The following is a 50,190-nucleotide window of genomic DNA, read 5'->3' as shown; positions in this document are numbered from 1 at the left end:
CGAAAGTAGGACACTGCCAAACACCTATTTACGACACCTGCCTGATGGCGGGTGTTGTGCTTTGTGGGAGTATGATGAAAGGAATGGAAATCCGGGATAGCGGTACAGTGTGAGTTGGAAAAGGAAGAACGAACCAACTTCGCATAAGGTAAAATGCAATTATTTGTTACTTATGGGTAAAGATGCTTGTGTGATAAGTAATGTCAGGCTATCATGGCGTGAATACTGTATCTTTAAGGAGCAGTATTTCGCCTGATTAATTGTATAAGGAGTTCTGTATGAAGAAGTTTCTTTTCGTCGTTTTTACCCTGTTAAGTTTTTCTTGGGTATTAGCACAAGTTAATATTAACACAGCCACCGCGCAAGAGCTTCAAACCTTGAATGGCATCGGTCCGGCTAAGGCTGCTGCAATTGTGGAATATCGCACAGTCAATGGCCCGTTCAAATCTCCCGAAGACATTAAAAATGTACGTGGTATCGGTAACGGCATTTATCAGAAGATTTCTTCAGAAATTACCATAGGCAATGGTCAGGCTGCCCGTGCTCCTGCCGCCCGTCCAGCTACTCAGCAGCAACAGCAGCAACCAGCTGCCGCCAAACCGGCTACTCCCGCAGCTAAACCGTCTACCAGTAAACCTGCCGCCACCCGTCCGGCTGCCAACAAACCAGCTGCGGCCAACCCCTAATAAGTACGAAATGCTTATACACCGCCTGCCATTACCGGCGGTGTTTTTATGCCCGAAAGCGGGTACAATAAATACCATTTTATTTGGAGAAGAATATGCCCAAACACCATAAACTCATCATCCTTGGTTCTGGTCCCGCTGGTTACACCGCCGCCGTTTACGCCGCCCGCGCCAATCTCAATCCCATCATCATTACCGGTTTGGAACAAGGCGGCCAACTTATGACCACCACGGAAGTGGACAACTGGCCTGCCGATGCCGACGGTGTGCAGGGCCCCGAACTGATGGCGCGCTTCCTCGCCCACGCCGAACGCTTCGGCACGGAAATCGTTTTCGACCACATCCACACCGCGCAACTGCAGCAACGCCCGTTCAAACTCATCGGTGATGCGGGCGAATACACCTGCGACGCACTCATCGTCGCCACCGGCGCATCGGCCAAATACCTCGGCCTGCCGAGCGAAGAAACCTTCGCCGGACGCGGCGTGTCCGCCTGTGCCACCTGCGACGGCTTCTTCTACAAAAAACAAGACGTAGCCGTTGTCGGCGGCGGCAACACCGCCGTGGAAGAAGCACTCTACCTGGCCAACATCGCCAACACCGTAACCCTGATACACCGCCGCGACAGCTTCCGTGCCGAAAAAATCATGGTGGACAAACTGATGCGCCGAGTGGAAGAGGGCAAAATCATCCTGAAAACCGAAGCCGTATTGGAAGAAGTATTGGGCGACGACAGCGGCGTAACCGGCGCGCGGTTGAAATTCAACGACGGCCGCAGCGAAGACATCACCGTCAAAGGCGTATTCATCGCCATCGGCCACAAACCCAACACCGACATCTTCAAAGGCCAGCTCGATATGGACGACGCAGGCTACCTGAAAACCAAAGAGGGCAGCGGCGACAACGTCGGCGCAACCAATATCGAAGGCATTTGGGCGGCGGGTGACGTGAAAGACCACACCTACCGCCAAGCCATCACCAGCGCGGCCTCCGGCTGCCAGGCCGCTCTCGATGCCGAACGCTGGCTCGACCGGCAACATTAAATGCACTCAGGCTACCTGAAAAAACGAAACCTCCGAAAGCCGATTTAGCTTCGCAGAACCCCAGCCTTGGCTGGACCAAGACATCGTTTTAACTACGTTGCAGCTTGCGTTTTCAGGTAGCCTTTAGCCTTAACCAGATTTCAGGTAGCCTGCCCACAATATTCCCCACTGGGAACCAGCATGGCGGGTAACAATACAGGCTACCTGAAAATCCCAAATACCCTGCCCAAACCATTTGTAGCCAATCCAGCCGCAGGGCACAGGCAAACTGGTTTGCCGGCTTCAGCCTCCCTGCCATTTTTCAGGTAGCCTCCATGCCCACCGTTACCTTCTACACCCACGTTGCCGATTTAGAAATCTTCGCCTGCCGTTTGGCTAAACGCGCAGTTGAAGCCGGCTGCCGTGTGCTAGTTTGGGGCAGTAGTGCGGAACAGCTGGCAACCCTCGACCGCCAATTGTGGGCATTCGAGGCCGAAAGCTTCCTGCCGCATGAAATCTGGCTACCTGAAACATCGTGTCCAGCCGAGCCGCTGATATTGTTGGCTGAAGGCGAAATCCTGCCAGCGGTGGGAAGTCACATGGTTGTGCTGAACTTGTCGGCAGGCTTGTGGAGTGATGCGCCGAATACGCCGGAACGTGTGCTGGAAATCGTTGGCCACAGTGAAACCCAGCTTGCCACCGCTCGCCGTCGTTTTGCTGCCTACCGTAGCGGTGGTTTCAAAATCGAACACCACAATATGCAGGGCAAAGCCTAGCCCATTTCATCTATCGTCTGCTTTGCCGGCCTGCTATAAAAACAGCCCATTTTCGGCTAAAATGCCGCCTTTCCCGCCTTTAGTTTTGCTGCCGGATTTTTCAGGTAGCCTATAGGTGTGCCGCCTCATTCCTATCATCATTTCACAATAAAATATGCAAAACGCAGAACAAATTGCCGCCGCCGGCATTGCCGCCATCCAAAACACCGCCGACCAGCAAGCCCTCGAACTCGTCAAAGCCCAGTACCTCGGCAAGACCGGCGAACTCAACGCCCTGCTCAAACAGCTCGGCAGCCTGCCGCCCGAAGAGAAAAAAACCGTCGGCGCGTTCATCAACGAATGCAAGCAGCGTTTCCAAGCCGCCTACGATGCCAAACGCGCCGAATTGGCCGAAGCCAAACTGCAAGCCCAGCTTGCCGCCGAAGCACTCGATATTACCCTACCCGGACGCACGCAGGAAAATGGCGGCCTGCATCCCGTAACCCTGACTTTGCAGCGCGTGGTCGAACTCTTTCACGGTATGGGCTTTGAAGTAGCAGACGGCCCGGAAATTGAAGATGATTTCCACAACTTCCAAGCACTGAATATCCCTGCAAACCACCCGGCCCGCGCCATGCAGGATACGTTCTACGTTGAAAACGGGGATGTTTTACGCACGCACACTTCCCCGATTCAAATCCGCTACATGCTCGATAAAAAAGAGCCGCCTATCCGCATTATCGCCCCCGGTCGCGTATATCGCGTGGACAGCGATGCAACGCACTCGCCTATGTTCCATCAAGCTGAAGGCCTGTGGGTGGAAGAGGGTGTAACTTTCGCCGATTTGAAAGCCGTGTTCACCGATTTTATCCGCTGCTTTTTCGAGCGCGATGATTTGCAAGTGCGTTTCCGTCCGTCTTTCTTCCCGTTCACCGAGCCGTCCGCCGAAATCGACATCATGGGCGAAAACGGCAAATGGCTGGAAGTCGGCGGTTGCGGCATGGTGCATCCCAACGTGTTGAAAAACGTGAATATCGACCCCGAAAAATACACCGGTTTCGCTTTCGGCATCGGCCTCGACCGTTTTGCCATGTTGCGTTACAACGTGAATGATTTGCGGCTGTTTTTTGATAACGATTTGAACTTTTTGAAGCAGTTTGCGAAATGATTGTGCAGGCTGCTTGAACATGGGAAAGCAGCCTACACATTTTCAGGTAGCCCGAAATGGACAGATTAACCCCCGAGCAACGCAAAAAATGTATGTAGTCCAACAAAAGTAATGGGACGAAACCCGAGCTTGTGTTGGCAAAAGCGATGTGGGCTTTGGGGCTTAGGTATCGGAAAAACAGCGGAAGCATTTTTGGAAGACCTGATTTTTCATTTAAAAAATACAAAGTGGCCGTGTTTGTCGATGGCGAGTTTTGGCACGGTAAAGATTGGGAACGAAAAAAAAGCGGAAATAAAGGGAAATCATGAGGGTTGGATTACCAAGATAGAGCGGAATATCCGACGGGATATGGAAGTAACAGGTCGTCTGAAAGCCGAGGGCTGGACGGTTTTACGTTTTTGGAGTAACGATGTCGTTAAAAATACAATCTGCTGTGCCGAAAAAGTCAAAGAAATCGTCCAAGCGAGAGGAATTGATTTACAAAAACGAAATTAAGGATGATGAGCAAGGCGAGCACTTGGAAGAAAAAGCAGCGCAATACTGCCTTTTTGAAAACAGTGATACTTTTCAGACGGTCTTGAAACCCAAATTTACCTTTATCGACTTGTTTGCAGGTATTGGCGGCTTCCGCATCGCTATGCAGAACTTGGGCGGGAAATGCGTGTTCTCGAACGAGTGGGACGAGAAAGCCAAACTGACGTACGAAGCCAATTTCGGAGAAGTGCCGTTTGGTGATATTACTTTGGAAGAAACCAAACAATACATTCCTAAGCAATTTGATGTGCTGTGTGGGTTTCCCTTATCAAAATAAAGAGTTTAAAAATATGAGGCTTTCTGATTATATCTTGAACAATAAAATAAACATAAATAATTTATCTGATAAACAGGTACAGGAAATCATTGACCATTTTCTTCAGAAATAGACGATTGGTTATTGGCAAGCGGGAAGGAGTTAAAGGATTATGATGTTTACCTATATAAATTAGTACTAGATGGGCAGCAATATGTTCAGAGAATAAGAAAATCTGTATTGTATGATTTCCTTATGGCAAATCAGAAAGATAGTTGATAAAAATGAAAAAATGGACTAGAGATGAAACCCTGGTTGCCCTTTATCTTTATTACATCATTCCTTTTCAAAAGGTTAGTAAGGGCAATCCTATTATTCAAGAATATGCAGCAATACTGGGCAGGACACCATCCGCACTCGGTATGAAGATAGGAAATTTGGGTCGTTTAGATCCTACGCTGAAAGTCAAAAATATTTCGGGATTAAGTAATGGCAGCAAAATGGATGTTGTCGTATGGAACGAGTTTTCAGGACATTAGGAGCAACTTAATAAGGAATTTGAGGGAGTCATTTCCCAATACCAATCAAATGATGAGAATAGTAATATTGAAATAGAATCACCTGAGATTCCAAAGGGAAGGAAAAGGTTTGCAAGAATATCAGTACGCGTCAATCAGGGCTTTTTCCGTTCCAGTGTTTTGGCAGCATACAATAATCAATGTTGTATTACTGGATTAAAATAACCTGAATTGTTAGTTGCGAGCCATATCAAACCCTGGAGGGAAGATAAGGATAACCGTTTAAACCCAAGGAATGGGCTATGTTTGAATGCGTTACATGATAAAGCTTTTGACAGGGGGTTGTTAGGAATAGATGAAAATTTCAAGATTATATTTTCTCCACTACTGTCAAAAGCAGAAGGCTTCGATGATTTATTTAAACCATATGAAAATCGGATGATAAGACTGCCTGAAAGACTAAACCCAAGTCTGGAATTTTTAAAATTTCACAGAGAAAATATTTTTCAGAGTTGAGTAAATATCAACATTAACCAGAATTCTAAAACAGACTGTCTGAACGAAAATTGATAAAACAAAAGTTAATTGATTGAGAACATAACATGCAATTCTCCTACTCATGGCTGAAAACCCAAGCCGGTACCGAACTTTCCGCCGATAAGCTGGAACACCTGTTAACCATGTCCGGCTTGGAAGTGGAAGAAGCCGAGACTGCCGCGCCTGCGTTTACGGGTGTGGTGATTGCCGAAGTGAAATCCGTTGAAAAACATCCTGATGCCGACCGTTTGAACGTTACCCAAGTCGATGCGGGTACGGGCGAGTTGGTGCAGATTGTGTGCGGTGCGCCGAATGTGAAAGCGGGCATTAAGGTGCCGTGTTCGCTGCCGGGTGCGGTGTTGCCGGGCAATTTCAAAATCAAGCCGACCAAGATGCGCGGCGTGGTGTCGAATGGGATGTTGTGTTCCACTGACGAACTCGGTTTGCCTGACGACGGTGTCAACGGCCTGCACATTCTGCCGCAAGACGCTCCCGTCGGCGTAAATATCCGCGAATATTTGGATTTGGACGATACGGTGTTCACGCTGAAAATTACACCGAACCGTGCCGACTGCCTGAGCATCAAAGGCATTGCGCGTGAAGTGTCCGCGCTGACCGGCTGCGCGTTCAAGCAGCCTGCAATCCATGCCGCGCCAATCACGGGTAGCCGCAAACAGCCCGTGCAGATTGATGCGCCTGCCGATTGCGGCCGCTTTATCAGTCGCGTGATTGAAAACGTGAACGCGCGCGCCGCCACGCCGGATTGGATGAAGCAGCGTTTGGAGCGCAGCGGTGTCCGCAGTATTTCCGCGTTGGTGGACATTGGCAATTATGTGATGCTGGAAATCGGTCAGCCGATGCATGTTTTCGATGCCGACAAACTTTTAGGCAGCCTGCACATCCGCCGCGCGCGCGAAGGTGAAACGCTGGAATGCCTGAACGAGAAAACCGTCTCTCTGTCTGAAAACACGCTGGTAGTGGCCGACGAAAAAGGCGCGTTGAGTTTGGCAGGTCTGATGGGCGGCGCAGCGAGCGCGGTTTCAGACGACACACAAAATATCGTGTTGGAAGCGGCTTGGTTTGCGCCTGAAATCATCGCAGGGAAATCGCGCCAGTACGGTTTTGGTTCGGATTCGTCGTTCCGCTTTGAGCGCGGCGTGGATTACCGTTTGCAGGCTGATGCTATCGAACGCGCCACCGAATTGGTTTTGCAAATCTGCGGCGGTGCGGCAGGCGAAATGGTGGAAGCGCAGGGCGAATTACCTGAAGCGAAGCAGGTCGAATTGCGTTTAGGTCGTCTGAAAACCGTGTTGGGCGTGGACATTCCTGCCGAACAGGTGGAAACCATTTTGCAGCACTTGGGCTTGCAGCCTGAAAAAACGGCGGAAGGCTTCCGCGTTACCGCGCCGAGCTTCCGTTTCGACATCGAAATCGAAGCCGATTTGATTGAAGAAATCGGTCGCGTTTACGGCTATGAAAATATCCCAGACGATTACACGTCAGGCCGTCTGAAAATGCTGGCGCTGCCCGAAACCTGCCGTCCGCGTTTTGCCGTTTATAACGAAATGGCGGCGCGCGGCTACCGCGAAGTGGTCAGCTATGCCTTCGTTGACGAGCAGTGGGAACTCGATTTTGCCGCCAACGCCAACCCCATCCGCCTGCAAAACCCGTTGGCGGCACAGTATGCCGTGATGCGATCCACGCTCATCGGCGGCTTGGTGGAAATTCTGCAAAACAATCTGAACCGCAAGCAAAACCGCGTGCGCGTATTTGAAATCGCCCGCGTGTTCAGCAAAGGTTCAGACGGCCAGTTTGTACAAAACGAACGCATCGGTGGTCTGTGGTACGGCGCGGCGATGCCTGAACAATGGGGCGAGAAAACGCGTAACGCAGATTTTTACGACATCAAGGCAGATGTGGAAAATCTATTGAAAAACAAAGCAGTTGAGTTTTTCAAAACCGAACATCCCGCGTTGCATCCAGGACGCGCTGCCAATATCGTTTCAGACGGCCAGGTCATCGGCTTTGTCGGCGAACTGCATCCGAAATGGCTGCAAAAATACGACTTGCCACAAGCACCGCTGGTATTTGAAATCGATATGGCCGCTGTGTTGGAATGCGAAAAAACGCGCTATCAGGCAGTATCGAAATTCCACCCGGTTCGCAGGGATTTGGCGTTTGTGGTGTCGGAGACAGTATCGTATGACGATCTCTTGACAGCATTTTTGGCTGTGAAGAGTCCATTCATTCAGGCAGTGGCCATATTTGACGTGTATCGCGGAGTAGGGCTACCTGAAAACATGAAAAGCATGGCAGTAAAAGTGATTTTGCAGGATACTGAACGTACCTTGACAGATGATATGGTTGAAGAGATCGTACAGAGGTTGATTGCTGCTGCTGAAACTGTTGGTGCACAGTTAAGATAGATAAGAATAAGAAGCCGGCTGCTTAGGTATCAAGTAACCGGCTTAGTTATATAAAATAAAATCTATTTGTTAATCATTGTACAAGAAGATGATTTGCTTTGTGCCTCACTTACAGTTTTGCATTCGTAGATAGTACCAGATGCTGTAATGTAAAGGGACTTTCTGTAGTTGCTAGGTCTAGGTTGGAGGTATACATAGTAACTGTTAATAGATGAACCACTCCCAAACCCTGAAGTAAACGTATATTTGCCTGTGGGGTTGCTATTTTTAGAGTTAATCAAGCTAGCTAGCCCAGCAGTAGAGTAGTTACCATTATTGAGTATTTTATTTTGTCGCATTTGCGCTGCAATATCTAATAACTCATTTTTTGCAACTGCTAAATCAGTTCGTTCAACATAAGCTTGATAGGAAGGCAGGGCAATGATTGTCAATATAGCAATAATTGCAACCACTGTTAATAGCTCTAGGAGGGTAAATCCAGTTTGGGCTTTCATATTCTTGACCTGTTATGAGCTGATGTACTCTACATAAGATTGCAAAGTCACAACTGTGTTAGAGTTTGCGCCCCATGCTCTAGCTGTAACCCGGAAAATACTTTTCGATGCATTTTGATCCTGATGAGTGCCACCCAAACGCTCAACCATATAACAAGCATTATTTTTATTGCTATTCCCAGAAATACAGTACCTACCTTTCCCGTTGGTATTCAGATCTACACTATCATCCGAACGTTTCCATACTGGCGTGGACTCAGATGCTTTACCACCACAAATTCCATTTGAGCAACTATTAGAAGTTTCCTGTTTATCAAATTCGGCATTCCCCACTTCTAAAATACGAGATTCACCACTACGTAAAGCTTGTTCGGCTAGTGAGAGAGCAAACTTCCGATCCGCTTCGTTTGAGCTGATACGCATTTCAGTATTAGTAGATTGTATACTAGCAATTACAACTATTGCAATTACCAGCATCATGATTAGAACAACAAATAAAGTATAACCTTTTTGTTTTAGAATAGGTTGGCACATATATTACCTCCACGGACGTTTGCACGAATTAAATATTGATTCACGACACCGTAAGTTGATGGGCTATTATTAAGCCGTAATTGTACCTCAATAATGGTGGGTAAGGTGGATACACGCGTAATATTTGCTGTTGATTTTAGCTGGTCTCTATTTTCGGAAAAAGTAACCTTAGTACTAGTATCGTCACAGCCAGAATATATGGCAGAATATTGCATGCTCTGTATATTTGCAGCCATTAACTGAGGGTTACTCCACTGCCCATTTTTATCTAAGGTAAAACGGTAAAGAGCATCGGTGTCATTAACCCCATTTATACGACCAACAACGTAGGCAGCACTATATACCTGAGATAGTGTAGTTTGTGGGATATAAAAAACAGCACTATTATTTGAGTTTGATGTACGCGGGCCTGTACCAAAATCAGATACATCTACTTCATTGCTGTTAATTTTAATGTTGTTGCTTCTGTGTTTATCAATATACATTCGTGAACAAGAAGATAAAGCAACATGTCCGCCTGCTCGCACCACAGATCTTAACTCTTCAGAAGCACCAGTTGTTTTTGTTCCTGTGCTATCAAGAGGAGTGGGATGTAACCCGTACGTAAAAACGAGAACTTTTGATCCCGGTTTGGGAATAAAGTTATGGCGAGAAAATGCGGCGCTTGCATCAGTATTGCTCATGGTGCTAATGCCGTTATAATTTGGGTCACCCAATTTAAGTTGAAATTTAGCAGGAGATTGAAAACCATCACTTGAGCCAGGAGAAGTGGGGAGTTCTTTTGGGACTAAGTTACCCATGTTAAAACAACCGAAGGCACCTGCCATTTGAGCATCACGTAAGACTAACTCTGATACGTTGCGTAAATCTTGTTGTGCGGCTAGGCGGTTTTCTGATGTTCTTTTCATTCTGCTGGTGGTGCCGTAAGTAATACCAATAGCCAGCAATACAACCAAGGCAAGCGAGCTGGCCACCATGAATTCAATTAGAGTAAAACCATACTCTGTGTTCTGTGGAAGAAGGGGGGAAATTGGAGAAAGTTGTTTTTTCCTCATGTTAATCTCCTACGACGGCACTATATTGGAAGTTATAATTATCACTATTTGCCCCCGCTGCATCATCATTAGTTTCTGACCATTTGACGGATATGGTGGTCGTGGGGGTTGCTCCGCTTGTACTGTCTATTTTGTAGGCAATATTGCCGGCATTTGGTAATGCAATCTTTAACTCATTCACAAACGCATTCGTAATACAAGTAGTAAACTCGCTATTCGTCACGATTGAGTTGGCAGAACCTAATCCACATATAACATTAGCGGTCGGAGGATTGCTGTCAACATTGATCCAAGAAGCGGTTTTATAGTTTGAATATTGTAATTTGGCATTGACGTTACTAGCACTACCTAAATTGGTAATGACATCTGGATTGCTCAGCATACCTGCAGATAGGTTTTGTACTGCCTGGGCAACACGAGTTTGCATTTCTGCCTCGCGGACATTACCAACAGATTTTAGTTGTGCAAGCATTAAAGCCATGATGCCGAAAGCCATAATAAAAACAGATATCAATACTTCAAGCAAGGTACTTCCGCGCATTGATTGTAGTTTTAGCATGGGAAATTTCTTTGTATGAGCCATGGTTTATAAGGTTCCTAAAATTATGAGAGAGCACAGAAGTTTTTGTAATCAGCTGCCTGAATCCTATCAAATACAGCAGGCGTCATAGATGTATTGCACGAGACAACTCTTCCACTAGGTGCAATGAGAGCCATCCGTACTCGTTTGCCATCACTGGCTGAAATTCTAATGTAGTGCGAGGCATAGGTGTAAGGTACACTGGATCCGCTTTTTATTCCAGTACCAAAAGAACCATTGGGTAAGAATATAAACCGGTATTTAGTGTTTGAAGTAGATAGCTTATTAAAACCAATATCCAAATAAGTGATATTGACATTGCCTTGATCGATCAAGACAGAGCGTAAATCAATATCGCTGTTAGGATTGGTGATACTACTTTGATAGTCGTCATCTTTGTTGCTATCAACAAATGCCAATAGGGAGCTACCTCCCTTATCACAGCCATTATCAGGTTTTGCGTCAGACTTTAACTTAATTCCTCCGCATATAAGCACGGGTGCGTTACGCCGAACAGCTTCTGTTCTGGCAAATCTAAAAGTGGTAACAACACGGTCAATATGCCCAGCAATTCTTTGATTTGAAATAAAATCACTCATGCTTGGCATGGCGAGCGTGGCCATAATCCCAATAAGGGTTAGGGTAATCATTAGTTCTATCAAGGTAAAACCCTGGATATGTTGTTGTGTTTTCATAGCCATCACTCTAAGACGGGGAATGGGGCACCCAAAAATAGGTGGATTGATTAGGATTATTCTTATTCTTCAGTGAAGTAAGTATGCCCAGTATGTACAGCATTGTCAAATTTGCTGAATTCGCCGGTAAATATCAGCGGAATTTTGCCAGTGGGGCCGTTACGGTGTTTGCCAATGATACATTCGGCCCCCCCTTTTTTATCGGTATCGGGGTGATAGTATTCGTCGCGATACATGAACATAATCAGGTCGGCATCCTGCTCGATGGCACCGGACTCACGCAAGTCGGACATCATGGGGCGTTTGTCGGTTCTGGATTCAACAGTACGTGACAGTTGGGAGAGGGCGATAATTGGAATATCCAATTCTCTGGCCAGTGACTTAAGTGAACGAGAAATTTCTCCCAATTCTGCTGCACGGTTGTTGTTATTGTGGCCGGTGCCGTTCATCAGCTGTAAGTAGTCGATAACCACCAGCCCTAATTTGCCTTTTCTTCTAGCCAGTCGGCGTACGCGGGCACGGACTTCCAACGAATTTAAGGCGGGAGTTTCGTCGATAAAGATGGGAGCGTCTGACAGTTTGTGCAGAGCGTCATTGAGCTTGCTCCAATGTTCGTCTTGCAATTGACCGGTTTTGAGTAAGCTCTGATCCAGCCTCCCAACCGAACCAAGCATACGCATTACCAGCTGCACACCGCCCATTTCCATCGAGAAGATGGCAACGGGCAGGTGCGTACTGATAGCGACGTTTTCCGCGATATTCAATGAAAAAGCGGTTTTCCCCATTGCTGGTCTCCCAGCGACGATGATGAGATCGCCGCCGTGCAAACCAGCTATTTTTTTATCTAGATCAATGAATCCGGTTGGAATGCCGGTTACATCGTCTTTATTTTCCCTCGAGTAAGCCTTGTCGATTTTGGCGACTGCTTCTTTCAGCATGGCAGGCATCTCTAAGAACTCGTGTTGCACTCTGCTGGTGCTTTCCGCGATTTTAAAAATTTTGGCTTCTGCCTCGTCTAACATTTGTTTGACGTCCTTGCCTTGCGGATTGTAAGCATTCCTAGCAATCTCTGTGCCAGCTTGTGCCAGTTGGCGCATGATGGAGCGGCTACGTACGATTTCGGCATAGCGGGAGATGTTGATGGCAGAGGCAGTATTTTGTGCTAAATCTACCAGATAGCCAAAGCCGCCAGCTTCCTCCAACACTTCTTCACGCTGCAATACTTCTTCCACGGTGATGGTGTCGGCGGGGCGGTTGCGTTCAGCCAGGTGGGAAATGGCGTGGAAAATTAGGCGGTGTTCGTAGCGGTAGAAGTCTTCTTCCGAGATGGTGCCGGCAATGCGGTCCCAGGCGGAGGAATCCACCATCAGTCCGCCCAATACCGACTGTTCGGCTTCTATGGAGTGTGGTGGTAGGGCGAGGCTTTCGTTGCTTTGGTCTTGAATATTCATAATTAGTTGTGGCGGGGGAATAGGGGCCCCTGAAAAATACGTTACTTAATGTGTGGTTCATGGCTACCTGAGAACCGGTATTCATTTGTTTTCCAGATAGTTTTCGAAGTGTGCTCCGACTGATCGGAGTAAACTGACAAATTCCGTCACTTTTGTTGCTTGCACACGGGGTATGGAGCAGTCCTTTAGTTCCGTCGGATAAGGCAGGTTCATTCGGCGCAGGCAGGACGCTCAACTATCAACACCGTAGTTTGGTTGTACCAATGCGCACACAAGGCGGCTGCGGCGGCTGCGGCCGGGGATGCGGCCGCATTCCTGTGCGGGGCTGTCGAAGTAGCTGCTGCGTGAGAAGGATTTGCTGCGGCTGTCTGAGTTGCGGCCTCGTCGGCTGTGGCGTGTTTCACGCGGCTCACGTGTTTCGCGCGAGGAGTGCTCGGCGGCGGGGCGGCTGCTTTCCTGCTGATGTTGCCACCAGCTCGGCTCGAAGCCCTCAATCCGTTCCACCGGCAGTTCTTTGCCAATGAGTTCTTTAATGGCTTCAAACATTTTCTGTTCGTCTTCATCCATCAGCGAGATGGCCACGCCCTCGGCGCCGGCGCGGCCGGTGCGGCCGATGCGGTGCACATAATCTTCGGCCTGGGTAGGCATTTCGTAGTTGATGACAAATGGCAGCTCGACAATGTCCAGCCCGCGTGCAGCCACGTCGGTGGCTACCAACACGCGCAGTTCGCCGGCTTTGAAGGCGGTGAGCGTTTCCAAGCGGGTTTGCTGTGATTTGTCGCCGTGAATCGGCGCCACGCTGAGACCGCGCCGTTTCAGATCGCGGGCTACCTGATCAACGCTCTGCTTGGTTTTGCAGAACACGATTACCTGGTTGATGTGCAAATCCACAATTAGCCGCTCCAGCAGATTGCGCTTTTGTACGGTGTCGATGGCGATGATGTGCTGTTCAACGCTGGCGCTGGTGGTATTTTGCGGGGCAGTTTGCACCTGTTCCGGCTGGTACATGAGATCTTGCGCCAGCTTGCGGATGGGAGGGGAGAATGTGGCGGAAAACAGCAGGGTTTGGCGCTGTTTGGGCAGCAGCTGCATGATGCGGCGGATGTCGTCGATGAAGCCCATGTCGAGCATGCGGTCGGCTTCGTCGAGCACCACGATTTCCACTTTATCCAGCCGGATATTTTTTTGCTGTACGTGATCCAGTAGGCGCCCCACGGTGGCCACCACGATTTCGCAGCCGGCGCGCAGGTCGGCAGTTTGTTTATCCATATTCATGCCGCCGAACAGCACGGTGTGGCGCAACGGCAGGTTTTTGATGTAGGCGGCGGTGTTTTGGTCGATTTGGTCGGCCAGTTCGCGGGTAGGGGTGAGCACCAGCATGCGCACCGGATGCATGGCGGGCGAGGTGCTGGTGGTGGCGTAGCGGCGCAGGCGTTCCAGGCTGGGCAGCATGAAGGCTGCAGTTTTGCCGGTGCCGGTTTGAGCAGCGGCCAACAGATCGTGGCCGGCCAATACTTTGGGGATAGCGGCGGTTTGGATGGCGGTGGGCTGCTCGTAGCCCTGGTCGGTCAGTGCGGCGGTGATTTCAGCGCTGAGGCCGAGATTGGTAAAGGGGTTGTTCATATTTGCTCCGTGTGGCAGCTGTGCGGTGGGCGGCTGCGGGGAATGGGGATGGGCTTTGGCGGCGGTTTGGATGAATTTGGCCGGCAAAGGCTGAAGGCTACCTGAAAGTAGGGGCGGTAACGAAGTTAAAGCAGGCCGGTGATACGCTTGAAAATTGTGCGCAAACCGGCACGGCAAAATGCCACAAAAAGTGTTTCAGGAGTAGGCAGTGGTCGGGAAACCCGACCAGAGGTTACCTGAAAACGTGGACTTCAATGAAATTCAAATAAAAGGCCGGCAATGCAAGATGCCGAACAGGCCGTATTGTGCCTGAAAAACCGGTTTTCAGGTAGCCTTTGCCGCGGCCTATTTCCAGATTTGCCGCGCATTCCGGCGCAGGTAGTCGGCATCGGAGAAGGTGGTGATCAGATGCGGTTTGAGGGCTATGAAGATGGCAGACAGCAGGCCGGTGAGGAAGGCTTCGCCCCAGGCAATCAGAAAGAACACCGGCAGCACGGAATCCAGCAGGATGGCAGTGGGAAATACTCCAGCCAGATACAGCAACACTCCATTGGCTGCCGTGCTGAGCAGGATGCCGGCAGCGGCGGCGAAAAAGCCGTTGAGGAAGATGTAGATAAACAGGTTGCGTGGCAGCCGCTGCACGATTTGCCGTGCCAGCGCCACGCCGACCAGCGGCGGCACAATGCCGGCCAAAACCGTTAGCCCCGCCACGCTTAAATCGCCCACGCCCTGCCACAGCCAGATATAGGGCAACAACAACAATACGACCAGGCAGAACGCTGCCGGAATGTCCACCATCAAGGCCAGTAGGCCGATACCCAGCAAATGGTAGCTCAACCCGCCCAGCATTCCGCCGGCTGGTGCGGCTCGCAGGCTCCAGCACAGCGCCACGATCAGCAGCCCAACCCATGCCGCCAAAGCCGGGCGTAGGGCGGCAGCAAACAATAGCAGGCACAGCACATCGGCGGCCAGTAGCCAGGGCAGGGGGAACCAGTGAGCGGGGAAATTCATGGAGTGTTAGCAGCTCAGATTTGCCAATCAATCGGCGGCAGACCGTGCTGTTGCAAATAGGCATTGGCCTGTGAGAAATGGCGGCAGCCGAAGAAGCCGCGGTGGGCGGAAAGCGGCGAGGGGTGCGGCGCGGTGAGCACCAGATGGCGGGCGCGGTTGATAATGGCACCTTTTTTCTGCGCATGGCTGCCCCACAGCATGAATACCAAGTGCTCGCGCCCTTCGTTGAGCACGGCAATCACGTGGTCGGTGAAGGTTTCCCAGCCCAGCGCGGCGTGAGAATGCGCCTGGCCGGCACGCACGGTGAGCACGGTGTTGAGCAGCAGCACACCCTGCTCTGCCCAGTTTTGCAGATAGCCGTGTTTAGGAATTTGAAAGCTAGGGATATCTTGTGCCAACTCTTTGTAAATATTTACCAGGGATGGCGGCACGGCCACGCCTTCGCGCACAGAAAAGGCCAGTCCGTGCGCTTGGTTGGCGCCATGATACGGGTCTTGCCCGAGGATGACCACGCGCACCCTGCCGAACTCGGTGGCGCGGAAGGCGTTGAACACGTCGGCGGCGGGCGGGTACACAATCTGCCCGGCTGCGCGCTCGTTGTGCACGCTATGGATGATGTGCTGGAAATAGGGTTGCTGCTTTTCCGCACCGATGGCTTCGTGCCAAGTTTGCATGGGAATTCCTTTTAGATGGGAAGAGGCTACCTGAAAAACGGGAACCGCCGTTTCAGGTAGCCTTTGGGGTTACATCAGCCAGCCGTCCGGCGTAACGGGTTGATTGTCAATTAAACGCACGACGCCGACCACTACGCGGAAGAGATACCAAAAGCAAATCACCACCACCAGCGGCACGCCGAGAATCACGCCGATAAAGGTAATGGTAAGCAGGAAGCCCACCACAAAGCCGATTAAGCTGCCCCAAAAAGTTCGCAGCAGAAATTGGATGTGGTCGAAATAAATCGTACCGCGCATATCGTCGCGCTTCACATAAGCCACAATGGCGCCGACGAAAGTAGGCAAGGTAAAGCCGACTATACCCAGCGCATACAGACCGTAAATCGCATACATATAGTTGCGCTGCTCAGGCGTGGGTGTGTTGGCAGTGGGCACGGGGTAGGCAGAATCGGGTTGTGTAGTCATGATGACACTCCTTGCAGGGGGTTAATGCGTATCCAGCTCGGCAAAACCTTTCACCAGATTGTCAATCTGCTTGAGCTGGCTCAAGAAGGGCTCAAGCTGGCTTAAGCGCAGGGCGCAGGGGCCGTCGCACTTGGCCTGCTCGGGATCGGGGTGGGCTTCCAAAAACAGCCCGGCCAGCCCCACCGCCATACCGGCGCGCGCCAAGGTAACAATCTGCTCGCGCCGCCCGCCGGCCGAATCGCTGCGTGCACCAGGCTGCTGCAGGCTGTGGGTAACGTCGAAAAACACCGGCACGTTCATCTGCTTCATGGTGTCAAAACCGAGCATATCCACCACTAAGTTGTTGTAGCCGAAGGCAGAGCCGCGCTCGCACAAGATGATTTTATCATTGCCCGCCTCCAGGCACTTGTTGATGATGTGTCGCATTTCATGCGGGGCGAGGAATTGCGCCTTTTTCACGTTGATAATCGCACCGGTGCGCGCCATGGCGTGCACCAGATCGGTTTGGCGGCTCAAAAAGGCCGGCAGCTGCAAAATATCGGCCACCTCCGCCGCTGGCGCGGCTTGGTAAGGTTCGTGGATGTCGGTAATCACTGGCACGCCGTAGGCCGATTTAATATCGGCCAACCATTGCAAACCCTCTTCCAAACCCGGTCCGCGGAAAGAATGCAGGCTGGATCGGTTGGCCTTGTCGAAACTGGCTTTGAATACATAGGGAATATCTAGCTTGCGGCAGATTTCCACATAAGTGGCGGCAATTTCCATGGCCAAATCGCGGCTTTCCAGCACGTTCATGCCGCCGAACAAAACAAAGGGGTGATTATTGGCAATGGCGAAGCCGTGAAGCGGGATTTGCGAAAGGGCGGTTTGCATGGCGTGCGTCCGTTGTTTGGGTGGATTTTAAAGATGGCACGATTATAGCGGAAAAAAAGGGGGAGAACGGAAGGCTTAAGATAGTTTATATATTTTCAGGTATCCTATTTGGGCAATGTAGGAAAATCAATGAATTGCCTGCTGCGCAACCTGAGCGCACTAGGCTTTGTGCCGAGATTTGAGTACAATACACTACATCAAAGTAACGTGTTTGCTGCAAGCAAACAGACCGCCAGCCGCCGCCGGAACCACAACCAAACAGAGGCTGGCGTTTGTTTCAGCCCGGCTGACAGCACGCGCCTTCGGGTGTAGAAAGTGGAACATGACCAAAGCGAAAACAACGCCGATTTTACCGCCCGCCATGCTGGGCATTTTGGGCGGAGGCCAGTTGGGCCGGATGTTTACCGTGGCCGCCAAACAAATGGGCTACAGCGTTACCGTGCTCGATCCCGATCCCAACTCCCCTGCTGCTGTGCTGGCCGACAAACACATCTGCGCCCCGTATGACGACCTCGGTGCACTGGCCGACCTTTCCACCTGCGCCGCCATTACCACCGAATTTGAAAACGTAAACGCCCAAGCCATGCGCGCCTTGGCCTTAGAAACCCGCGTTTGTCCCAGCGGCGATAGCGTGGAAATCGCCCAAAACCGCATTCAAGAAAAAGCCTGGATAGCCAAAGCCGGCCTCCAAACCGCGCCTTACCTGCCTGTTACCCAAGAAGCCGACCTCACCGACGAAGCCCTCGAGCCGCTCCTGCCCGGCATCTTCAAAACTGCCATGTTCGGCTATGACGGCAAAGGCCAGGTGCGCGTGTCCAGCCCGAAAGAAGCCCGCGCCGCTTTCAAACGGCTCGGCAGCGTGCCTTGCGTGTTGGAAAAAATGCTCAACCTGCATTCCGAGATTTCTGTGATCGTGTGCCGACTCAACAGCCAGCAGGTGGAATGTTTCCCGCCTGCCGAAAATCGCCACGAAGATGGCATCCTCGCTTACTCTATTGTGCCTGCCCGCTTGCCCGACGAAGTGCAGAAACAGGCACAGGAAATGGCCTGCCAGCTGGCCGAAGCCATGAATTACGTCGGCGTGCTGGCTGTGGAAATCTTCGTGATCGGCAACGACCACAAACTGATTGTGAACGAAATCGCCCCGCGCCCGCACAACTCCGGCCACTACACTTTGGATGCCTGCGCCAGCAACCAATTCGAACAGCAAGTGCGCCTCATGTGCGGTCTGCCGCCTGCCGATACCCGCCTGCTTTCTTGCTGCAGCATGGCCAACCTCTTGGGTGACATCTGGCTGCCCGAAGGCAAGGTAAACTGGTTGCCGCTCTTGCAACGCCCCGACGTGTGCTTGTATCTCTACGGTAAAAAAGATGCCCGCCCCAGCCGCAAGATGGGACACTTCACCGTGCTTTCCTCCCAATCTGCCGACATCGCTTTTATGCTCGCGCACAAATTGCAGCGGCAACTGCAGCGCAAAGGGAAATAACAAACGCCAACCCAACAGGGTTGCCAGGAACGGTGGCTCTGTTTTTTATGGGGAGCGGATACGGAGTAGCTTGGAGGGTAGAGGCTACCTGAAAATTTCAGGTAGCCTTTAATCTTGCCTGGCCGGTCTACAACGCGTTTTGCGGCCTGCCTTCGGCGAAGGCGGTGATATTGGCTTCGAGGATTTCGGTCATATTGAGCAGGGCTTCCTGGCTGGTCCAGGCGATATGCGGGGTAACGATGAGGTTGGGCAGCGGGGCGAGCAGGGGGTTGCCTTGGCGCGGTGGCTCTTGGCTGAGCACGTCGAAACCGGCGCCGCCGAGCCGGCCTTGTTGCAGAGCGGCGAATACGGCTTGTTCGTCGGCAAGACCACCGCGGCCGGTGTTGATGAGGATGGCGGTGGGTTTCATCAGGCGCAGCTCGGCTTCGCCTATCATGTGGCGGGTGTGCTCGTTGAGCGGGCAGTGCAAGGAAACGGCATCGGCCTGCTGCAGGGCTACCTGAAACGGGGTGTAGCCTTCGCGCACGGCGGCTGCGTGTTTGTGTTCGCCCCAGATGACTTTCATGCCGAAGGCCTGGGCGTAGCCGGCGAGTGTACGGCCGATGTTGCCGCGGCCGAAGATGGCGAGGGTTTTGCCGCCGAGGTCGTGCATGGGGGTGTTGAAGTGGACGAATTGGGGGGATTGTTGCCAGTCACCGGCGGCGATGTCGCGCATACAGGTGGGCAAGTGGCGGATAAGGGCGAGCAGCATCATGAAGGCGTGCTGGGCCACGCTTTCGCTGCTGTAGTTGCGCACGTTGCATACGGTAACGCCGGCGGCTTTGGCAGTGGCCAGATCGATGTGGTCGTAGCCGGTGGCGGCCACGGCGATGAGTTTGAGCTGGGGGTTGGCAGCGAGGTGTTCGGCGCGGATGGCAACTTTGTTGGTGATGGCGATTTGCGCACCGGCGAGGTGGGCGTTGGTTTGCTCGGGCGTGGTGGCAGGAAATTCGTGCAGGGAGTGGGGGAAGTTGAAAGAGAGCGGGCGGGCGGGAAGGGTGTCGCGGTCGAGGAAAACGATGTGCATGAATGGCTCCTTGGAACAGGGATATGAAGACGATATGGCCTGCAGCGAGTATAGCGCGAAACCAGGGGCGAGCGGCAGGCTACCTGAAAATTGGCGCCGCCTGCTTTCAGGTAGCCTTAATTAGATTTTCGGCGGCCTGCCGGTTTTAGCTTCATGGAACCACCGCTGCTTACTACTTTCACCGTTTGAGTTTGCTTTTTTTCATAGTTGCGAGCACTTGGAACGATTTGATGGCGAAGTAGAAGCAGATGAAGGTTATTTGGAAGGCGGCCGCAAAGGCAAACGCAGTCGCGGAGCAGACGGCAAAGTTATGGTATTCTGGCTGTTAAAGCGTAATGGCAAGGTTTACACCGTTACCGTAGCCAATATTAGCGACTACCCTACTGCCGATTATCCGGGAGCAGATAAGGCCGGACAGCGTAGCTTATACCGATTGTCACAGTATCCCAATGTATTGGATGTTAGCGAGTTTAGCCGCTTGCACATTAATTACCACACTCATTTTGCAGGCAGGCAAAACCACATTAACGGGATTGAGAATTTCTAGAACCGGGCCAAACGTCATTTATGCAAGCTCAACACAAAGACATTGCTGGAGATATTGAAGACGCTAAATCAGGCGAATAAGCCCGATTGCAGTTGTATTGGAAATGCTGCTGGAAAGCCTAGCGGCATTTTTGCTGGCTGGATAGATTGATGGAGAAAAGGCTACCTGAAACTTTAGATTGCAGCTGTGCTAGTGTGCTCATACTGGCTGGTGTGTGGATTTTCAGGCAGCCTTTAAGCCTCTCTCAAAAGGCTACCTGAAAGACAGTGTGGGCTAATGCTGTTTGAGGGGCAGTTTGATATGGGGTTTGGACGTAGTTTTAGGGGCGGGAGTAGGTGCGGCTTTGAAGCCGAGTTCGATTTGCTGCTCATCGCTGAACAGGTTGCTCCAGTCGCCGCTTTTATACCATTTGGGGCCGTCGGTTTCAATGGGATGTTGGATACGTTCGCAGCCATTGCCGCATTGCAGATCTTCGGTGCGGCAGTATTTGTCACAACCCCAGCAGATGCGTTCGGGGTGTTTGGGGGAAATGGGGAATTTTTTGGCCATGATGTGTGTCTTTTATTGATATGGTTTAAAACACGGCGGTGCGGGCTAAGGAGAGGATTCTTATAGCTGCTACTGCATTAGCTTGCTTTGCCTCAGCTACAATAATAAAAATCCCACTCTCATTGGCGCTGCACTTTGCGTACCTGCGAAATGGTATGCAGGGAATGGATGATTTGCTTGAGCTGTCCGAGGTTGGATACTTGGAGGCGGAAGCTGAATTCGATGAAGCCTTCGTTGTTTTCCTGCGCGGAGCTGAGGGTATCGACCGATTCGATGTCGGCACCATGCCGGGATACGGCCTGTGCCATGGCGGCGAGCAGGCCGTGGGCGCGTTTGGCGGATACGGTGATGCTGGTGTGGTAGGTTTTCTTTTGCTCGATGCCTTCCCAGTTGGCATCCAGCTGCTGCTCGGGTGGGGCTTTGAGGGTATTGGGGCAGGTATCGCAGTGGATGATGAGGCCGTGGTCTCTCACGAGCAGGGCTTTGATACTGTCGCCGGGGATGGGGTGGCAGCAGGAAGCAAGTTGGACACGGCCGCTGTCGCTGCTGCCCACGCTGATAGGGGCGATTTTCACGCCGTTGTTTTCGGGCTGGCGGCCGGCGATTTCGGCAATGTGCATGGCTACGGATACGGGGGCGAGCCTGCCCATGCCCACGTCGTAGAGGATGTCTTCGAAGCTGGTGTTTTTGCGGCTGAGATCGTCGAGATAGCTTTGCTTGAGATCTTCGGAGAGTAGGAGCTCTTGGGGCAGCAAGGCGGTGAGGGCGCGTTGCAGCAGTTGCTCACCCAGGCACACGGCATCGCCGCGGTCGATGTTTTTGAGTTTGTTGCGGATGGCACTGCGGGCGCGGCCGGAAATCACGAAGTTGAGCCAGGCCGGATTGGGACGGGCGGTGTTGGAAGTGATGATTTCCACGCTGTCGCCGGTGCGCAGGCGGGTGCGCAGGGAAACCATGTTGTTGTTGACGCGGGCGGCAATGCAGCGGTGGCCGATGTCGGTGTGCACGGCATAGGCGAAATCCACGGTCGTGGCGCCTTCGGGCAGCACGAGGATTTTGCCCTTTGGGGTAAATACATACACTTCACGCGGGAACAAATCCACTTTAACGTGTTCAAGGAATTCGATGGCGCTGTCGCCTTGGGCTTGGAAGTCGAGGATATTTTGCAACCATTGGTGGGTACGTTGGGCGGCAGGGTCGGTTTCGGGATTCTTGTAGAGTAGGTGGCTGGCCACGCCTTCTTCGGCCACTTTGTCCATATCGCGGGTTCGAATTTGCACTTCGATGGGCAGGCCGAATGGGCCGACTAGGGTGGTATGCAGGCTTTGGTAACCATTGGCCTTGGGGATGGCGATGTAGTCTTTGATATGGCCAGGCTTGGGTTTATAGAGGTTGTGTAGCGCGCCGAGGGCAGCGTAGCAGGCGGGGATGTTGTTTACGATGACGCGGAAACCGTAAATATCCATCACTTCGGAAAAATGCAGTTTTTTGTCCTGCATTTTCTTGTAGATGCTGTAGAGGTTTTTTTCACGGCCACGGATTTTGGCTTCGATATTGGCACTTACCAGCCGCTGGCTGAAGGCGCTCAATACTTTGCCCACCACGTCGCGGCGGTTGCGACGGCTGGCTTGGCGGGCGCGTTCGAGCACGGCGTAGCGGTTGGGCAGCAGATATTTGAAGGAGAGATCTTGCAGTTCGCGGTAGGCTTGGTTGAGGCCTATGCGGTTGGCGAGCTGGGCGTAGATTTCCAGCGTTTCATGGGCGATGCGGCGGCGGCTGTCGGGCTTTTTGGCATCGAGCGTGCGCATATTGTGCAGACGGTCGGAGAGTTTGATGATGATGACACGGATGTCTTTGGTCATCGCCATGATCAGCTTGCGGAAGCTCTCGGCCTGGTGCTCGGCCTGGCTGTCGTATTCGAGCTTTTCCAGCTTGGAAAGGCCGTCCACCATGTCGGCGATGGCTTGGCCGAATTCGGCGGTAAGCTCTTCTTTGCTCGTGCCAGTGTCTTCGAGCACGTCGTGCAGCACACCAGCGCACAGGCCTTGGGCATCGATGTGCCATTCGGCCAGCTGTTGAGTCACGGCCATGGGGTGGGTAATGTAGGGCACGCCACTGTTGCGGAATTGGTTTTGGTGGGCGCGGATGCCGAAATCGCAGGCGCGGTTGAGCAGGCTTTGTTCTTCGGTTTTCAGGTAGCCTGCGGCGTGCAGCAGGGATTGGCGGCTGCGTTCGATGATGAGGTGGTAAACCTCGTTGATTTGCCGGCGGCACTGGGTGAGCTGGGCTTCTTGGTTGGCTTCGGTATCTGTGTGGATATGGGCGATGATTTCGATGCATACTTCGCCGAATGTGGGCTGCAAAAAGGCAGGGTCGGCCTGTGTGCCGAGGTCTTCCATGGCAATTTGTACCAGCACCGCGCACAGGGCGTGTACGCGCTGTTTTTCTTCGGCCAGTGCGGCGGTGAGGCGGAAGGCGCGTTCGAGCCGCTCGGGCTGCCCCTGCTTGGTGGCGGTGTCGTAAATGTAAACGCAGGCAGCTTCGAGCAAGGCCCAGCGCTCCATTTTTTTCAGGTAGCCTGTTTGGGCAAACAGGTGTTCACGCCAGGCAGCAACGGGGGCGGCATAATCGGCGCTGGGGGCAATCATAGTTACTTGCTGCGGGAAAGAATTTCTTCGCCGATTTGGCCGGCAGCGATTTCGCGCAGGGCGGTTACAGTTGGTTTGTTGTTGCGGATATCGTCCACCAGCGGCATGGAGCCGTTGGCCAGCTGGCGGGCGCGGTAGGCGGCGGCCAGGGTGAGGTTGAAGTGGTTGGGGATACGGCTGATGCAGTCTTCTACAGTAATACGTGCCATGATGTGTTCCTTAAATATGTTGTGAATTAAATGGGGTAAATGTTTTTAGGTGGCCTATTGGCAGGTTGAAGCTGCCTGAAAAGATTAATTCGGAATTGGCTCAGGCGTTTTCGCTACCGCCAAGCAGTTTGGTGAGGAAGGGCGTTTGGTTTTCCAAATGAAAACGCTGGGATTTGATAATGTGCAGCAGGGCAGCTTCGGCGGCAGTGAGGTCGTCGTTGATCACTAGGTAGTCGAACAGGCGTGCCTGTTCGATTTCGTTGCGCGCTTCGGCCAGCCGCATAGCAATCACCTGCGGGGCATCGGCGGCGCGCTGGCGCAGGCGCTGTTCCAAAGTGCCTAAGGAGGGCGGGGCGATGAAGATGCTGTAGGCCTGTGGCAGCTGGCGGCGGATTTGCTCCGCGCCTTGGGTGTCGATTTCGAGGATAACGTCGGTGCCTTGGCGGGTGAGGCTTTCCAGGCTTTGGGTGCTGGTGCCGTAGTAGTTGCCGTACACTTTGGCGTACTCCACGAATCGGCCTTCTTCTATCATGCGCTCGAATTCGGGTACGCTGACGAAGTGGTAGTGCTTGCCGTTTTCTTCGCCCCGGCGCGGGGCACGGGTGGTGTGGGAAATGGACACGCGGATGTCGGAATGGTGCTGCAGCAGCCGGGCGATCAGTGTAGTTTTGCCGGTGCCGGAGGCAGCGGAAATAACGAAAATATTGCCTTGCATGGTACAGAAAATTTTTAGTTGAAACTCGGGCGTATTATCGCATAGCATTCAGGGCTTTGGAAGGGTGGCAGATAGGGCTTTGCACTTTGTTGGTGTGTAGTTTTCAGGTAGCCTTTACTCAGGCAGGCTACCTGAAAACTGAAAACCCCCGTGCTTTTGCTTTTGCGGGAAACGGGGTAAAATTATGCTTTCCAAAGTGGGCATTTCATCATGACCAAATTTATTTTCGTAACCGGCGGAGTGGTATCTTCCTTAGGGAAAGGTATCGCCGCCGCTTCTATTGCCGCCATTCTTGAATCGCGCGGGCTGAACGTAACCATGCTTAAGCTGGATCCGTATATCAACGTGGATCCTGGTACGATGAGCCCCTTCCAGCACGGCGAGGTGTTCGTGACCGAAGACGGTGCGGAAACCGACCTCGACCTCGGCCACTACGAACGTTTTATCGACGCCAAGCTTACCCGCGCCAACAGCTTCAGCGCCGGGCAGGTGTATGAAAACGTGATTGCCAAAGAGCGGCGCGGCGACTATTTGGGCGGCACGGTGCAGGTGATTCCGCACATCACTGATGAAATCAAACGCCGCATCCACGAAGGTGCGGCCAATAAAGACGTGGCTATTGTGGAAATCGGCGGCACGGTGGGCGACATCGAATCGCTACCATTTTTGGAAGCTATCCGCCAGATGCGCAGCCAGCTCAGCCGCGCTAACACGCTGTTTGTACACTTAAGCTACGTTCCCTACATCGCCGCTGCTGGCGAAATCAAAACCAAGCCCACCCAGCATTCGGTGAAAGAATTGCGCGAAATCGGTATCCAGCCCGACGTGCTCATCTGCCGTATGGACAGACTGCTGCCCGAAGAAGAGCGGCGAAAAATCGCCTTGTTCTGCAACGTGGAAGAGCGCGCCGTGATCGGCTGCTACGATGCCGACAGCATCTACAAAATTCCTGAAATGCTACACGGCCAGGGCATCGATGATGCCATCTGCGAGCAGCTCCAGCTCAACATCCGGCAGGCCGATCTCACTGAATGGCGCAAAATCGTGTATGCCATCGAGCATCCGAAGCACACCGTGCACATCGCCATGGTGGGCAAATATGTGGATCTAACCGAATCCTACAAATCGCTCAGCGAAGCTCTGAAGCACGCTGGCATCCACACCGAAACCAAAGTGTGCATCACCTATATCGACAGCGAAAACATCGAAACCGAAGGCACGGACTGCCTGAAAAACTTCGATGCCATTCTCGTGCCCGGCGGTTTCGGCGTGCGCGGCGTGGAAGGCAAAATCGCTGCTGCCCGCTATGCCCGCGAAAACAAAGTGCCCTATTTGGGTATTTGTCTCGGTATGCAGATTGCGCTCATCGAGTTTGCCCGCCACATGGCTGGCATGGAAGGCGCCAATTCCACCGAGTTTGATTTGAAAACGCCCTATCCCGTGGTGGCGCTGATTGATGAATGGCAAACCGCCGACGGCGTGGTAGAAAAGCGCGACGAACACGCCGATTTGGGCGGCACCATGCGCCTGGGTGCGCAGGAAGTGGCGCTCGCCGACGGCAGCCTGGCCGCCGCCATCTACGGCAGCACTAATATCAAAGAACGCCACCGCCACCGCTATGAAGTAAACAACCATTTCGTACCGGCGCTGGAAAAGGCCGGGCTGGTCATCAGCGGCGTATCCGGCGGGCGCGAACGTTTGGTGGAAACCATCGAGTTGCCGCAGGGTACGCATCCTTGGTTCTTCGCCAGTCAGTTCCACCCCGAATTCACTTCCACTCCGCGCAAAGGGCACCCGCTGTTTACTTCGTTTATCAAGGCGGCCTTGCAGCATAAGGAATAGGCACGTGTGCGATTGAATAAAGGCTACCTGAAAATTTTCAGATAGCCTTTTGCCCGGCGGCCGATGCTTATTTGAGGGAATCCAACAGGCCGCTCAAGTTCAGCAGGAACAGCAGGGTAAATCCGGTGAGGTAGATGAGGCCGATGATGGCGAGGAAGTTCATGCCGGCGGTGAGCTTATGGCGTTTATCGCCTTTCACCAGGCGGTAGTTGAGTTAGGCAAACACGGGGGCGGATAGGAAGGCAGTGATCATGGCGAATTTGAGCAGTTCGGCCATGGCGCTGTTGAACCAGAAAATCACTACCAATCCGGAGCCGGTCACCCAAGTATTCCAGGCGAAAAGCTCGATGTTGCCGGTTTTATCGCGGCCGCGCAGCAGGCGGATGGGCTCGGCAATGGCGCGGGCGTAGCCGTCCACTACGGTGATAGTGGTGCAGTACATACAGGCGAAGGCGATGAAGGCCACCAGCGGGCGCGACCAGTCGCCGATGGTGGCGGCATACATATTGATCAGCTGGTTCACGTATTTGCCGCCCGCCATCTGCACTTCTTCGCCGTTGCCGTATTGCACATAGGCACCCAGGGCGAGGAACACCACGGCCAGCACCGCGCTGGTGATGAAGCCGACGTTGAAGTCGAAAATACCGTCGCGGTAGCTGGAAGGATTAAGCCGTTGTTTTTCGGTAACCCACAGCGAATTGATGGCCGAAATTTCAATCGGCGCCGGCATCTAGCCCATCAGTGCGATGAGGAAGCCTAAGGCGGTGAATGTCCACGGGGTAGGCTCGATAAAGTCGGGCTTCATCTGCATGCCGCGCGACATAGCGATAGCGGCTGCGGCCGCGGTGGCGATGGTGAGGCTGACGATGATGATTTTGGAGACGTTGTCCAAAGCTTTGTAGCGCCCACTGGCGAGGATAATCAGGCAGGAAGCCATAATCAGCGCGGAGATTGCGCCTACATTCAACGTCAGTGAAGGAATCGCCATTTTGACAATAGCGGCGGTAACTACGGCCACTGCGCCGGCGTTAATCGTGGCCGATGCCACGCACAAAATCAGGAACACCCACAGATAAAAGCGGCTTTTCTCGGCATAGCCCTCAATCAGGCTTTTGCCCATGTCCAGCGTGTAGTGTGCGCTGAAGCGGAAAAACGGGTATTTAAACAGGTTGGTGAGGATAATAATCAGCGCCAGCTGCCAGCCGTAGAGCGCGCCGGCCTGGGTGGATGCAATCAGGTGTGAGCCGCCCACCGCTGCCGAGGCCATCATGATGCCGGGGCCCAAGGCGTTGATTTTGCTTTTCCAAGTTGAAGTGTGTACGTGGTGTTCAGACATGTTTCTTTTCCGCCGTTGCGGGAGGTCTTCACGAAAAAAGGGCGCATTTTAACGTAAATCAAAACGCGCCCTGATAATATTCGGCTATTTTGTGTTTTATTTTTTCAAAATACAGGAAATCAAGATAAAAAATCCATTTTTTTTTCGGCATATTATGCTTGAAATCTTTTTTCAGGTAGCCTGCTATCGCTTTTTGCCCATCGTCAGCCGTGCCAAAAATAACGCACGATGTGGAAGAAAATCGGTGCGGCGAAGCAGATGGAATCGACGCGGTCGAGCATGCCGCCGTGGCCGCGTATCAAGTTGCCCCAGTCTTTCACGCCGTAATCGCGCTTGATGGCCGACATCACCAGCCCGCCGAAGAAACCCATTAGGCAGATAGTGAAACCGATGGCGGCAGCCTGGCCGTGGCTAAACGGTGTAATCGGCGACATCAATGCGGCAAGCGCAGTGGCAGACAAAATGCCGCCGACCGTGCCGGATATGGTTTTAGACGGAGAAAGCGACGGCATGATTTTGGCACCGCCCACCAGTTTGCCCCAAACGTATTGCAACACGTCTGAAGCCTGTACCACGCCGATCAGGAAAATCAGCAACAGGATATTGCCGCTGCTGTCGAAATCGTCCAAATTCAGGAACATCAGGGCGGGAACGTGTGAAAGGCAGAAGATGCAGATCATCGCCATCCACTGCGTTTTGGCGGCACGTTCGAGGAAATGGGCGGTTTGACCGCTCAGGCTGGCGATAATCGGCAACACCAAAAAGCCGTACACGGGGATGAAAATGCTGAACATGCCGTACCAGCCGTCATAAACAAAATAATATTGCACTGGCAGCAGCAGGTAGAAGCAGGTTACCATGCTGTAGTAATCACTGCGGCGGCGATAAACGAGAGTCATGAATTCACGCAGGGCAGCAAATGAAATCAGAAAAAACAACACCACCGTACCGGTTTTGCCAAACCAGAAGGCAGCCAGCAGCACCAGCGTCATCAGCCACCAAGCGTAGATGCGGGCATTGAGGTTGGCAATGGTGGCATTGCCTGCACCGTTTTTGCGTTTCAGCCATTGCCCGATGATGCTGGTAAAAATCAATACGGCGAATACGCCGGTAAAGATATAGCTTGCCTGTGGGGTGAGATGGGCGGCGGTTTGTTCGGTAATGATTTGGCTGGATGTGTTGGCAAAGCTCATGATGCTTCTCCTGTGTTTTGGTGCGGCTCACTGTGTTCGTTTGGGCGAACATCGTTGCCCTCGTTTTGGCGAAGCTCACTCCGTTCGCTTTCAGACGGATTCAAAGCCAGCAGGGCTTCACGGCTGCGGGCGAGGAAGGCTTCTTTGTCTTCATCTTCGCGTAGGGTCAGCGGTTCGCCGATGTGGACTTCGCACAACAGCGGCACGGGCAGCACTTTGCCTTTGGGCAGGACGCGGTTGATGTTGTCTATCCATACCGGCACAAATTCGGTATCCGGTTTGCTTTTGGCTAGATGGTAAATACCTGATTTGAATGGGAGCAAGATTTTGTTTTCGTCCGTATTGCGTGTGCCTTCTGGGAAGATAATCAGCGAATTGCCCGCTTGGAGCGCGTGGTTCATCTGCTCGGTAATCAACTGCGGGTTGTTGCTGTGGCGCGGAATCAAGAGCGCGTTGAAAACGTTTTGGATGATGAAGCGTTTGAGTTTGTTGGTTAGCCAGTAATCCGAGCCAGCAACGGGACGCGTGGAAAAGCGCCAACGTCGCGGCAGGGAAATCCACACCAGCAAGAAATCACCATGGCTGCCGTGATTGGCGTAATACACTTTCTGCTGCGGGTTGAACGCCAACTCGCGCGAGCTTTTGGGTTGGACGCCGGTGAGGAAGGATACCGACAGGCACAGTGCTTGGTCGGTGAGCCAGGCAAGTTGTTTTTTAATGAAATTTTTCATGGCATCAATGGCATTAGAGAAGTTGGATCAGGAAAATTGCTGATTGTGCAGCGGTTAGATACAAGCTTTTGCGCCACAAGGCGAGTGCGCCCGCCGCACGCTGCGACATGGAGGGGTCGTCTGAAATGCGGCGCAAGCTGGTTTGCCGCAAGGCTTGGTCGAGGGCTTCGGGCGTGTAGCAGCCGTTGGCAAAATCTTGGAATACGCGGCGGTCGAATTCGATGCGGGTGTGGTAGTACAACAGCGCCGCAGCCAAGACAAGCTGCACCGCTGACCACGCACTGTCCTGTTGTGCCGATAAAGCCAGTAGCAAGGCATTGAACACAGCGGTATAGCGGGCGGTGGCGAGTAGGTGGGTGGTAATCAGGCTGTCAGTTGCTGGTGTCGTGTTCATGGGGTTTCCTTTTGATCTGCGCAGAAGTTTTTCAGGTAGCCTGCCGCCGCTTCTACTGCCTTTGCCGTTTCCGGCGGCAACACCATCTGCGGGCGAGCCTGTTTCAGCTCCGCCGTTGCCTGCGCCAAATCCCGACAGCCGCCGTAAACCAGCAGCCAAGTAAGCACCACTGCCGCGCTGCGTCCGTAGCCTAGCGCGCAACAGGTCAGAACCTTACCGTGTTGCCGACGCAATTCTTCCAGTAGCGAAACCGCCTGCATCAAATTGTTTTCAGATGGCGCAACCATATCCAATAATGGCAGAGCGCGGCATGCGCCGCAATAACGAGGGCGGGGATATTCGGCGCACACATCCAATACAGCGGGGAGGTCATCTGAAACCCCTAATACGCTGCCAATCAACACATCATCACGCACGCGTGCTGCCTTCGCTTTGCCGCGTAGCCAGTACGCCATGTTCAACCGCACGCCAGCCAGATAAGGCAGCAGCAAAACCGTTGTTGCCGCCGACAGCTTGCCGTCTGCCTGTTTTTGGAGCACCGCCGCGTTGCCGGTCAAATAGGCGAAAGCGACCACCGATAACGACACACTAACCCACAAAGTACACAACCACGCGCCGCCGAACAAAGCAGGCAGAGCCGACAATACCGCGCCCGCCAGATACAGCATGGCGATTTTGATTTCACGGGAACGTGTTTCAGGGGAAGTTTTAGCTTTATCGGAACTCAGCCTTACTTTGCAAGATGCCGTTTTCAGGTAGCCTGTTTGCTCAGCTGGCTGTACTACAAACAAATCTCGTCTCTTGAAAGGCGATACGCCGCGTTGCGGTATGGCCCACAACACCAGCCAGCCCAGCAGCGCGCCGGTTGGCACGTCGATAAAATGGTGTTGGTAAGTCGTCAGCACCGACAAGGCAATCAGGCTTTGCCACAGCAAAATCGGCAAACGGATTTTGGGGAAGCGCGAATAAAATGCACCAACGATCACCGCCAATGCAATATGCAGCGATGGCGCTTGGTTGTACGGCAAATCAAATGCTACCAACGAGTCAAGCAGCCAACCCGACAACCCGTCGGTAGGCAATTTCGGCCAGCTGAAATGCAGCGGAAACAGCATGAAGCAAGTGGTGGCAATGATTTGCGCCGCCACAAGCCGTGCGACGTAGCGGTTTTGTTCATACGCATCTCGGCAAAGGAAAAATGCTGCTGCGTACATCAGATTCAACGACCAATACGGCACAATCGTCCACGCCCAAAACGGAATGCCATGTTCCCATGCAAAAGCGATTTCCGGCACATAGGCTAGCGATGCCGCGTAATGGTTGGACAAGCCATAGCTGGTGTAGAACAGCACGCCGACCAAAACAAGCTTGAACAGTGAGGTTTTCAGGGTGGGTTTCATGGAGAGGATTGTAAATATTCAATGTAAATCAGATGAAATCCGCTTTCAATACAAGGCATGCCAACAATGCAGCAGAAATTAAGTTAATTTGTCATACTTAGAGGTATGATATTATTTTACTATTGCATTGGTTGAATATTTTTGCTGGAAGACTACAATACCGCCTGCTGTTTGGGCAGATTATTCATTTGCTTTAGAACAACACAGGCGGCTTGAGGCTACCTGAAAAATTTCTTGACGCTCAATTAGGAGTCATAACCATTATGAAACTATTATCTGTTGTTACTGCGGCTGCGCTGGCTGCCATTTCCCTGAGTGCTGCGGCTGCGCCCGGCGGCATGGTTTCCTACACCTGCGACAACGGCAAACAGTTGAACGTGTTGTATGAGTTCAACCGCCAAGGCAAGCCGGTAAGCGCTGCGGTTAATGCCGCCGGTACGCAGGTAAACCTGGCTTATAACAGAAGACAGTCCGACAGCACCGGTACCACCTTTACCAACCGTCGCGGCTACTCTCTGTCTGCCGGCTACATCGACAGAAACACCCACACCACCTCCGACGTGGTGGGCTTGACCGCTCCTGGCGGCCGTTTCGTGGTGAAAAACTGCTCACCTGTGAACGCCAGCAACTAAGATTTTTCGATAAAAGGCCGTCTGATTTTCAGGCGGCCTTTTCTTATTTTATTTTTTCACCGCCAGGCTCACGGTGAAAATACCGTATTCATCTATCCATTGGCGGATTTTTTCAAAACCGGCTTTCTCAACCAATTGATCCATTTCCTGCTGGCTGCGGCGGCGCATTACCCAGTTCGGGCTGCCCGCTTTATGGCTAGTCAGCGCGCGTGCAATCATTTCGAGCTGCGGATGCCACGGCTGTCCGGTGTAAATCAGGTAGCCGCCTGTTTCAATCGCATCGCCGAAGCCGTAGAGCGAGTTCAAAATCAAATCGTTGTCGGCAAACAATTCATGCAGGCCGGAAACGATGCCCAGCGTAGGACGGGGCTGCAAATCCTGATAATTGGCGCGGTCGTAGGCATTGACTTCGTTAAAAGTAACCGTGTCTTGCAGGCCGCGTTCGGCAATCAGCTTGCGTCCGGCTTCAACGTTAATCGGACTGTAATCGCGCAGGCGCACGGAATCGGGCAACGTATCGGCAGTCAGCGCGTCGAGCACATAGCGGCCATGCCCCGAGGCAATATCGAGAACATGTACCGGTTTGCCCGCTTTGCGCAGCTTGGCAGAGGCCGTCTGAATCGCTTTGCCGATATTGATTTTGCGTTGGCGGATGCCGCGCCAGCCGATGGCGTTGAGATAGTGTTTGTCCACCGCCACACCAAAGGCATTGCTGCCCTGCGGTTGGTTGCGGTACACATAATCGAGCGTACTGCCGGAGTCGTAGCCGGTTTCCTTGCCGATTTTCAAACCTTCGCTCCAGCGCGCGCCGAGGTCGAGGGAGGCGCGGTAAGCCGCCCAGAATGCGCCGCGCGGCGACCAAATAGGCAAAGGTGTTGCCAGTTCGTCGGCTTCGCGGCGGCTTTCGCCATGTAAGTGCGCTTGGGTCAAATCGACTTGATATAAAGGCTGATTGAAACGTTCGCGGATAAAACGACGCATTTCAACAAAGGCGATTTCGCGGTTTTGCTCGCCCAATGTGTCGTGATAGAAGCCGTCCAGAATATGGCGTTCTTTGATACGGCTGCCCAAACGGTTGTAGAAATCGTGTTGCGGTTTGTGATGAACAACCCAGTCGCTGCCGGAAATCAAAAGCTGCACGGGCGTGGTAATGGCTTGCGCGTCGGCAACAACACGCTCGGCGGCTTCATATAAACCGAGCAGAATGCGCACGGAAATGGCGCGGGTAATCAGCGGATCGTTGTCGTAACTGGTTTGGCGTTCTTGGTTGTGGGTCAGGTAATGGGCTTTGATGTAGCTGTTTACAAAGAAATTGCCGCGCCATTTCTGCATGATTTTCAGGCCGGTGCGGGCAAAAGGAACGTAGAGTTTGACTTTGAAGGCGGGCGATGCCAATACGGCGCAACGGATTTTCGGCGCGTAGTCGTGCAGCCAAGTGGACACCAATACCGCGCCAACGCTTTGCGCGATCACGCAGATGTTTTCGGGTTTGATGCCGTATTCGCTTTGTATGTGGCGGATGAAGTCGTCCACGTCGGCAACGGAAGTGCCAATGCTGGGGCTGTCGCCACGTTCGCCGGGGCTGTGGCCATGGCCGCGCGCGTCCCATGCGAAATAGGCAAAATCGTCGAAACCGAGTTCGTCGGCAACAAACATCATCCGGCCGGAATGTTCATGTCCGCGATGGAACAGCACGATGGACTTATCGGCCGAACCGTCGGCAGCGGGGCGGTAGCGGTAGAAAAGTTCGGTGCCGTCTTGGGTGGCGAAATATTTTTGCTGTTCCTGCATATGTGTACTCCTTGGTGAAATACATTTTAAAGAGGCTACCTGAAAATCGGTTTGATGCGTTTTCAGGTAGCCTTTAACAGTTAAGATTGGCTGCCCAAACGTTTATCTGGGCGGGTAAACAGGAAAATGAATAAGGAAGTGAGCGCGCCCAGCGTGTCGGAGAGCATGTCTTTTTGCGCGTCCCAAATATCGCCTTGTGAGCCGAGCACTTCTATGCCAGCCTGGCCGCCGTCAATCACGGCATACTGCCATTCGATGATTTCGTAAGCCGCAGCCACGCTCATGATGAAGAACAGGGAAAAGAACAAGGCAATCGGCACACGGCAAAGCTTGCGGCGCAGCAGCCATTCGGCCATCGGGTAGGCATAGAAGCCGATGATGTAGTGGCCAACACGGTCGAAATGGTTGCGCCCTTCGCCCAAAAGCGGAGCGAGCAGGCGGTTGGCCCAATCGAAAGGCACGTCGGCGAAGGTGTAGTGTGCACCGATGGTATGCATAATCAGCCAGAAGCTCATGAATACATAAGCCAGATTGCTGAGGCGGAAGCGACGGTAAGTGGCGATGAGCACGATAAATACAGCGGACACGGGGATGATTTCGGCATACCAAACGGCACGGTCAGACGGGTTGATGCCCGACCAGATGATGAGTGCGGCAATGAAAATGGTAAGCAGGAGGGGGATGATGGGGAAGGATTTTTGCATAGGGGTTGATGTGTGGGGATAAATGTTGACCGATTTTAATTTTGTTGGGAGGCTTTCAGGTAGCCTTTATGGGAGGCTACCTGAAAAATCAATAATCCAAATTCCTTTGAAGATGTTTCAGCATCACAATCACAAACAAGGCGGGTGCGAAGGATAGCATAAACATCAGCACGGCGGCCGGAATCGAACGCGGGATGGACTGCACGGCCATCACCAGCAACCAAACGGTTGCCCCGGCAAAGACCAGTGCGGCGGTGCTGAAAAAAGCCACGGCAAACCAAGCCCAGATTTTGGTAACACAGCGCTCAAAGCGGCTGTATTGCCCGCTTTCCCGCACGGCTTCTAAATAGGCATCTAAGAAGACCAAGCCCACGCAGATAGCGGCGCCCAACCACAACCCTTTGCTGTGCCAACCGGTTTTCCCGGCGAAGCGATAAGTGTAGATAGCGATAAGTAGCAGCAAAAACACCGTCCACGCATTGAATACTTTTTTCATGATTGGATTTTCAGGTAGCCTTTAAGCCGTTGATGATGCGCCGATAGCAGGTGTAAGCCAGTGCCGAGCAGGCCAGCCACATCAGGGTGTAGGAAGCGGTATGGAAACTGCCAACTGCCGCATACCAAACCGCCAGCGCACCGATAAAGAACGCGCGGTCGCTCTTGCCGAACGGGCCGTCATAGCGCCGCCCGTTGCCATGCACCTGCCCCAGCACACCGCAAAATTCCGTCATGGCTGCCAGCCAAATAAACAGGGCAATCTGCACGCCGCCAAAAGGGGCGATAAAGGCAAAAGGCAGATACAGCGCGGCATCGGCAGCGACATCGGTGATTTCGTTCAGGTAGCCGCCCAAGGCTGATTGTTGGCCAAACTCGCGCGCCAGCATACCGTCCACCGCGTTTAATGCCATGCGCAGAAACAGCCACACGGGCATGAGCCAAAATAACGCGGGAAAGTGTGCCAAGCAAGACAGCAGCAGCCCGAGCGCAATGGATATTGCACAGGCAAACACAGTTACCTGATTGGCCGTTCCCCCTTTCTGATACAACCACCGCACCAGCGGGCGCAGCAGGTTTTGGAATTTGGGTTTAAGGGCGTAGATGCTCATGGTGTGCGGTCTCGATGGTGGGTGGTTGTATTATAGATGAAATGGGTTAAGGATTGCTGTTTGTTGTGTATCAAAATGAAGCATTTGGCCGTATTTCAGCAAGTGTCGGCAGTGGGATTGGTGTGTTTGCACGCAATGGTACAACTAGGTTTGTAAGCCGATGGATAATGGAATTTAGGAATTGTCAGGAATTTGTATATAAGGGTAAAATAAACGGATAACTCAACCCGATGGTTTGCCTGCATGGCGGATTGTTGGGGGAACCGATAAATATTACTTTTGGAAGCAACACCGCTGGAAAGGGAAAACAAAAATGTTGATGGCGTTTATATTGGGATTTTGGTGCCTTTGGATGGGTGAGCGTGAGCCAAGCGTATTGTTGGAGGGGCTGTTTTTTGCCATTATCGCTATTGTGGCCAATGGGTTTATGCAGTGGCAGATGCCCAACACGGATACGGTATGGGCTTTGCAGTGGGGCTTAGTTTGGGCTTGGGCTTCGCTGATGATGTTTGTAGTGGATACCTTTGGCTCGAACTTGGGTATCCGTTTGGTGGTGGCCTTGGTGGCTGGTGGCGGTTATTTTTGGCTGGAGCGGAATGGTTGCTCCTTGGCTGCCGGCTGGTTGGGTGCGCAGGCCGAATGTGTGCAACATGCGGCCGCAGCTTCGCAACTCAAATAAATGTTATAGCCACATTATTTAAATGAAGGCTACCTGAAATTTTAGCTTCACGGAAACTACGTTGCTCTGCGTTTTAACTTTGTTGGAGCTGACACTTTCAGTAGCCTTTTGTACTGTGTTTGTTGCCGTATAGCCTTTGGTTTATTGCTTCAGATAGGAAAATGTATCTCGGCTGTTTAAGATGCTATGTTGAATAAGGCTACCTGAAAGTCTACTAGGGTTTCAGGTAGCCTATGCCGTTTTGATGCCTGTTGTGGATATGAGCAGCTGCTTACACTACGGCTTCTTCTTTCTGCTTCTGCGGTTTGTGGATGTTTTCGCGAGTGAGGCCAAAGAAGAGGAGTAGCGGGCTGGCGACCAGTACAGAGGAGTAGATGCCGAACACGATGCCGATAGTGAGCGCGATGGCAAAGCCGTGCAGGGCTGCACCGCCGAATACCAGCATGGATACCACCATGGCTTCGGTGGAACCGTGGGTGATGATGGTACGGCTCATGGTGGCGGTAATGGCGTTATTGATAATCTGCGGGATGGTTTTGCCGCGCATAGCGGGTTTGTGGATATTTTCGCGGATACGGTCGAACACCACCACCGATTCGTTCACCGAATAGCCGAGCACGGCCAGGATGCCGGCCAGCACGGTGAGCGAAAACTCCCATTGAAACAGGGCAAAGCAGCCGAGAATCACCACCACGTCATGCATATTGGCGATGATGGCGGATACGGCAAAGCGCCATTCGAAGCGCACGGAGAGGTAGATGATGATGCCGACCACCACCATGCCCAAGGCCAACAGGCCATGGGTAACCAGCTCTTCACCCACTTGCGGGCCGATGAATTCAACCTTGCGCAGGCTGGCGTCGGCATGGTCTTTGCGCAGCAGTTCCAGTACGTTGTTGGAGAGTTGGGCAGAGGTCATGTCTTGGCGGTTGGGCAGGCGGATCATCAGCTGCTTGTTGGTGCCCAGGTTTTGCACTTGGGCTTCACCTATTTTGAGCTCGTTCAGGCGGGTACGCACCTGGTTGGGGTCGGCGCCCTGTTGGGTGTATTGCACTTCGATAACGGTGCCGCCGGTAAACTCAACCGAGTAGTTGAGCCCTTTGGTGACGAGGAAAAACACAGCGGCGATGAAGGTAAGCAGCGAAATCAGGGTGGTGATTTTCCCGTAGCTCATGAACGGAATGTCGTGTTTCAAACGGTGGAAGAAATCCATCTTAGTGCTCCTTGGAGGTAGGCAGGGTGATGCCGATGGACAAAGTACTCAGCTTGCGGCGGCGGCCATACCATAGGTTCACGAAGGTACGGGATACCACCACGGATGAGAACATAGAAGTAAGGATGCCGATACAGTGCACCACGGCAAAGCCGCGTACTGCGCCGGAACCGAATACCAAGAGGGCGATACCGGCAATCAGCGAGGTGATGTTGGAATCGACAATGGTGTTCCAAGCGTGGCGGTAGCCTTCGCTGATGGCCTGTTGCGGGCTCATGCCGTCGCGCAGCTCTTCCCGGATACGCTCGTTAATCAGCACGTTGGAATCGATGGCCATACCGAGCGTGAGCGCAATGGCTGCAATGCCGGGTAGGGTGAGCGTGGCTTGCAGCAGCGACAAAATTGCAACTAGGAACAACAGGTTGGCAGTGAGTGCCAGCACGGAGAAGATGCCGAACAGGCGGTAGTACACTACCATAAAGGCGGCCACAACCAGGAAGCCCCACAGCGTGGAGTGGAAACCTTTTTGGATATTTTCCTTACCCATAGAGGGGCCAATGGTGCGCTCTTCGATGATTTCCATCGGCGCGGCCAGCGAGCCGGCGCGCAGCAGGAGAGCGGTATCGTTGGCTTCAGCCACGTTCATGCTACCTGAAATTTGCACGTTGCCACCGGGAATTGGTTCGTTGATGGTCGGCGCGGTAACGATTTCGGCTTTGCCCTGGTCGATAAGGATCATCGCAGTGCGGCGGCCGACGTTGTTGCGGGTAAGATCGGCGAAGATGCTGGTGCCGGCGTTATCGAGCTTCAGGTTTACCGATGGGCGGTTGTCGTGGGTGAAGCCGGCTTGGGCATCGTTGATGTTGTCGCCGGTGAATTCCACCTGCTTGCTCACTAAAAGCTGGCCGCCTTCGGCGGTGGGCAGCAATTCATAGCCGGCTGGCACGTTGCCGGCTTCCGCCTGTTGCAGCAGCGCGGGGTCGTCGGCCACCATGCGCACTTCCAGCGTGGCGGTGCGGCCGATGATGTCTTTGGCTTTGGCGGTGTCTTGCACGCCGGGCAGCTGCACCACGATGCGGTCGGGGCCGGCTTGCTGGATAATCGGTTCGGCCACGCCCAATTCGTTCACGCGGTTGTGCAGGGTGTTGATGTTTTGCTTCACGGCGGCATCGCGGATTTGCGTTTGGGTGGCCTCGGGCAGGCTCACCACCAAGTTGTTGCCGTCAGCCCTCAATTCCGCATCCGGAGCAGTTTCTTTCAGTTTGGGCAGGGCGGCCTGCAGGGTAGCTGCATCTTGGAAAGGCACAATCAGCGTATCGCCGCCGCGGCGCATATTGCCGGTGCGGATTTTATCTTTGCGCAGCTGGCGTCGGAAGTCGCCGGAGATGCGGTCGAAGGTTTTGTCCACTGCTGCGTGCATGTCTACACGCATGGTGAAGTGCACGCCGCCGCGCAGGTCGAGGCCGAGGAACATCGGGTTGGCACCGAGCTTGGTCATCCAGTCGGGGGTGTTGGCAATCAGGTTGAGGGCGATGATGTAGTTGTCGCCCAATTTCTGCTCGATAACGTCGCGGGCTTTGCTCTGCAACTCTTCATTGGGCAGGCGCACGCGCAGGCTGCCGTCGGCAATAAACATGCCGTTGTGCTGGATGTTGGCTGCCTTCAATGCCTCTTCCACAGCTTGTTCGGTGGTTTGATCGATGTGGATCGACTGGCGGTTGGTGGAAACCTGAACGGCCGGGGTTTCGCCGTAGAGGTTGGGCAGGGCGTAGATGGCGGATACAACGATAACCAGCCCAATCAGCAGGTATTTCCAAAGCGGATAACGGTTCATAACGGGCTTTCAGAAACGGAAAACGGGCAGCGTGGCCGGAATGCGGCTGCTGCGCCGTAGGAAAAGGTTAGTTTTCGAGCTTTTTGATGATGGCGTCGCGGTGAAACTCAACCACGGTGTCGGGGGCAACTTCTAGGCCGATGATTTCTTCGCCGATTTTGGAAACTCTGCCGATCATGCCGGCACCGGTCATCACTTTGTCGCCTTTTTTCAGCTCGCTGAGCATCTCGCGGCGGCGCTTCTCGTCACGCTGTTTCGGCCGGAGAATCATGAAGTAGAGCATGGCGAAGAGGAAAATCAGCGGGAGGAAACTCTGAATGGTACTCATCAGGTCGGGCTGGGCCGCGGCAGCGAGTGGGAAATGCAACATGGGGCAAGACTCCAAAAAGAAAAATGAAAGTGTGCCATTGTAAACGGGCGGCGGGGTTTTTCCAACCCGTGGAATGGAAATTTAGGCACGGTTGCTATGGAGCTGGAGGATTTTGTGGTGGGCGGGTGTGCGGCGGGCTGAAATTTTGCCGGGTTGGGTTTTATCCTATCCGCTGGATTAACACGGGCTACCTGAAATAATCTGCGGCATTACAGATATGGATTTCAGGTAGCCTGTTAAATTTTCAGGTAGCCTTCCCCAGCAGTGGAAAGGCTACCTGAAAATGTTCTTGAACAAGCTTGGCTAATCTAAGGCCAGATGCTGCGCATTTACGCCTTCGGGTGATACGACAAGGCAGCCGCCTTCTTTACCATACCAGTCTTGCAGCACAAAGCGGGTGAAGCTTTGGCCGTCGGGTAGGGTGTGCCGGTGGGTGGCCGGGCGGTGAGTGTGGCCGTGGATAAGATCAGCGCCGGGGTGTTGCGCCATCAGGGCGGATACCGCTTCTTCGGTTACGTCGGAAACGGCGCTTTTGCCGTTTTCGGCTTTGCCGCGTTCGCTCATCTGGCGGATTTGCTGCGCCAATAGGCGGCGTTCAGCCAGAGGTTTGGCGAGGATGGCGGCTTGCCATTGCGGCTGGCGCGATTGGGCACGGAACTGCATATATGGCAGGTCGGCGGTACAGAGTTCGTCGCCGTGGGTGAGCAGGTATTGGTGGCCGTAGAGGGTAACCGGATGCTGCTCGGGCAGCAGGGTCATGCCGCTGCGGCTGGCGAAGTCTTGGCCGAGCAGGAAATCGCGGTTGCCAGGGATGAAATACATGGGTTTGTGTTGGGCGAATGCTTTTAATTCGGCGGCGATATGGTCGGTGAAGAGAGTGCGGTCGTCGTCGCCCACCCAGGCATCGAACAGGTCGCCGAGAATGTAGAGGGCATCGGCCGTGCTTTGCCAGTGGTGCAGTTGGCGCAGGAAGAGTTCGGTGAGCTTGGGGCTGTGCTCGGAGAGGTGGAGGTCGGCGATAAAGATGGTTTGATTCATGGTTTAGGCGAAGATTTCGGAATAACGTTCGGGGGAAAAGCCGATGTGGACGCGGCCTTGGTGTTCGAGCACGGGGCGTTTGATCACGGAGGGCTGTGCCTGCATCAGGGCGATGGCGCCTTCGCGGCTGTCGGCAGCAGTTTGTTCGGCCGGGCTGAGTTTGCGCCAGGTGGTGCCTTTGCGGTTGATGAGAACGTCTGCACCAACGGCGTCGAGCCAATGGGCGAGCTGTTCGGGCGCAGGGGCTTCGGTTTTGAAATTAACGAAGGTGTGGGGCACTTGTTTTTCGTCCAGCCAGGTGCGGGCTTTTTTCACGGTGGCGCAGTTTGGGATGCCGTAGAGGGTGGTCATTATTGTGTATAATCCTTGCCGATTGAAACGCCCGCCATTGTACGGGTAGGATGTTTTTTTGTCATGGCATGGCATAAGTTGTGCCAGGATATATTTGATTTTGGAGAATTTATGAAACATTGGATATGGGCGGCCTTGGCTGCCGGTTTGCTGGCCGGTTGCGGTGCGCAGGAAGCAGGCAAGGGGCAGTTTCGGGATGTGCTGGCGCGTTATGCGGCGGCAAATGAAGTGTGCTTGCCGTTGGCTTTGGATGCCGATGGAGCTGCGCCGCTGCTGGGCTCGGAGCGGATTGTGCTGCCGCGCCGTGATGTGGAAGATAAACGCATCAATGAAGCAGCCATCAAGCAGATGCGGGCTTTGGAGAGCGCCGGTTTGTATGAGTGCTTGAAAGAGGGCGATGACGAAGTAGCGCTGGTGTTCGCGCTCACCGAAAACGGGCGCAAACATACCCGCGCCGGCCTAAACAGCCCGCTGTTCTGCCTGGGTCATGAGCATGTGGATAAAGTACAGTACTACACCGAGCCGGCCACCAACACCGCTGGCCTCACTGTATCCCGCGTGGTGTATGAGGGCAGCATCACGATGGACGGCTGGGCAAAGCGCCTAGTGCGCCAGGGCAGCGAAACCTGGCAGAACCGCCTGCCACTGAAGCGGGTGGAACAGGCTACGCTGGTGAAAACCAATGATGGCTGGCGCGATATGCGCGAACTGCCGCCTGCCGAAGGCGTGGCGCAGACAGCGCAGTAGCAAAGGTTTCAGGCTACCTGAAAACAGAATGGGACACTAAAACGGCGGCATGGAAATGCCGCCGTGTGCTTTTCTAAGTGAGATGTCGGACTCAAGAATCCGATCTGCGGTTGTCATACAGCTTTTCAGGTAGCCTTTATCGTGCTGCTTTAAAACGTTTTTTGCGAATCCAGCAAAATGGTTACCGGCCCGTCGTTGCACAAGCTGACCAACATGTGGGTGCGGAAGTGGCCTTCGGCCACGTTCACGCCGTGGCCGCGTAAGAGGGCGGCCACTTGCTGATACAGCGTTTCGGCCTGTTCGGGGCGGGCAGCTTGGGTGAAGGAGGGGCGGCGGCCGTTACGGGCGTCGCCGTAGAGGGTGAATTGCGATACCAGCAGCACTTCGCCGCCGGTGTCTTTCACCGACAGATTGAGTTTGCCGGCTTCGTCTTCAAAGATGCGCAGGTGGGCGATTTTGTCGGCGATATAGCGGGCATCGGTTTCGCTATCTTCGCTGCCCACGCCGAGCAGCACGCACAGGCCATGGGGGATTTGGCTGAACGGTGCATCGGGCGCATCGGCGGCGGCGATGTGGGCATGGCTGACTTTTTGGATAACGGCACGCATGGTTTCAGGTAGCCTTTCTGGTTGTTCCCAATAGGCAGGGTGCAGCATGGGCTTGGCCTTGCCGTATATGCATGTTGCCTACGGCTTGCTGCTTGGTTGCCGGCCTATTGGCGGGATGATGGTTTAGGGTAGATAAGGATAAACAAAAGGCTACCTGAAAATAGTACAGAGCCGGTTTTAACTTCGTTGGCACTTTGCTTTCAGGTAGCCTTTTCTTGGCAGGCGCTTAAGCCTCGTCTTGTTCTTGGCTCGGGCTTTCGGCTGAGGTTTGGGTTTCGGCGGCTTGTGCTTCGTCTTCCTCTTCTTCGGCTACGCGCTCGAGGCTGACGAGGGTTTCGCCTTCGTCCAGGTTAATCAGCTTCACGCCGGCGGCGGCGCGGCCGGTTTCGCGGATTTGTTCCACCTTGGTGCGGATGAGTACGCCGCCGCTGGTGATCAGCATCAGGTCGTCGCTTTCGCTCACCAGGGTGGCAGCCACCAAGTCGCCGTTGCGCTCACCGGTGTTGATGGCGATGTTGCCTTGGCCGCCTTTGTTTTTGCGGTTGTAGCTGGCAATCGGGGTGCGTTTGCCGTAGCCGTTGGCGGTGGCGGTGAGCACTTGCAGTTCGCTCTGCTCGCACTCGGGGGCGAAGGTGATAAGGCTGACGATGCGGCCGTTCTCGGGCAGTCTCATGCCGCGCAGGCCGCCGCTGCCGCGGCCGCTGGGGCGTACGCCGTGTTTGCCGCTGATGGGGGCGCTTTCGGCGCTGTCGTCTTCCTGGCTACCTGAAATTTCGGTGTCGTTGTCGTCGCCGGTTTCTTCGTCGTCGCTGCTGCGCTCCCAATATTCATTGAAGCGGATGGCTTTGCCGAGGTTGGAGAAGAGCATGATGTCGTTGCGGCCGGAGGTGCGCGCCACGCCCACCAAGCTGTCGCCTTCTTTGAGGGCGATGGCTTTGATACCAACTTTGCTCACGTTTTTAAACGCGGAAAGTTGCACTTTTTTCACCACGCCCATGGCGGTGGCGAAGAAAACGTATTCGTCTTCGGGGAAGTCGCGCACGGGCAGGATGGCGGAGACTTTTTCGTTTTCGTCCAGCTGGATAACGTTGTTGATCGGGCGGCCGCGCGAATTGCGCCCGCCTTCGGGCAGTTTGTACACCTTAATCCAGTGGCAGCGGCCGTGGTTGGTGAAGCACATCAGGTAGTCGTGGGTGTTGGCCACAAACAGGGTTTCGATGAAGTCTTCGTCTTTGGTGGCGGCGGCCTGCTTGCCGCGACCGCCACGCCGCTGGGCTTGGTAGTCGGTGGTGGGCTGGGTTTTGATGTAGCCGCCGTGGGTGAGGGTAACCACCATTTCACGCGGCGGAATCAGGTCTTCGTCGGCGATGTCGCCGCCGAACGGGTTGATTTCGCTGCGGCGCGGGTCGCCGAAGTTGGTTTTGATTTCGATGAGCTCGTCGTGGATGATTTGGGTGATGCGCTCGGGCTTGGCCAAGATATCCAGGAAATCGATAATCTGCGCCATGATGGTTTTGTAGTCGGCGAGGATGGTGTCTTGGTCGAGGCCGGTGAGGTTGCGCAGGCTCATGCGCAAGATGGCGTCGGCTTGCAAGTCGCTCAAATAATAGCCGTCTTCGCGCAGGCCGAGGTTTTCAGGTAGCCCTTCTGGGCGCGCCATGTTCAAATCCAAATCGGTGCGGCTGAGCATGTCGCCCACCAGGCCGGACTGCCACGGCCGCGCTAACAGCTTGGCTTTGGCTTCGGCAGCATCAGCGGATTCTTTGATGAGCTGAATCATCGGGTCGATATTGGAAAGCGCCACGGCTTTGCCTTCGGCGATGTGGCCTTCGTGCCGCGCTTTTTTCAGGCGGAACAGGGTGCGGCGGGTAACCACTTCGCGGCGGTGGCGCAAAAATTCGGCCAGAATCTGCTTCAAATTCAACAGGCGCGGTTGGCCGTCGACCAGGGCCACCATGTTGATGCCGAAGCTGTCTTGCAGCTGGGTGAGTTTGTAGAGCTGGTTGAGCACGACTTCGGCGTTTTCGTTGCGCTTCAGTTCGATGACCACGCGCATACCGGATTTGTCGGATTCGTCGCGCAAATCGGAAATGCCTTCCAGCGTTTTCTCGCGCACCAACTCGCCGATTTTTTCCACCAGCTTGGCTTTGTTTACCTGATAGGGGATTTCATCGATGATGATGGCTTCGCGCTCGCCGTGTTTGCCGATGGGCTCGATATGGGTTTTGCCGCGCATCACCACGCGGCCGCGGCCGGTGCGGTAGCCTTCGCGTACGCCGGCGAGGCCGTAAATGGTGGCGCCGGTGGGGAAGTCGGGGGCTTTGATGGTGTCGATGAGCGCGTCGATAGACGTGTCGGGATCGGCCAAGAGTTGCAGGCAGGCATCCACCGTGTCGCCCAAATTGTGCGGCGGGATGTTGGTGGCCATGCCCACGGCAATACCGGCCGAGCCGTTGGTCAGCAGGGCGGGGAAGCGGGTGGGCATCACCAGCGGCTCTTGTTCGCTGCCGTCGTAGTTCGGGCCGAAGTTTACGGTGTCTTCTTCAATGTCGGCCAGCATTTCGTGGGCGATTTTCGCCATGCGGATTTCGGTATAACGCATGGCTGCCGCGCCGTCGCCGTCCACCGAGCCGAAGTTGCCCTGGCCGTCTACCAGCATATAGCGCATGGAGAAGGGCTGCGCCATACGTACGATGGTGTCGTACACCGCGCTGTCGCCGTGTGGGTGGTATTTACCGATAACGTCGCCCACGATACGGGCGGATTTTTTGTAAGACGAGTTCCAATTATTTTTCAGCTCGTGCATGGCGTAGAGCACGCGGCGGTGCACGGGTTTCAGGCCGTCGCGCACATCGGGCAGCGCGCGGCCGACGATTACAGACATGGCGTAATCGAGATAGCTTTTGCGCATTTCCTCTTCGAGGCTGACGGGGATAGTTTCTTTGGCAAACCGGTGGTCGTGGGTGCTGCTCATGGAGATTTAAAGCCCAATCGATTAAAACGCGTTATTTTATCACACAATGTGCGGTAAGGCTGGGCGGGAAAGGCTACCTGAAAACGAAATGGCAGTTTCGGCTAGCCTTGAGGGGTGATGTGGGTTTCCGAGACGAATTATTTTTCAGGTAGCCTGCATCCTTTGCCTTGTTCATCGTGTATTTTTGTGGGAATAGCAAGCCGTAGGTTGGATTTCTGAATCCGACGGTTTTGGCGTAACCATTTTGTCGGTTACGAGTATCTGGCCTACAGATTGGGAAAGGCTACCTGAAAACAGAATAGTGAGTTTCAGGTAGCCTTTTATGTTTCTGCTTCATTGGCCGGTATATTCCACCAAGAGCGGCCGGTGGTCGGAATACTGCCAGGGCAGGGTGCGGGCGGAAACGTTTAGGCCTTTGGCTAAGGCGTGGTCGATATTGAGGAAAAACGGTTTCCAAGTGGGCGTGAAGTAGCGGGTGGCGGGGCGGCTGCCGCTTTCTTGCAGGAAGCGGCGGAACAGCGGGGAAAATGGGCTGCTGTTGAAGTCGCCCACAGCCAGCGCGCGCGGTTCGGCGGCAAGGGCGCAGGCGGTTTCGGCCAGGTAGTGCTGCCGCGCCCCGGCCAGTTCGCTGCTGATGGGTGGCGGCGGGTGCAGGGCGTAGAGGGCGGTGCCGTCGGCAGTTTGGGCGCGGATATAGGGGTAGTCGCCAATCATGCGCACTTCGCAGGCGGCCAGCGGCTGCTCCACAGGGCGAGGGCGAAGGGGCTGTGTTCGCGGTGTTGGCAGCCATGCGGATAGGCTTGGCGCAGGCTTTGCCAGCCGGGGTTGTCGAGGTTGATTTCGCCCAGCGCGAGCAGGTCGGCCTGTTCGGCCAAGAGGGCGGCGCTTTCTGCTTCGGCGGCGGGGTTATCGAGGTGGACGTTGTACCAAACCAGCCGCGTGCCGCCGGCCGGGGCATCGGGCAAGGCGAAGGGCTGAGCCAGCCATAGCAGAGATGCGGCAGCACACACGAGCCACAGCGCACGCCACTTCGGGCGCGGCCAAATCGCGGCGAGAATGAAGACGGCAGTGTAGTGGGGCAGAAAATGGCTGAACAGTTCGACCGGCCAAAACAGGCTACCGAGCTGTCCGATCAGCATGGCAGCCAGGGCGAGCAGGGCGAGAAGGTGCAGGCGCAGGCGGAGAAAGGCAGACATGGCGGTGTGGGTGAAAAGGTGGCGGGTGGGATAGAGGCTACCTGAAAATGGGCGTGGTGTATTTTGATAAAACGGAATGTAATGGATTTTATCAAGAGTAAGTTTGTGGGTCTCTACGAAGCTAGAACTTCAGGTAGCCTTTATTTGCTCGATATTTGGCTTTGTGTTCAGGTGTTTTCTATGGTTTCAGCATGCATGAGATAAAGCGGTTCGGGAATCAATCCACAAACAAAAACCTGCCGCAGAGGGCAGGTTTTCGATAACAGCAAAGATTAATCTTCCAGTTTGCGGCCAGACAGTTTTTCTTTGATGCGGGCAGCTTTGCCGGTGAGGCCGCGCAGGTAGTACAGTTTGGCACGACGAACGTGGCCGCAGCGTTTCACTTCGATTTTTTCCACGTTGGGAGAATACAGCTGGAAAGTACGCTCCACGCCTTCACCGCTAGAGATTTTGCGCACGATGAAGTTGCTGTTCAGGCCACGGTTGCGGCGGGAAATTACCACGCCTTCGTAGGCTTGCAGACGGGTACGGTTGCCCTCGGTTACGCGCACGGAAACGGATACGGTGTCGCCGGGAGCGAATTCGGGGATGGTTTTGTTCAAACGGGCGATTTCTTCCTGTTCGAGCTGTTGAATCAAGTTCATTGCTATAGTCCTTAAGTTTATGATGGGATATCTCGTTCCTCCTGCTGGATTTTCTGCAGGAGCCTAGATTCCTCTGGGGTTAATGCGCGGCCGGCCAAAAGGTCTGGTCGGCGCTGCAGGGTGCGGCGCAACGCTTGTTCTAAGCGCCATTCCGCAATCAGGGCGTGGTTGCCGCTGCGCAATACAGCGGGCACGGCCATGCCATGAAATTCTATCGGGCGGGTGTAGTGTGGGCAGTCTAAGAGGCCGTTGGCAAAAGAATCCTGCCCGGCCGAATTGGCATCGCCCAACACGCCGGGGATCAGCCTCAACACCGCATCCATCAGCATCATGGCTGGCAACTCGCCGCCAGATACCACAAAGTCGCCAATGCTGATTTCTTCATCAATGGCGCTGCTTAACAGGCGATCGTCTATGCCTTCGTAGCGGCCGCACACCAAAATCAAACTGTCCAGTTTAGCCAGTTCGGCTGCTTTTTGATGCGTCAATTGGCTGCCTTGCGGGCTGAGGTAAACCACTTTGCCATTATGCTGCGCTTTGGCGGCATCGATTGCCGATTGTAGCGGTTCAGCCATCATAATCATGCCGGGGCCGCCGCCAAAAGGCCTGTCGTCGATGTAGCCCAATTTGTTGTCGGCAAACTGGCGCGGGTTGATGCTGTTGAAATGCCATAAGCCGCGTTGCAGGGCGCGGCCGGTTACGCCGTAGTCGGTGATGCTGCGGAACATCTCGCCAAACAGGGTAACGGCTTGGATATACATCAGTAATCCAAGCCCCAATCGGCAATGATGCTGCCTTGTTCCAAATCCACATTGTCGATGTAGTGATCGACAAACGGAATCAGTTTGCGGCCATGCTCACCATCTACCACCAAAATATCATGCGCACCGGTTTCCATCAGGCTGCTTACCGTGCCGATGAGTTCGTTTTGCCGGTTGTGTACCGTCAAGCCGACCAAGTCGGCCCAGTAGTATTCGCCTTCTTGGGCGGGCTCAAAATCGCTGCGTTTGATTTCGATGGTGTAGCCGCGCAACAGCTGTGCAGCATCACGGTCGCTTATTTCGGCGAATTTTACTTGCAATTCATCGCCGGTCACCTGGCCGTTTTCCAGCGTGTAGCTGCGGGAAACGCCGTCTTTGCTCAGCTGCCATACAGGGTAGTCCAGCAGGCTGTCGGCATATTCGGTATCGGCGGCCACTTTTACCCAGCCTTTGATGCCGAAAGCACCTTTCACATAGCCCATGGCTACCCAGTTGTCTTGGCTGCGGCTCATGGCGGGTATTCCGGGATTAAGCGGCTTTCTGCTGCTCTTTTACCAAGCGGGCAACGGCATCGCTTACTTGCGCGCCTTGGCTCACCCAGTAGTTCAGGCGTTCGGTGTTCAGGCGTACGCGCTCCTGTTTTTCGTTGGCTACGGGGTTGTAGAAGCCAACGCGCTCGATAAAGCGGCCGTCACGACGGTTGCGTGAATCGGCTACCACGATGTTGAAAAACGGAGAATGCTTGGAGCCGCCGCGCGAAAAACGGATAACTACCATATTATTATTCCTTCTTCCTTCGGGAAATTTGATCAATAAGAAAACAGCGGATTTTAGGGTAATTTGCCATGCGGGCGCAAGCATTTGTTGAAAAAATACCGTTTTACCGTGGTATCGGGCGGACGATATGCCGCAAGCGACTTGCTTTGGGCGCAGGATTGCGCCATTTTCAGGTAGCCTTTTCCCTGACGGTTGCCTTGCCAGCAGGCTACCTGAAATCCAAACCTTTGGGTAAACCAGCCGGCTGCCCTTGATTTTCGTCTTGGCGGTGCCATTTGCCTGCTATTCGTGATGACGGATTAAATTGCCTTTTGCTGCTAGGCAAGCCAATGCTAGCGCAAAAACCAGGTAAATCCGCCCTATATTTGACCAAGCTATTTGGGAGCCGTTTTATGAGCACTTCCGTGATGACCCCGCAAGAAATCGTCCACGAGCTGGACAAACACATCATCGGCCAACAGCAGGCCAAAAAGGCCGTGGCCGTGGCCTTGCGCAACCGCTACCGCAGAAGCCAGGTGGCCGAGCCGCTACAAAGCGAAATCGTGCCGAAAAACATCCTGATGATCGGCCCCACCGGCGTGGGCAAAACCGAAATTGCCCGCCGTTTGGCGCGGCTGGCCAATGCGCCGTTTATCAAAATCGAGGCCACCAAGTTCACCGAAGTGGGCTATGTGGGGCGTGATGTCGACAGCATCGTGCGCGATTTGATGGAAATCGCCCTGAAGAATTTGCGCGAGCAGGCTGTGCGCAAAAATCGCGACCGCGCCCAAGACGCTGCCGAAAACCGCGTGCTCGACGCGCTCCTGCCGCCTCCGCCGCAAACCGGCTTCGAAGGCGAACCGGCCGAACCGCAGCCCGAAAGCCACACCCGCAAAAAATTCCGCGAAATGCTGCGCCGGGGCGAATTGGATGATAAAGAAATCAACATCGAATTGAGCCAAGCCTCACCAACCTCCATGCAAGTGATGGGCCCGCCCGGCATGGAAGAATTCAGCAGCCAGCTGCAAGACATGTTTGCCAACCTCAGCAAAGGCCGCACCAAACCGCACAAAATCAAAGTAGCGGCCGCCATGAAGCTCTTGCTGGACGAAGAAGCCGCCAAACTGATTAACGAAGAAGAACTGCGCGAACAGGCCGTACACGCCGTCGAGCAGCATGGCATCGTATTCCTCGACGAAATCGACAAAATCGCGGCCGACAGCAACCGATACGGCGGCGACGTATCGCGCCAAGGCGTGCAACGCGACCTTTTGCCGTTGGTGGAAGGCACCACCGTGCAAACCAAATACGGC

General features: G+C 53.8%; 51 protein-coding genes and 4 pseudogenes (1 of these 55 only partly in view). 17 read left to right on the top strand and 38 right to left on the bottom strand.

The genetic code is table 11. From position 1 onward, the window contains the following. The first annotated feature begins 278 nt into the window (after positions 1–278). The 9 genes and pseudogenes from A7P99_RS09225 to pheT all read left to right on the top strand — a co-directional run bounded on the left by A7P99_RS09225 (position 279) and on the right by pheT (position 7,902). The gene (locus A7P99_RS09225) at positions 279–686 is read left to right on the top strand and encodes a ComEA family DNA-binding protein (RefSeq protein WP_067528263.1); all 408 of its coding nucleotides are present in this window, start codon (positions 279–281) and stop codon (positions 684–686) included. Positions 687–781: 95 nt separating this feature from the next. Beyond that, entirely contained in the window at positions 782–1,729 is a 948-nt protein-coding gene (trxB, locus tag A7P99_RS09220) for a thioredoxin-disulfide reductase (RefSeq protein WP_067528265.1), read from the top strand. A gap of 314 nt (positions 1,730–2,043) precedes the next feature. After that, entirely contained in the window at positions 2,044–2,484 is a 441-nt protein-coding gene (locus A7P99_RS09215; protein WP_067448605.1) for a DNA polymerase III subunit chi, read from the top strand. Positions 2,485–2,638: 154 nt separating this feature from the next. Next, positions 2,639–3,631, top strand: a complete 993-nt coding sequence (gene pheS / locus A7P99_RS09210; protein WP_067528267.1) for a phenylalanine--tRNA ligase subunit alpha — start codon at positions 2,639–2,641, stop codon at positions 3,629–3,631. Positions 3,632–3,777: 146 nt separating this feature from the next. Further along, positions 3,778–4,126, top strand: a pseudogene (locus tag A7P99_RS09865) (very short patch repair endonuclease). Between the two features lie 82 nt (positions 4,127–4,208). Continuing rightward, positions 4,209–4,430 (top strand): annotated as a pseudogene (locus A7P99_RS09205) (DNA cytosine methyltransferase); the annotation flags it as partial. A gap of 275 nt (positions 4,431–4,705) precedes the next feature. After that, positions 4,706–4,960 carry a hypothetical protein gene (locus A7P99_RS10510; RefSeq protein WP_231863723.1) on the top strand — a complete coding sequence of 85 codons (255 nt, stop codon included), beginning with the start codon at positions 4,706–4,708 and terminating at the stop codon, positions 4,958–4,960. A 210-nt stretch (positions 4,961–5,170) separates the two neighbouring features. Next, entirely contained in the window at positions 5,171–5,455 is a 285-nt protein-coding gene (locus A7P99_RS10505) for an HNH endonuclease (RefSeq protein WP_231863724.1), read from the top strand. Positions 5,456–5,541: 86 nt separating this feature from the next. Further along, positions 5,542–7,902 carry a phenylalanine--tRNA ligase subunit beta gene (gene pheT, locus A7P99_RS09195; RefSeq protein ID WP_067528269.1) on the top strand — a complete coding sequence of 787 codons (2,361 nt, stop codon included), beginning with the start codon at positions 5,542–5,544 and terminating at the stop codon, positions 7,900–7,902. Positions 7,903–7,964: 62 nt separating this feature from the next. On the opposite strand, the gene A7P99_RS09855 is transcribed toward pheT, so the two are convergent. The 11 genes from A7P99_RS09855 to kdsA form a co-directional block, all read right to left on the bottom strand. After that, entirely contained in the window at positions 7,965–8,396 is a 432-nt protein-coding gene (locus A7P99_RS09855; RefSeq protein ID WP_082880719.1) for a type IV pilin protein, read from the bottom strand. A gap of 12 nt (positions 8,397–8,408) precedes the next feature. Further along, on the bottom strand, positions 8,409–8,930 hold the full coding sequence (locus A7P99_RS09850; protein ID WP_082880718.1) for a PilX N-terminal domain-containing pilus assembly protein: 522 nt from the start codon (positions 8,928–8,930) through the stop codon (positions 8,409–8,411). Beyond that, positions 8,912–9,985, bottom strand: coding sequence for a PilW family protein (locus A7P99_RS10165; protein ID WP_151086336.1), 1,074 nt, complete (start codon positions 9,983–9,985; stop codon positions 8,912–8,914). Before A7P99_RS10165 ends, A7P99_RS09850 begins: the two co-directional genes overlap by 19 nt. 1 nt (position 9,986) lies before the next feature. Then, positions 9,987–10,544, bottom strand: a complete 558-nt coding sequence (locus A7P99_RS09190; protein ID WP_067528271.1) for a hypothetical protein — start codon at positions 10,542–10,544, stop codon at positions 9,987–9,989. A 44-nt stretch (positions 10,545–10,588) separates the two neighbouring features. Continuing rightward, positions 10,589–11,260: a GspH/FimT family pseudopilin gene (locus tag A7P99_RS09845; protein ID WP_231863633.1), complete on the bottom strand. Its 672-nt coding sequence runs from the start codon at positions 11,258–11,260 to the stop codon at positions 10,589–10,591. Positions 11,261–11,322: 62 nt separating this feature from the next. Next, positions 11,323–12,711: a replicative DNA helicase gene (gene dnaB / locus A7P99_RS09185; protein ID WP_067687307.1), complete on the bottom strand. Its 1,389-nt coding sequence runs from the start codon at positions 12,709–12,711 to the stop codon at positions 11,323–11,325. A gap of 231 nt (positions 12,712–12,942) precedes the next feature. Beyond that, entirely contained in the window at positions 12,943–14,334 is a 1,392-nt protein-coding gene (locus tag A7P99_RS09180) for a DEAD/DEAH box helicase (protein ID WP_067448629.1), read from the bottom strand. Positions 14,335–14,679: 345 nt separating this feature from the next. After that, positions 14,680–15,345 (bottom strand): energy-coupling factor ABC transporter permease, encoded by a 666-nt coding sequence (locus tag A7P99_RS09175; protein ID WP_067448590.1) that lies wholly within the window; start codon positions 15,343–15,345, stop codon positions 14,680–14,682. Between the two features lie 14 nt (positions 15,346–15,359). Beyond that, positions 15,360–16,025, bottom strand: a complete 666-nt coding sequence (ung, locus tag A7P99_RS09170) for a uracil-DNA glycosylase (protein ID WP_255361294.1) — start codon at positions 16,023–16,025, stop codon at positions 15,360–15,362. 63 nt (positions 16,026–16,088) lie between these two features. Beyond that, positions 16,089–16,484, bottom strand: coding sequence for a hypothetical protein (locus A7P99_RS09165; RefSeq protein ID WP_197474755.1), 396 nt, complete (start codon positions 16,482–16,484; stop codon positions 16,089–16,091). A gap of 21 nt (positions 16,485–16,505) precedes the next feature. Beyond that, positions 16,506–17,357, bottom strand: a complete 852-nt coding sequence (gene kdsA, locus A7P99_RS09160; RefSeq protein WP_067448585.1) for a 3-deoxy-8-phosphooctulonate synthase — start codon at positions 17,355–17,357, stop codon at positions 16,506–16,508. 322 nt (positions 17,358–17,679) lie between these two features. On the opposite strand from kdsA, the gene A7P99_RS09150 reads away from it, so the two are divergent. Next, entirely contained in the window at positions 17,680–18,843 is a 1,164-nt protein-coding gene (locus A7P99_RS09150) for a 5-(carboxyamino)imidazole ribonucleotide synthase (RefSeq protein ID WP_067528275.1), read from the top strand. A 127-nt stretch (positions 18,844–18,970) separates the two neighbouring features. Here the strand turns inward: A7P99_RS09150 and A7P99_RS09145 are convergent, their stop codons facing one another. Beyond that, on the bottom strand, positions 18,971–19,909 hold the full coding sequence (locus A7P99_RS09145; RefSeq protein WP_067448579.1) for a D-2-hydroxyacid dehydrogenase: 939 nt from the start codon (positions 19,907–19,909) through the stop codon (positions 18,971–18,973). Here A7P99_RS09145 and A7P99_RS10620 point away from each other — a divergent pair. Together A7P99_RS10620 and A7P99_RS10160 are read left to right on the top strand one after the other, a co-directional pair. Next, positions 19,908–20,033, top strand: coding sequence for a hypothetical protein (locus tag A7P99_RS10620; protein WP_255361292.1), 126 nt, complete (start codon positions 19,908–19,910; stop codon positions 20,031–20,033). The two genes, A7P99_RS09145 and A7P99_RS10620, sit on opposite strands and share 2 nt — an antisense overlap. 34 nt (positions 20,034–20,067) lie before the next feature. Further along, positions 20,068–20,453, top strand: a pseudogene (locus A7P99_RS10160) (transposase); the annotation flags it as partial. Between the two features lie 276 nt (positions 20,454–20,729). Here the strand turns inward: A7P99_RS10160 and A7P99_RS09135 are convergent. From A7P99_RS09135 to gmk, 4 genes are all read right to left on the bottom strand, one after another. Further along, entirely contained in the window at positions 20,730–21,005 is a 276-nt protein-coding gene (locus A7P99_RS09135; protein WP_067442654.1) for a DUF3079 domain-containing protein, read from the bottom strand. A 119-nt stretch (positions 21,006–21,124) separates the two neighbouring features. After that, positions 21,125–23,653: a bifunctional (p)ppGpp synthetase/guanosine-3',5'-bis(diphosphate) 3'-pyrophosphohydrolase gene (locus A7P99_RS09130; RefSeq protein WP_156499735.1), complete on the bottom strand. Its 2,529-nt coding sequence runs from the start codon at positions 23,651–23,653 to the stop codon at positions 21,125–21,127. A gap of 2 nt (positions 23,654–23,655) precedes the next feature. Continuing rightward, the gene (gene rpoZ / locus A7P99_RS09125; protein ID WP_067442656.1) at positions 23,656–23,862 is read right to left on the bottom strand and encodes a DNA-directed RNA polymerase subunit omega; all 207 of its coding nucleotides are present in this window, start codon (positions 23,860–23,862) and stop codon (positions 23,656–23,658) included. A 100-nt stretch (positions 23,863–23,962) separates the two neighbouring features. Next, a complete protein-coding gene (gene gmk, locus A7P99_RS09120) occupies positions 23,963–24,577 on the bottom strand; it encodes a guanylate kinase (RefSeq protein WP_067687310.1) in 615 nt (204 codons plus the stop codon). Positions 24,578–24,787: 210 nt separating this feature from the next. Between gmk and A7P99_RS09115 the strand changes: the two genes are divergently transcribed. Further along, entirely contained in the window at positions 24,788–26,419 is a 1,632-nt protein-coding gene (locus A7P99_RS09115; RefSeq protein ID WP_067448572.1) for a CTP synthase, read from the top strand. Between the two features lie 67 nt (positions 26,420–26,486). On the opposite strand, the pseudogene A7P99_RS09110 reads toward A7P99_RS09115, so the two are convergent. The 5 genes and pseudogenes from A7P99_RS09110 to A7P99_RS09090 all read right to left on the bottom strand — a co-directional run bounded on the left by A7P99_RS09110 (position 26,487) and on the right by A7P99_RS09090 (position 31,473). Continuing rightward, positions 26,487–27,755: pseudogene (locus tag A7P99_RS09110) on the bottom strand (NRAMP family divalent metal transporter). Between the two features lie 203 nt (positions 27,756–27,958). Further along, on the bottom strand, positions 27,959–28,948 hold the full coding sequence (locus A7P99_RS09105) for a phosphatidate cytidylyltransferase (RefSeq protein WP_067448570.1): 990 nt from the start codon (positions 28,946–28,948) through the stop codon (positions 27,959–27,961). After that, positions 28,945–29,679 (bottom strand): lysophospholipid acyltransferase family protein, encoded by a 735-nt coding sequence (locus tag A7P99_RS09100; RefSeq protein WP_067448568.1) that lies wholly within the window; start codon positions 29,677–29,679, stop codon positions 28,945–28,947. Before A7P99_RS09100 ends, A7P99_RS09105 begins: the two co-directional genes overlap by 4 nt. 13 nt (positions 29,680–29,692) lie before the next feature. Further along, a complete protein-coding gene (locus A7P99_RS09095; RefSeq protein ID WP_067528277.1) occupies positions 29,693–30,073 on the bottom strand; it encodes a hypothetical protein in 381 nt (126 codons plus the stop codon). Continuing rightward, entirely contained in the window at positions 30,070–31,473 is a 1,404-nt protein-coding gene (locus A7P99_RS09090) for a phosphatase PAP2/dual specificity phosphatase family protein (RefSeq protein ID WP_067448564.1), read from the bottom strand. The genes A7P99_RS09095 and A7P99_RS09090 overlap by 4 nt, the downstream gene beginning before the upstream one ends. Before the next feature lie 263 nt (positions 31,474–31,736). Here A7P99_RS09090 and A7P99_RS09085 point away from each other — a divergent pair, with 263 nt between their 5' ends. Continuing rightward, entirely contained in the window at positions 31,737–32,105 is a 369-nt protein-coding gene (locus A7P99_RS09085; protein ID WP_067448562.1) for an adhesin, read from the top strand. Between the two features lie 48 nt (positions 32,106–32,153). Here A7P99_RS09085 and A7P99_RS09080 read toward each other — a convergent pair whose 3' ends face one another. From A7P99_RS09080 to A7P99_RS09065, 4 genes are all read right to left on the bottom strand, one after another. Next, on the bottom strand, positions 32,154–33,896 hold the full coding sequence (locus A7P99_RS09080; RefSeq protein WP_067687304.1) for a bifunctional alpha/beta hydrolase/class I SAM-dependent methyltransferase: 1,743 nt from the start codon (positions 33,894–33,896) through the stop codon (positions 32,154–32,156). Positions 33,897–33,976: 80 nt separating this feature from the next. Further along, positions 33,977–34,600, bottom strand: coding sequence for a DUF2238 domain-containing protein (locus tag A7P99_RS09075; RefSeq protein ID WP_067687301.1), 624 nt, complete (start codon positions 34,598–34,600; stop codon positions 33,977–33,979). Between the two features lie 88 nt (positions 34,601–34,688). Continuing rightward, complete coding sequence (locus A7P99_RS09070) at positions 34,689–35,096, bottom strand: hypothetical protein (protein ID WP_067528281.1); 408 nt, start codon at positions 35,094–35,096, stop codon at positions 34,689–34,691. Between the two features lie 10 nt (positions 35,097–35,106). Beyond that, entirely contained in the window at positions 35,107–35,706 is a 600-nt protein-coding gene (locus A7P99_RS09065; protein WP_067687298.1) for a CDP-alcohol phosphatidyltransferase family protein, read from the bottom strand. 313 nt (positions 35,707–36,019) lie between these two features. Here A7P99_RS09065 and A7P99_RS09060 point away from each other — a divergent pair, with 313 nt between their 5' ends. Next, a complete protein-coding gene (locus A7P99_RS09060; RefSeq protein WP_067528285.1) occupies positions 36,020–36,385 on the top strand; it encodes a diacylglyceryl transferase in 366 nt (121 codons plus the stop codon). 271 nt (positions 36,386–36,656) lie between these two features. On the opposite strand, the gene secF is transcribed toward A7P99_RS09060, so the two are convergent. The 5 genes from secF to A7P99_RS09035 all read right to left on the bottom strand — a co-directional run bounded on the left by secF (position 36,657) and on the right by A7P99_RS09035 (position 41,191). After that, a complete protein-coding gene (gene secF / locus A7P99_RS09055) occupies positions 36,657–37,598 on the bottom strand; it encodes a protein translocase subunit SecF (RefSeq protein ID WP_067441542.1) in 942 nt (313 codons plus the stop codon). Between the two features lies 1 nt (position 37,599). After that, positions 37,600–39,432: a protein translocase subunit SecD gene (secD, locus tag A7P99_RS09050; protein ID WP_067687295.1), complete on the bottom strand. Its 1,833-nt coding sequence runs from the start codon at positions 39,430–39,432 to the stop codon at positions 37,600–37,602. 67 nt (positions 39,433–39,499) lie between these two features. After that, positions 39,500–39,802, bottom strand: a complete 303-nt coding sequence (gene yajC / locus A7P99_RS09045) for a preprotein translocase subunit YajC (RefSeq protein WP_067687292.1) — start codon at positions 39,800–39,802, stop codon at positions 39,500–39,502. 303 nt (positions 39,803–40,105) lie between these two features. Continuing rightward, positions 40,106–40,840 carry a UDP-2,3-diacylglucosamine diphosphatase gene (locus A7P99_RS09040; RefSeq protein WP_067448543.1) on the bottom strand — a complete coding sequence of 245 codons (735 nt, stop codon included), beginning with the start codon at positions 40,838–40,840 and terminating at the stop codon, positions 40,106–40,108. A 3-nt stretch (positions 40,841–40,843) separates the two neighbouring features. After that, complete coding sequence (locus A7P99_RS09035) at positions 40,844–41,191, bottom strand: arsenate reductase (RefSeq protein WP_067448541.1); 348 nt, start codon at positions 41,189–41,191, stop codon at positions 40,844–40,846. Between the two features lie 111 nt (positions 41,192–41,302). Between A7P99_RS09035 and A7P99_RS09030 the strand changes: the two genes are divergently transcribed. Further along, the gene (locus tag A7P99_RS09030; protein WP_067687289.1) at positions 41,303–41,938 is read left to right on the top strand and encodes a hypothetical protein; all 636 of its coding nucleotides are present in this window, start codon (positions 41,303–41,305) and stop codon (positions 41,936–41,938) included. Between the two features lie 149 nt (positions 41,939–42,087). On the opposite strand, the gene dtd is transcribed toward A7P99_RS09030, so the two are convergent. The 8 genes from dtd to rpsP form a co-directional block, all read right to left on the bottom strand. Further along, positions 42,088–42,546, bottom strand: a complete 459-nt coding sequence (dtd, locus tag A7P99_RS09025) for a D-aminoacyl-tRNA deacylase (protein WP_067448624.1) — start codon at positions 42,544–42,546, stop codon at positions 42,088–42,090. Between the two features lie 226 nt (positions 42,547–42,772). Further along, positions 42,773–45,520 carry a DNA gyrase subunit A gene (gene gyrA, locus A7P99_RS09020; protein ID WP_067448537.1) on the bottom strand — a complete coding sequence of 916 codons (2,748 nt, stop codon included), beginning with the start codon at positions 45,518–45,520 and terminating at the stop codon, positions 42,773–42,775. A 333-nt stretch (positions 45,521–45,853) separates the two neighbouring features. Continuing rightward, entirely contained in the window at positions 45,854–46,267 is a 414-nt protein-coding gene (locus A7P99_RS10290) for an endonuclease/exonuclease/phosphatase family protein (RefSeq protein WP_345840832.1), read from the bottom strand. Further along, positions 46,231–46,716: a hypothetical protein gene (locus tag A7P99_RS10285; RefSeq protein ID WP_197474754.1), complete on the bottom strand. Its 486-nt coding sequence runs from the start codon at positions 46,714–46,716 to the stop codon at positions 46,231–46,233. The genes A7P99_RS10290 and A7P99_RS10285 overlap by 37 nt, the downstream gene beginning before the upstream one ends. Positions 46,717–46,988: 272 nt before the next feature. After that, positions 46,989–47,360: a 50S ribosomal protein L19 gene (gene rplS, locus A7P99_RS09010; protein ID WP_067448535.1), complete on the bottom strand. Its 372-nt coding sequence runs from the start codon at positions 47,358–47,360 to the stop codon at positions 46,989–46,991. Between the two features lie 17 nt (positions 47,361–47,377). Continuing rightward, entirely contained in the window at positions 47,378–48,121 is a 744-nt protein-coding gene (gene trmD / locus A7P99_RS09005) for a tRNA (guanosine(37)-N1)-methyltransferase TrmD (RefSeq protein ID WP_067448533.1), read from the bottom strand. Continuing rightward, positions 48,121–48,633, bottom strand: coding sequence for a ribosome maturation factor RimM (gene rimM / locus A7P99_RS09000; RefSeq protein ID WP_067528287.1), 513 nt, complete (start codon positions 48,631–48,633; stop codon positions 48,121–48,123). Before rimM ends, trmD begins: the two co-directional genes overlap by 1 nt. A gap of 16 nt (positions 48,634–48,649) precedes the next feature. Continuing rightward, positions 48,650–48,898 (bottom strand): 30S ribosomal protein S16, encoded by a 249-nt coding sequence (gene rpsP / locus A7P99_RS08995; RefSeq protein WP_023887900.1) that lies wholly within the window; start codon positions 48,896–48,898, stop codon positions 48,650–48,652. A gap of 392 nt (positions 48,899–49,290) precedes the next feature. Here rpsP and hslU point away from each other — a divergent pair, with 392 nt between their 5' ends. Beyond that, a protein-coding gene (hslU, locus tag A7P99_RS08990) for an ATP-dependent protease ATPase subunit HslU (RefSeq protein ID WP_197474753.1) crosses the window boundary here: on the top strand, positions 49,291–50,190 show its 5' portion. It continues 438 nt past the right edge of the window; the window shows 900 of its 1,338 coding nt (coding positions 1–900); the start codon lies at positions 49,291–49,293; its stop codon lies beyond the right edge, outside the window.

Source organism: Eikenella sp. NML120348, assembly GCF_001648435.1.
Taxonomy (GTDB): domain Bacteria; phylum Pseudomonadota; class Gammaproteobacteria; order Burkholderiales; family Neisseriaceae; genus Eikenella; species Eikenella exigua.
This window is presented reverse-complemented; position numbering and strand designations above follow the sequence as displayed.

What these genes read in the sequence shown, in the direction of transcription:
- A7P99_RS09225 (WP_067528263.1), top strand. Translation starts at nt 279, where the DNA reads ATGAAGAAGTTTCTTTTCGTCGTTTTTACCCTGTTAAGTTTTTCTTGG.
- trxB (WP_067528265.1), top strand. Translation starts at nt 782, where the DNA reads ATGCCCAAACACCATAAACTCATCATCCTTGGTTCTGGTCCCGCTGGT.
- A7P99_RS09215 (WP_067448605.1), top strand. Translation starts at nt 2,044, where the DNA reads ATGCCCACCGTTACCTTCTACACCCACGTTGCCGATTTAGAAATCTTC.
- pheS (WP_067528267.1), top strand. Translation starts at nt 2,639, where the DNA reads ATGCAAAACGCAGAACAAATTGCCGCCGCCGGCATTGCCGCCATCCAA.
- A7P99_RS10510 (WP_231863723.1), top strand. Translation starts at nt 4,706, where the DNA reads ATGAAAAAATGGACTAGAGATGAAACCCTGGTTGCCCTTTATCTTTAT.
- pheT (WP_067528269.1), top strand. Translation starts at nt 5,542, where the DNA reads ATGCAATTCTCCTACTCATGGCTGAAAACCCAAGCCGGTACCGAACTT.
- A7P99_RS09855 (WP_082880719.1), bottom strand. Translation starts at nt 8,396, where the DNA reads ATGAAAGCCCAAACTGGATTTACCCTCCTAGAGCTATTAACAGTGGTT.
- A7P99_RS09850 (WP_082880718.1), bottom strand. Translation starts at nt 8,930, where the DNA reads ATGTGCCAACCTATTCTAAAACAAAAAGGTTATACTTTATTTGTTGTT.
- A7P99_RS10165 (WP_151086336.1), bottom strand. Translation starts at nt 9,985, where the DNA reads ATGAGGAAAAAACAACTTTCTCCAATTTCCCCCCTTCTTCCACAGAAC.
- A7P99_RS09190 (WP_067528271.1), bottom strand. Translation starts at nt 10,544, where the DNA reads ATGCTAAAACTACAATCAATGCGCGGAAGTACCTTGCTTGAAGTATTG.
- A7P99_RS09845 (WP_231863633.1), bottom strand. Translation starts at nt 11,260, where the DNA reads ATGAAAACACAACAACATATCCAGGGTTTTACCTTGATAGAACTAATG.
- dnaB (WP_067687307.1), bottom strand. Translation starts at nt 12,711, where the DNA reads ATGAATATTCAAGACCAAAGCAACGAAAGCCTCGCCCTACCACCACAC.
- A7P99_RS09180 (WP_067448629.1), bottom strand. Translation starts at nt 14,334, where the DNA reads ATGAACAACCCCTTTACCAATCTCGGCCTCAGCGCTGAAATCACCGCC.
- A7P99_RS09175 (WP_067448590.1), bottom strand. Translation starts at nt 15,345, where the DNA reads ATGAATTTCCCCGCTCACTGGTTCCCCCTGCCCTGGCTACTGGCCGCC.
- A7P99_RS09165 (WP_197474755.1), bottom strand. Translation starts at nt 16,484, where the DNA reads ATGACTACACAACCCGATTCTGCCTACCCCGTGCCCACTGCCAACACA.
- kdsA (WP_067448585.1), bottom strand. Translation starts at nt 17,357, where the DNA reads ATGCAAACCGCCCTTTCGCAAATCCCGCTTCACGGCTTCGCCATTGCC.
- A7P99_RS09150 (WP_067528275.1), top strand. Translation starts at nt 17,680, where the DNA reads ATGACCAAAGCGAAAACAACGCCGATTTTACCGCCCGCCATGCTGGGC.
- A7P99_RS10620 (WP_255361292.1), top strand. Translation starts at nt 19,908, where the DNA reads ATGAATGGCTCCTTGGAACAGGGATATGAAGACGATATGGCCTGCAGC.
- A7P99_RS09145 (WP_067448579.1), bottom strand. Translation starts at nt 19,909, where the DNA reads ATGCACATCGTTTTCCTCGACCGCGACACCCTTCCCGCCCGCCCGCTC.
- A7P99_RS09135 (WP_067442654.1), bottom strand. Translation starts at nt 21,005, where the DNA reads ATGGCCAAAAAATTCCCCATTTCCCCCAAACACCCCGAACGCATCTGC.
- A7P99_RS09130 (WP_156499735.1), bottom strand. Translation starts at nt 23,653, where the DNA reads ATGATTGCCCCCAGCGCCGATTATGCCGCCCCCGTTGCTGCCTGGCGT.
- rpoZ (WP_067442656.1), bottom strand. Translation starts at nt 23,862, where the DNA reads ATGGCACGTATTACTGTAGAAGACTGCATCAGCCGTATCCCCAACCAC.
- gmk (WP_067687310.1), bottom strand. Translation starts at nt 24,577, where the DNA reads ATGCAAGGCAATATTTTCGTTATTTCCGCTGCCTCCGGCACCGGCAAA.
- A7P99_RS09115 (WP_067448572.1), top strand. Translation starts at nt 24,788, where the DNA reads ATGACCAAATTTATTTTCGTAACCGGCGGAGTGGTATCTTCCTTAGGG.
- A7P99_RS09105 (WP_067448570.1), bottom strand. Translation starts at nt 28,948, where the DNA reads ATGAGCTTTGCCAACACATCCAGCCAAATCATTACCGAACAAACCGCC.
- A7P99_RS09100 (WP_067448568.1), bottom strand. Translation starts at nt 29,679, where the DNA reads ATGAAAAATTTCATTAAAAAACAACTTGCCTGGCTCACCGACCAAGCA.
- A7P99_RS09095 (WP_067528277.1), bottom strand. Translation starts at nt 30,073, where the DNA reads ATGAACACGACACCAGCAACTGACAGCCTGATTACCACCCACCTACTC.
- A7P99_RS09090 (WP_067448564.1), bottom strand. Translation starts at nt 31,473, where the DNA reads ATGAAACCCACCCTGAAAACCTCACTGTTCAAGCTTGTTTTGGTCGGC.
- A7P99_RS09085 (WP_067448562.1), top strand. Translation starts at nt 31,737, where the DNA reads ATGAAACTATTATCTGTTGTTACTGCGGCTGCGCTGGCTGCCATTTCC.
- A7P99_RS09080 (WP_067687304.1), bottom strand. Translation starts at nt 33,896, where the DNA reads ATGCAGGAACAGCAAAAATATTTCGCCACCCAAGACGGCACCGAACTT.
- A7P99_RS09075 (WP_067687301.1), bottom strand. Translation starts at nt 34,600, where the DNA reads ATGCAAAAATCCTTCCCCATCATCCCCCTCCTGCTTACCATTTTCATT.
- A7P99_RS09070 (WP_067528281.1), bottom strand. Translation starts at nt 35,096, where the DNA reads ATGAAAAAAGTATTCAATGCGTGGACGGTGTTTTTGCTGCTACTTATC.
- A7P99_RS09065 (WP_067687298.1), bottom strand. Translation starts at nt 35,706, where the DNA reads ATGAGCATCTACGCCCTTAAACCCAAATTCCAAAACCTGCTGCGCCCG.
- A7P99_RS09060 (WP_067528285.1), top strand. Translation starts at nt 36,020, where the DNA reads ATGTTGATGGCGTTTATATTGGGATTTTGGTGCCTTTGGATGGGTGAG.
- secF (WP_067441542.1), bottom strand. Translation starts at nt 37,598, where the DNA reads ATGGATTTCTTCCACCGTTTGAAACACGACATTCCGTTCATGAGCTAC.
- secD (WP_067687295.1), bottom strand. Translation starts at nt 39,432, where the DNA reads ATGAACCGTTATCCGCTTTGGAAATACCTGCTGATTGGGCTGGTTATC.
- yajC (WP_067687292.1), bottom strand. Translation starts at nt 39,802, where the DNA reads ATGTTGCATTTCCCACTCGCTGCCGCGGCCCAGCCCGACCTGATGAGT.
- A7P99_RS09040 (WP_067448543.1), bottom strand. Translation starts at nt 40,840, where the DNA reads ATGAATCAAACCATCTTTATCGCCGACCTCCACCTCTCCGAGCACAGC.
- A7P99_RS09035 (WP_067448541.1), bottom strand. Translation starts at nt 41,191, where the DNA reads ATGACCACCCTCTACGGCATCCCAAACTGCGCCACCGTGAAAAAAGCC.
- A7P99_RS09030 (WP_067687289.1), top strand. Translation starts at nt 41,303, where the DNA reads ATGAAACATTGGATATGGGCGGCCTTGGCTGCCGGTTTGCTGGCCGGT.
- dtd (WP_067448624.1), bottom strand. Translation starts at nt 42,546, where the DNA reads ATGCGTGCCGTTATCCAAAAAGTCAGCCATGCCCACATCGCCGCCGCC.
- gyrA (WP_067448537.1), bottom strand. Translation starts at nt 45,520, where the DNA reads ATGAGCAGCACCCACGACCACCGGTTTGCCAAAGAAACTATCCCCGTC.
- A7P99_RS10285 (WP_197474754.1), bottom strand. Translation starts at nt 46,716, where the DNA reads ATGTCTGCCTTTCTCCGCCTGCGCCTGCACCTTCTCGCCCTGCTCGCC.
- rplS (WP_067448535.1), bottom strand. Translation starts at nt 47,360, where the DNA reads ATGAACTTGATTCAACAGCTCGAACAGGAAGAAATCGCCCGTTTGAAC.
- trmD (WP_067448533.1), bottom strand. Translation starts at nt 48,121, where the DNA reads ATGTATATCCAAGCCGTTACCCTGTTTGGCGAGATGTTCCGCAGCATC.
- rimM (WP_067528287.1), bottom strand. Translation starts at nt 48,633, where the DNA reads ATGAGCCGCAGCCAAGACAACTGGGTAGCCATGGGCTATGTGAAAGGT.
- rpsP (WP_023887900.1), bottom strand. Translation starts at nt 48,898, where the DNA reads ATGGTAGTTATCCGTTTTTCGCGCGGCGGCTCCAAGCATTCTCCGTTT.